Genomic DNA, 54425 nt, shown 5'->3' on the forward strand with positions numbered 1-54425 from the left:
ATTTCCATCGAATTCAGTGGCGGCCTGGAGGCGGCCAACGGCGTGGTGTCCGGCTACTCGGGCTGCAATCGCTTCTCGGGGCCGTATGAGAAGCTCGCCTCGGGCATGCGCTTCGGCAACCTGGTGTCGACGCGCATGGCGTGCGACCCGGCGCGTACGGAGCTGGAGACAGCGTTCCTGGAGGCGCTCAAATCGCCCTTGGCGACCGTCGGTATGCAGCCTTCGGCCAGCGGCACGCAGGGCCGCCAGGTTATCTGGAAAACGACCAGCGGCGCGCTGCTGCAGTTTGCCGAGCGCCCGCTGCCGCCGCGCGGCCAGACACATTGATCAGCGTTTGGCCGATTTGCCCGTTGGTTTCGCCGATTCAAGTTTGGTGCTTGCCGGCGGCAACGCAGTGATATCGCTCGAACCGTTGGCCGTGAGCAGCGTGTTCACCTGGATCACGTCTCCCTCAGTCAACGAGCCGGCTGCAGACTTCAGCCGCAGCCCGTTGACGATGGTGTCATAACGCGCGCGTGCCAGATCGCGCCGCGCCTGAAACAGCTGCGCCTGCGAATTCAGCACGTCGGTGCCGATGCGCACGCCCACACCGTAGGCGAGCTGGTTGGAGTCGTACGCTGTACGTGCCGACAGCTCGGCCGCTTCCAGTGCCTTGACCTGCGCCAATCCGGCAATCACGCCGATATAGGCTTGCCGTGCGCCTTGTTCGGCAGAGCGCCGGGCAAATTCAAGATCGTTTGCGGCCTTGGTTTCCAGCGCGATGTTTTCACGCACGCGCGACTGGATCGCACCGCCTGCAAAGATCGGGATCGACACCTGCACGCCAATCTGTGAACTGTCGAAGCGCGCGCCGCCGGGCAGCGACGGCAGGTATTGGTTGCCGCTGGCATTGGTGTGGCCGGTCTGCGCCACGAGGTCGACCGAAGGCAGATGGCCCGCGGTGGCCTTCTTCAGATCGCGCTCTGCACTTTGCAGGTTGTATTGCGCCAGTGCCACCTGCAGGTTGCTGCTGCGCGCCTGTTCCACCCAGGGTTCTGCTGAAGCCGGTTCCGGCTGGGGGATCGTGACGCCCGTGCGCACGCCGGCCAGCGTGCCAACGGGCTCCCCGATGATCTGCTTGAGCGCCGATTGCTTGATCTCAAAGTCGCTGCGTGCTGCGATGACGCTGGCGTCGATCGCGTCGCGGCGGGCCTGTGCGTCGTTCGCGTCGGTGATGTTGGCGTTGCCGACGTCGAAGTTGCGGCGAGCCTGTTCGTACTGCTGCTGGATCGCATCGCGCTGCGCGGTGGCGAGCTGCAGCGTGTCCTGCGCGTTGAGCACGTCAAAGTAGGCCCGCGCCGTGCGTGTGATGAGGTCGAGCTGCGCCTGCGCGAGCGAAGCCTCGGCGGCCTGCGCGGCAATCTCGCCTTGCTTGTAGGTTTCCCAGCGGTCCCAGCGGAAGAGCGGCTGCGACAGTGACAGCGTCCAGCCCGTCGAAGAGAACGTCTTGTTGAATTCGGCCGGAGCGGTTTGATCGAAGATGATGCGCGTGGAGCTCCAGGCGCCGCCGATCTGCGGTAGCAAACCAGCGCGGCCTTGCGTGAGCTTCTCGCGTTGCGCCAGCGACTGCGCGCGCGCCGATGCGAATTGCGGATCGTTGGCCAGCGCGGCGCGGTAGGCGGAGAGGAGGTCGGTTGCAGCGGCCGTGTTCGGTTGGGTCTGCGCCCACGCGAACATCGGCATCATCGAACAGCACAGCACAACAAGCGAACCGCGCGCGGCTATCCGCGTGCGGCTACTGCGAGCAACAGTCATAAAGCCCCCGAGCGAGGAGGAAACGTTCGCGTTCGGAAGGCAGCGCGGGCGCGTCAGGCCCTGTTCAGTGCCTGTGGAGCGTGAACAGGGCTTTGCCCGGCGGCGGCTTCCCCAATCAGTACGTCGCCATCTGCGGGTCCACCTGGTGAGCCCAGGCGTGGACGCCGCCTTGCAGGTTGTAGACACGCGCGGCATCAAAGCCGCCTTGCGTGATCAGATACTGCGCAACCTGCGCACTGCGTCCGCCGTGGTGGCAGATGCAGACGATGTCTTGGTCAGCATTCAGCTCGCTGGCACGCCCCGGGATCTGGTCCATCGGAATGTGCGTGATGCCAGGAATGGCACAGATTTCCACCTCCTCCGTCCAGCGCACGTCGAGCAGGACGGGCTTCGCGCGCGATGCGTCGGCGAGCCATTGGGCGAGGGCGGTGGGAGCGAGCTGCTGCATGATGATTGGGGGGCGAGAGGGATCAGAAGCGGAAGGACGACGGCGCGGGAACACCCACCAGCGGCGTCACATACGTCTCGAACAGGTTGCGCGTCTGATATTCGGTGTTGGAGATGCGCGTGATGAGCTGCGCTTCCATGACCGGCGCGCCGCCCACGAAGATCGACAGGCGACCACCCACCTTGAGCTGCTTGAGCAGCGCTTCCGGCACGGCGGGCACCGAGCCCGACACGCAGATGACGTCATACAGGCCGTCGCCCCAGCCTTGCGCGCCGCTGGCCTCGACCACGTCGACGTTAGTGACGCTATTGCGCGAGAGATTGTCACGGGCGAAGGCAACGAGTTCCGGCACGATGTCGAGCGTGGTGACCTGGCGGCCGCGATGGGCCAGCAGGGCGGCCATGTAGCCGGAGCCCGCGCCGACTTCCAGCACGTCTTCGTGCTTGCGCACGGCCAGCTCCTGCAGCACGCGAGCTTCAACGCGCGGTGCCAGCATGTTCTGGCCGCCGGCCAGCGGGATTTCCATGTCGACGAAGGCCAGCGCGCGGTAGGCCTCGGGCACGTAGTGTTCGCGCTTGACGACGCTGAGCAGGTCGAGAACGTCGGTATCGAGCACGTCCCAAGGACGGATTTGCTGCTCGATCATGTTGAACCGGGATTTTTCGATGTCCATGGGCATGCCTTCCACGCGGAGCGAGTGATGCGAATGAGGGTTTGACGACAAACCCGGCATTTTAGCAAGTCCGGAAGACATTCCGGCAGACGTTGTCATGACGAGGCGCCTTCGTCGGGGTTGTTGGCCCGCTCCGGGAGCGTGCGCCACGGCTGCACTGTGAGGGCAGGTGGAGGCGGTATCACTGCGCCCGTCGCTGGATTGCGCAGCACGCCGTGCAGCAGCAGCGACACGACGTGGGTGATGAACGCCTTCGGTTCCAGCTCCCGGTGCGAGCACGGGCCGAACGAGTGCTTCCACATCATCAGGAAGATCATCGGCGCGACCATGGTCAGCGTGGTGAGATCGATGTTGACGTCGCGGAATTCGCCGCGGGCCATGCCGCGTTCGAGGATGCGCGCGAACAGGCGGTCGCAGCGCTCGATGACTTCTTCGTGGTAGTACTGCGCCAGGTCAGGAAAGTTGCCCGACTCGGCCATCAGCAGCTTGGTGAGGCCCGAAGCCGGCGATTCGCCGATGAGCTCCCACCAGCCCATCAGGATCTCGTGCAGCAGCGCTTCGCTGGTGCCGTCAAAACTGTCGATCAGGGCCTCGCCCTCGGCCAGCGCGGGCACCAGGTTTTCCTGCACCACAGCCTTGAACAGTTCTTCCTTGTTGGCGAAATACAGGTAGACCGTGCCCTTGGATACGCCGGCGGCCGAGGCCACGTCTTCCAGCCGCGTGGCCGCGTAGCCGCGCGCCACGAACAGGTTCAGCGCGGCGGCGACCAGTTCTTGCGGGCGGGCCTCTTTGCGGCGCGTCCAACGTTTGGAGGAAGACTCGGAATCTTGATCAGTCACGGCGGTAGGGTGTCAGCCAGCACACGAGGTCACTGACTCACAGATAACTTACTTTTCGGTCATTAATGTACGCATGCGGCAAGGGCGGGTCAAGCGGCTTCGGCATTGTCAATCAGACTGGGCCGCTATTGTGCTGGTGCACAATAGCGGTTTCCGCCCTGATTTCATGCACTCGGACAGCATGGACTGTCGACCTCATTGCGGCGCGTGCTGCATCGCGCCTTCCATCTCCAGCCCCATTCCTGGCATGCCGAACGGCAAGCCGGCCGGCGTGCGCTGTGCGCAACTGGATGAGGCCAACGGCTGTCGTATCTTCGGCCAGCCGGAACGTCCGGCGGTCTGCAGCAGCCTGCAGCCTGAGCCCGACATGTGCGGAGGCTCGGCCACGCATGCCATGCAGTTTTTGACTCGACTTGAAATCGCTACCGCAGCGCACTGAATTGTCATGACCGATTCCACGAAACCCGCTGTCCGTTCCAACCGCGTCCGCTGGTGGTCGGGTGCGGCCGCTGTTGCAGTTGCCATCGTCGTCACACTCGTGGCTTGCATGCCGACCGGCTGGACCGGTGACGGTTACACCTTTTCCCGCGGCCAGATGCAGGACGCGCTTGCGCGCAAGTTTCCGTTCCAGCGGCGCTTTCTCGGCTTCTTTGACGTGACGCTGTCGAACCCGCAGGTGTCGCTCGACCCCGCGCGCAACCGCATCGCCATCCAGGCAGATGCCGTGGTGGAAAGCGGCCTGTTCCGCCAGCCGCTGACAGGGCCGCTGGCCGTCTCCAGCGGCTTGCATTACGACCCGCCCACGCATTCGATCCGACTGAATCAGCCCAGTGTTGATCGCTTCGATCTGCAGAACGTGCCCGGGGGCATCGGCCCGCAGATCAGTTCGATCGGTTCTTTGATTGCCGGGCAGTTGCTCAACGACTATGCGGTCTATACGTTCAAGCCCGAACAGCTGAAAGTGGCTGGCATTGCCGTGGAGCCCGGTACAATCACGGTTTTGCCCGAAGGCGTGCACGTCCAGGCCAAGCGGCCCTGAGTTCTGCTGCACGTCCAGCGCTTCGTTTTCCTCTTCCTTCTTTGCTTACTGCATGGATATCGCACTCGCCATCAAAGCGCTGATTCTCGGCATCGTCGAAGGCCTGACCGAGTTCCTCCCCATTTCCAGCACCGGCCATCTGATCCTCGCTGGCCAGCTGCTCGACTTCAATGACGAGAAGGGCAAGATCTTCGAGATCGTGATCCAGTTCGGCGCCATCCTGGCGGTGTGCTGGGAGTTCCGCCACAAAATCATCGACGTGATCAAGGGCTTGCCGAATGACCCGCGTCAGCAGCGTTTTGCGATCAACGTGATCGTGGCGACGATTCCTGCGATCACGCTAGCGCTGATCTTTGGCAAGGCGATCAAGGCGCATCTGTTCAATCCGATCGTGGTGGCGTCGGCGTTCATCCTCGGCGGCTTCGTGATCCTGTGGGCCGAATGGCGCGAACGCCATCGCGGCGAGACACATGACCCGCGCGCCAACGCACTGCTCGAAGCCGCCAAGGCTGGCGCGCCACGCATTGAAACGCTGGACGACCTGCGCATCTCCGATGCTATCAAGGTGGGCTTCGCGCAGTGCTTCGCGCTGATTCCGGGTACGTCGCGCTCGGGCTCGACCATCATCGGCGGCCTGCTGTTCGGCCTGTCGCGCAAGGTGGCGACGGAGTTCTCGTTTTTCCTGGCGATTCCCGTGATTTTCGGCGCGACGGTGTACGAGTTATACAAGTCACGCGCGTTGCTGTCGGCCGATGATCTGTCGATCTTCGCAGTGGGTTTTGTGGCCGCATTCATCTCGGCGTTCTTCTGCGTGCGCTGGCTGCTGAAGTTCATTGCCACGCACGATTTCCGAGGATTTGCGTGGTACCGGATCATCTTCGGCATCATTGTTCTGGCGACCGCTTATACGCACCTCATCGCCTGGCAGGCCTGAGCCACAGGCAAGCATTTCCCTTCTTCGGTGCGAGGCTTTCGCACCGTCTGCACGATCGGGCGGATTCGGACACACTGGCGGTTTCTTTAGCCAGCCGCTGATTGCCGAATCTCCCGATCATGAGTGCTCTCTTCCAGCCTTTCTCCCTGCGCGGTCTCACGCTTGAGAACCGCATCGTCATTTCGCCGATGTGCCAGTACTCGGCCGACAACGGCCAAGCCACGGCGTGGCACCACACGCATCTGGGCAGCCTGTCCCTTTCGGGCGCCGGATTGCTGATGATCGAAGCGACCGCGGTGTCGCCAGAAGGCCGCATCACCAACGGCTGCCTGGGTTTGTGGGACGACGCGACCGAAGCCGCGCTTGAGCGCACGCTGGCTGCCATTCGCCAGAATGCGCTGGTGCCGATCGGCATGCAGATCGCGCACGCGGGCCGCAAGGCTTCGAGCGCTCGGCCTTGGGAAGGCGGCGCATTGCTGGCGCTCGATGCCGGCGGCTGGGAAACGATGGGTCCCTCCCCGCTGCCACAGCGCCCTGAAGAGCGTGCCCCGCGCGAAATGACCGATGCGGACCTCGCCCGCGTGCGCGATCAATTTGTCGATACCGCGCGTCGGGCTGTGCGCTTGGGCCTATCGGCCATCGAACTGCATGCCGCACACGGCTATCTGCTGCACGAATTCCTGTCGCCGATCGCCAATCAGCGCACCGATGCCTACGGCGGTTCGCGTGAGAACCGCATGCGTTATCCGCTGGAGATTTTTGATGCGGTGCGCGCCGTGGTGCCGGACAATATTCCGGTTGGCGTGCGCGTGTCGGCCACCGATTGGGTGGAGGGCGGATGGGCGCCGGAGGATTCGGTGGTATTTGCGCAGGCACTGCGTGCGCGCGGCTGTGATTGGATCGATGCTTCGTCGGGCGGTGTATCGCCGCTGCAGCAGATTCCGCTGTCGACCGGCTACCAGGTGCCGTTTGCCGAGAAGATCCGAAACGAGGCGGACATTCCGACCATCGCCGTCGGCCTCATCAACGAGGCGCATGAGGCGGAGGCCATCGTTGCGCAAGGGCGTGCGGATTTGGTCGCCGTGGGCCGGGCCTTCCTCTACAACCCGCACTGGGCCTGGGCGGCGGCCGCTGAGTTGGGCGCGACGGTCACGGCGCCGCCGCAATACTGGCGCGCTTTCCCGCGCCACGCCAAGAACCTCTTCGGCGATACGCATTTCGGCGCACGCTGACTTGCGCGAGCGTGCGCGGACGTGGCTAGCCGCGCTTGCGGAAGACCACGTCCCACACGCCGTGCCCGAGGCGCAGGCCGCGTTTCTCGAACTTGGTGACAGGGCGGTAGTCGGGGCGCGGTGCAAAGCCGTCGGCGGTGTTTTCCAGCGTCGGCTCGGAGGACAGCACCTCCAGCATCTGGTGGGCGTATTCCTCCCAGTCCGTCGCGCAGTGCAGATAGCCGCCCGGTTTCAGGTGCGCCGCCAGCCGTGCGACAAACGGGCTCTGGATCAGGCGCCGCTTGTTGTGGCGCTTCTTGTGCCACGGGTCGGGGAAGAACACGTGGATGCCATCCAGCGTACCCTCCGGAATCATCTGCGCCAGCACTTCCACCGCATCGTGCGAAACGATACGGATGTTGCCGATTTCGCGTTCGCCGATCAGCTTGAGCAGCGCTCCAACGCCCGGCTCATGCACCTCGACGCCTAGAAAATCGTCGTCCGGGCGCAATTGCGCGATGTGCGCGGTGGTTTCACCCATGCCGAAGCCGATCTCGAAGATGCGCTTGGCGCCAGCGCGGCCGAAGGCGGCGTCCCAGTCCAGCGGCTCTGTGGTGTAGGGCAATTGGAAGCGCGGACCGAGTTCATTGATGGCACGCTGCTGGCCGGTCGACGTACGGCCGGCGCGGCGCACGAACGAGCGGATGCGACGCGGGTGGCCGGTTTCCGCACCGCTTTCGGCGCTCTCTGCGGTATTGGTGTCTTGCGATTCCGGCGTGATGTCGTCGGGGCCGGTGCCCGGCTGTTCGATGGGCTGCATGGAGATCCCGTGCCGGTTGCCCGTCGATGGAGCGACGGGCGCGCAGGCAACAAAAAAGCCGCCGAGGGCGGCTTCAGACTGTTCGGTGGAGCGGGCGATGGGAATCGAACCCACGGCTCTAGCTTGGGAAGCTAGGGTATTACCATTATACGACGCCCGCGCAGACTGCTATTTTACCCGGCTTTGCCTGAGCTTCGCAAACAGCGCCTGTGGCGGCTTCAGCGCCGCAGCGCCATCGCCTGCATTGCCGCATCCACGAACTTCGCCGCGGCCTGCTCGCCAGCCGTCGGGGCGGCAGCCTTGGCGCACGCGGCAACCACGTCGCACAGCGACTGCGGGTCTTCCTTGCAGGCACGCAGCAGCGGCATGGCGGCGCCCGCGGCCGAGCCGAAGTGCTGCACCGCCAAACGCATCAACTCGACCTTGACCACGTTGGGCAACACGTCGGCCAACTCCGGCGGGACGGCTGGCTGCGGCGTAGCAGAAGCCTGGACGGGCGCCGCCCGCGGCCTGTTTGCGTCATTGGCCGCAGGCTCGTCGATGGGCGCCGCCACCGCTTGCAGGCCGAGCGTCATGCCGGTCAACGGCGGCAGTTTGTCGTAGATGAGCGACAGGGCGGCAGGTGCGCCGTGCGCGTCATCGTCCAGCAAGGGACGGTTGAAGTGCGTGATGGGGTCGAACGGTTCTGCAGCCGGTGCGTTGTCATGCGAGATACCAGGCAGCACGTCGACCATGCCGGCCCGTTGCAACCCTAGCAGCAGTTCGTCGAAGTCCGGCCAGTCGCTCAGCAGTTGATGCAGTTGCCCCACCGTGCGGGCACCGTCGATGAGGATGAGCAGATGGCGCTGGCGCATCTGCATGTCGTGGCGGCGCTGGGCCAAGGCTTCGCGGCCGTCCTCCGTCTTGATCAGGACGTTCGTCGTTGCAAGCATGGTGACTCCCCGTTAAGCAACTCGCCCGGCATCTTGATGTGCCGGTGCAAGCTGTACGTTAGTCATCACACCCGGTCCCTGCCATCGTTCGATTGGCGGAGATTGTGAAACCAGAGACCAACGATCGGTCTAGCTCCGCCACGATTCCAATGCGGGCGCGGGCTCGCCGTGCGCGCTGCTTTGCCGGGCCAGCGACCCGGCGTAGGTCGCGTACCACGCAAGCACCTCCGGGTTTGCCATTGCATCGGGGTTGGCGACGCGCTCGATTGGTGCGCCAAGCAGCAGTTTCTTGATGGGCACTTCCATCTTCTTGCCCGACAGCGTGCGCGGCACGCCGGGTGCCTGTACGACCACGTTGGGCACATGCCGGGCCGACAGCCCTGCCTTGATGCGTGCATTGATCGTGCTGCGCAGCGTGTCGTCGAGCGTCGCACCTTCGCGCAGCACGACGAACAGTGGCATGAACGATTCGCGGCCGAGGAATTCCAGATCGACGACAAGGCTGTCGAGCACTTCCGGCAGATCTTCCACTACGCGGTACAGCTCGGCTGTGCCCATGCGGATACCGTGGCGGTTGATCGTGGCATCCGACCGGCCGTAGATGATGGCGCCGCCGCGTGGCGTGATCTTGATCCAGTCGCCGTGGCGCCACTGGCCGGGGTACATGTCGAAGTAGCTGTCGCGGTAGCGGCTGCCGTCGCTGTCGCCCCAGAAGAAGAGCGGCATCGACGGAATGGGCGCGGTGCAGACCAGCTCGCCTACCGCGTCGATGAGCGGTCGGCCAGCCTCGTCCAGTGCTTCCACACGCGAGCCGAGGTTGCGGCATTGCATCTCACCCGCATAGACGGGCAGTGTTGCGACGCCGCCCACGAAGCAGCCAGCGAAGTCGGTGCCGCCGGAAATGGGGTTGAGCCAGACGTCGGCTTTTACGTGGCGGTAGATCCAGTCGTACGCCTCGGCCGAGAGCGGCGAGCCGGTCGAGCCGACCGCACGCAGTCTCGACAGGTCGAAATCGCGCCCGGGCTCGATGCCGGCCTTCAGGCAATTGGCGAAGAACGCCGCGCCGGCGCCAAAGAAGGTCACGCCCGCATCCTGTGCGAAGCGCCACAGCGTATTGAGATCGGGCGTGCCGGGGTTGCCGTCGTAGATGGCGAGCGTGACGCCGCCGAGTAAGCCGCTCGCTTGCGAATTCCACATGACCCAGCCGGTGCTGCTGTACCAGTGGTAGACGTCGTCGGGGCCAAGGTCGAGATGCAGCGCGCCCATCATCGTCTGCACCAGCAGCAGGCCGCCATGGCCGTGCACGATCGGCTTGGGCATGCCGGTGGTGCCGGACGAATAGAGAATCCACAGCGGGTGGTCGGCGGCGACGGGTGTGACGACGAGTGGTACGTCGTTCGCAGTCAGGTCGCACCAGTCGCGGGCCTCCGGGAAGCGCGCGCGGTTGACCTCGCCAAGCAACTGCGGCACGAGCACGAGGTGTTCGACAGTTGGCAGTGCGGCGACCATCTCTGCGACGATGTCGGTGCGGTCGAACGCGCGGCCGCCGTAGTGATAGCCGTCCAACGCGATCAGCACTTTGGGCTCGATCTGCCGGAAGCGGTCGGTCACGGCCACCTGGCCCATGTCGGGCGCACAGACAGACCAGATGGCCCCGACGCTGGCCGTGGCGAGAAACGCCACGATCGCGTCCGGCGTGTTCGACAGATATGCGGCGACGCGGTCGCCCGGCACCACGCCCATCTTGCGCAGCGCATCCGCCAGCGAGGCAACGCGTTGGCGCAGTTCGCGCCATGACAAGTCGGCGAGCGGCTTGGTCTCGCTGGCGTATCGGATGGCGGTGCGGTCGGGGCTGCCGCCTTCTTCCACATGGCGCATGACCTGATCGACGTAATTGAGCTTCGCGCCGACCAGCCATTGCGCGCCGGGCATGGTGCGGTCGCCCAGCATCTGCGAGAACGGTGTCGAGGCGCGCAGGTCAAGGTAGTCCCAGACGGACGTCCAGAACGCCTCGAGTTCAGTGGTCGACCATTCCCAGAGTCGTGCGTAGCCCTCGGGCGTGGTCGCCGAAAAGCGCAGCCCGCGTTCGCGCGCGAGCCAGTCGAGGTAATGCGTCAGGCGCGAGCGCGCGATGAAGTCAGCCGATGGCGTCCATAGGAGGGCGCCTTCCTGGATGGTGCTCATGTGTCTCCTCCGCCGGTCAGGCAAGGGGAAAGGCCGCCCGCTCTATCGTTGTGGCGGGTCGGCCGAGAGGGGGCGACGGTTCAGATGCCGCCCATGCACAGATACTTGAGTTCGAGATACTCGTCGATGCCGTAGACCGAACCTTCACGGCCGAGGCCCGACTGCTTGATGCCGCCAAACGGCGCGACCTCGTTCGAGATCAGCCCGGTGTTGATGCCGACCATGCCGTATTCGAGCTGCTCGGCCACCCGCCAGATACGGCCGATGTCGCGGCTGTAGAAGTACGAGGCCAGGCCAAATTCCGTGTCGTTGGCCAGGCGCACGACTTCCGCTTCGTCCTGGAACTTGAAGATGGCCGAGACGGGCCCGAAGGTTTCTTCGCGCGCGATCAGCATGTCGGGCGTGGCATCGGCCAGCACCGTGGGCTCGACAAAACGCTGCGAGCCAAAGCCCTGCATCAGCTTGCCGCCAGCGGTCAGGCGTGCGCCTTTCTGCGTCGCATCGTCGATGTGGCGCTGCACTTTCTCCACGGCCTGGTCGTCGATCAGCGGGCCTTGAACAACGCCCGACTCGAAGCCGTTGCCGACCTTGATGCCGCGCACCTTGGCGGAGAGCTTCTCGACAAACGCGTCGTACACCGACGCATGCACATAGAAACGGTTCGTACACACGCACGTCTGACCCGCGTTGCGGTACTTCGACTGCACCGCGCCCTCCACGGCAGCATCGATGTCGGCGTCGTCGAACACGATGAACGGCGCATGGCCGCCCAGTTCAAGCGCCACCTTCTTCACCGTCGGCGAGCATTGCTGCATCAGGATGCGGCCCACCGGCGTCGAGCCCGTGAACGACAGATGGCGCACGATCGGCGATTCGCACAGGGCTTTGCCGATGGCGATCGAGCGGTCCGCATCGCCCGTCACCACGTTGACCACGCCCTTGGGAATGCCCGCCCGGTGCGCCAGTTCGGCCATCGCCAGCGCGGACAGCGGCGTTTGCTCGGCCGGCTTGATGACGATGGTGCAGCCTGCCGCCATGGCCGGCGCAACCTTCCGAGTGATCATCGCCAGCGGGAAGTTCCACGGCGTGATGGAGGCGCACACGCCCACCGGCTGCTTCAACACGACCATGCGTTTGTCGCGCCAGGTGCTGGCCATCACGTCGCCGGAGACGCGCTTGGCCTCTTCGGCAAACCATTCGATGAACGACGCGCCGTAGACGATTTCGCCCTTGGCTTCGGCCAGCGGCTTGCCCTGTTCGGCGGTCATCAGCGTGGCGAGGTCGTCGGCATTGGCGATCAGCAGGTCGAACCAGCGTCGCATCAGGCCGGCGCGCTCTTTGCCGGTCAGCTCGCGCCATGCGGGCCAAGCCGCATTGGCGGCGTCGATGGCGCGCAGCGTTTCTGCGTGGCCGAGATTGGCGACGTCAGTCAGGTGTGCGTTGGTGGCAGGGTCGTAGACGGGAAAGGTCGCGCCGTCTGCCGCGCCCACCCAGGCGCCGTCGACGTAGGACTGCGTTTTGACAAGGGTGCGGTCTGTGATGCGCTCCAGCGCGTTGGCGGCGGTGCGGGATGAGTCGAGTGCTTCGGCCATGGCGTTCTCCATAAGGAAGGCGGGCCCAGTAGACAAAGAGGGCCCGCCTTTTAGATGCAGCAGTCGCTTAACTCGCTAAGAATAACCGAACGATCGTTCGCTCGCAGGCCAGGCCGCCGAGCCTTGTGGTTATTGGAAGAGCGTGTCCCACATGGCGTCGACCTTGGCCTTGACAGCGGTATCCATGACGATGGGCTGGCCCCATTCGCGCGTGGTTTCGCCGGGCCATTTGTTGGTGGCATCGATGCCCATCTTGGAGCCCAGGCCCGACACCGGGGACGCAAAATCGAGGTAATCGATCGGCGTGTTTTCGACCATGACCGTGTCGCGCGCCGGATCCACGCGAGTGGTGATCGCCCAGATCACTTCCTTCCAGTCGCGCAGGTTCACGTCGTCGTCCACCACGACGATGAACTTCGTATACATGAACTGCCGCAGGAAGCTCCACACGCCGAACATCACGCGCTTGGCGTGGCCGGCGTATTGCTTCTTCATGCTGACCAGCGCCATGCGATAGCTGCAGCCCTCGGGCGGCAGATAGAAATCGGCAATCTCCGGAAACTGCTTCTGCAGCAGCGGCACGAACACTTCATTGAGCGCCACGCCGAGCACGGCCGGCTCATCGGGCGGCTTGCCTGTGTACGTAGAGTGATAGATCGGGTCGCGGCGCATCGTGATGCGCTCGACCGTGAACACGGGAAACCAGTCCTGCTCGTTGTAATAGCCTGTGTGATCGCCGAAGGGGCCTTCCAGCGCGTGTTGATAGCCGCTCGGGTGCGTCGGATCCGGCTGGATATGGCCTTCGAGGATGATTTCGGCGCCGGCCGGCACTTGCAGTTGCGCCTGCGCCAGCGAAGGCGTCAGGCATGTCGCAAGCTCAGTCCGGCTGCCGCGCAGCAGCCCCGCAAACTGGTACTCAGATAACGTATCCGGCACCGGCGTCACCGCGCCGAGAATGGTGGCCGGATCCGCGCCCAGTGCCACCGCGATCGGAAACGGCTGGCCGGGATTGGCGATGGCGTGCTCGCGGAAATCCAGCGCGCCGCCGCGGTGCGCCAGCCAGCGCATGATGACCTGGTTGCGATTGATGACCTGCTGCCGGTAGATGCCCAGATTCTGCCGTTTCTTATGCGGCCCGCGCGTGATGACCAGCCCCCAGGTGACGAGCGGAGCCGCATCGCCGGGCCAGCACGTCTGTACGGGAATGCGCGAGAGGTCGACGTCATTCCCTTCCCACACGATCTCCTGGCACGCCGGCGACGACACCTTGCGTGGCGCCATATCCCACACGGCCTTGGCCATCGTCCACAGCTTGCCGGCTTCACGCAGGCCGCGCGGCGGTTCAGGCTCTTTCAACGCCGAGAGCAGGCGACCGATGTCCCGCAGTTCATCGAGCGACTCCGCGCCCATGCCCAGCGCCACGCGACGTGTGGTGCCAAACAGGTTAGCCAGCACCGGCATGTCGTACTTCTGTGCGCCGTCCACCGGCTGCGCGAAGACTACCGCCGGGCCTTCGGAGCGCAGCAGGCGGTCACAGACTTCGGTCATTTCCAGGCGCGGCGATACCGGCTGGTGCACGCGGCGCAGTTCGCCCGTGCGTTCGAGTTGGGCGAGAAAGTCACGTAAGTCCCTGTATTGCATGGAGATTTTGTAACCAAAGGTAAGGTAGATCGCCTATCACGCGGAGGGGCTGTCCCCCGAATAGTCGTCCGGGCGACATTTTTTTGGTGTAGGCAGGGTGGCCGCGATTGTACGGCCAAAACCCCATGACCCCCTGATGACAGAACGCATCGCAGGTCAGCCAGTCCCAACAACGGGAGCTTTATCATAACTTTTGGATATGAAAACTTACTTCTTTATGATTGACTTGGCATAACGCGCTTCCTACAATCCAATCCGATCTGGTAATTGTTGCAACGCAACATGTTTTCGGCTAATGCCTACGCCCCGTTCTCAAACGTATGAGGGGCGACACCAGAGCACATCAGCATCGCTGCGGGACGTGACCTCCCCAAGGACACGGCCCGCATTTCTCTGGGCACTAGGGGAGTGCCCCCAACAGATGCCGGCTGACTGCAACAGCGCGGCATCCTTACTAAAAACCGTTGCGATTCGAAACGCACGGCGCCAGGCAAAAGAAAGGCGTCTACCGGATCTGCGCAGCGGACGGAGGTAAGTATGAACGGTTGGAAAACCCTTCATTCTTCCGGGATCGGATCGGCGCTGCAACGCCGGCTCGTAGCCCCGGTTGGCCGCCGCCTCGCGCGTGCTGGTCAAGTTGCGCTGCCTCGTAAGCTGCGCATGGAGTTGAACGCAGGGGGCGCCGCCGCGTCCCGCAATGAGTTGCATCCTGGCGTACTGCTGGTGTTCCGCAGCGGGCATGTCGTGCTTAATAGCATCGGCTTGCTGGCGGTGGCCGCCGCAGTTGCGCTCTCGCTCAACAGCGAGTGGCGCGCCACGGTCGCTCAACGCGTGCTGCATTTCACGCCGGGTGTCGACACCAGTGTCGCCTCGGCCAATCCGTCGCCCGCGATTGCGGCTGGCGTGCAGCCGGTTGCTTTCGCACCGACGGCGCCGTCCGCCGGTACGGGTGCCGCTCAAGCTGTAGCGCCTGCTGCGGCGCAGGGTGGCACGGTCGCGGCCGCAGGTTGGGACACGCTTTCGAAGGTGCCGTCCGTGGCCGAGTTGGCTGCGCAGATTCCGAACACGCAAGTCGTCCGTGACGCGCGTGAGTCGGCAACCGCCGGTACCCCGCGAGAGCAGGCTGCCGTGGCCGAATACATCGCCCGCAAGTACCGCGTGGCGGCCACTGCCACTGGCCAGTTGGTGAAGGCGGCCTATCAGACCGGCAAGGAAGTCGGCCTGGATCCGCTGCTCATCCTGGGCGTGATGGCCATCGAGTCCAGTTTCAACCCGTTCGCCGAAAGCGGTATGGGTGCGCAGGGTCTGATGCAGGTCATGACCAAGGTCCACCAGGACAAGTACGAAGTGATGGGCGGCGTTGGTGCTGCGCTCAATCCGTATGCCAACATCAAGGTCGGTGCGCTGGTGCTGAAGGATTGCATCGCGCGTGCAGGTTCGATCGAAGGCGGCCTGAAGCTGTATGTCGGGGCGGTCACGCAAGGCGACGGCGGCTACGGCGGCAAGGTGCTGCAAGAGCGGTCGCGCCTGCGCATGGTGGCCACTGGGCATCGTTCGCCCATGACGGTGGCGTCTGAGCGCGAACCGGTGAAGCCGGTCGCGACGGCAACGCCTGTGACGCAAGCCGATGCGAAGACGCAAGCCACCAAGCCGTCCGACAAGCAACCGGCGGCTGGTCAACAGGAAGAGGCACGTCTGGACAATAAGTCGCAGGGCCAAGCCTGATTGGCCCGATTCGCTGCGCTATATAGGAAAGGCCGTCCTTCGGGACGGCCTTTTCTGTTTGGGCGACGCGTAGAGTGTTTTACCGGCTGAATAGCTTGCCGAGCCTAGCGACCGCTTCTTCCAGATGCGCCATCGACGTGGCGTACGACAGCCGGATGTAGTGCTGCGCCGTGTGTGGACCAAAATCGAGCCCCGGCACCAGCACTACGCCAGCGTCATGCAGCATCGACTGGGTGAGGGCGTCGGCATTGGCGGCGTGCGGGTGGTTTACGCCGCGGCAATCGGCGTAGACATAGAACGCCCCGTCCGGCTTGACCGGTACCTTGAAGCCGAGCGACTCCAGCGCTGGCACGATGAAATCACGTCGGCGGCGGAATTCGGCCTTGCGCTCTTCGTAGATCGCCAACGCTTCCGGCGCAAAGCAGGCGAGCGCCGCATATTGCGCCACCGCCGACGCGCAGATGAACAGGTTCTGCGCGACCTTCTCGAACTCCGGCACCAGTTCGGCGGGTGCCACCAGCCAGCCGAGCCGCCAGCCGGTCATGTTGAAATACTTGGAAAAGCTGTTGATCGTGACGACATCGTCGCCGAACGACAGTGCGGAGACCGGGGCCTGATCGTATGACAAACCTTGGTAGATCTCATCGACGATCGAGAATCCGCCTCGTGCACGTACCGCCTGCACAATACGCTGCAGCTCATCCGGCAGGATCGACGTGCCCGTCGGGTTGGAAGGGGAGGCCAGCAGCACACCCTGCGTGCGCTCGCCCCAGTGGGTTTCGACCTGCGCGGCAGTCAACTGAAAGCGTTCTTCCGGCCCCGACGGCACCAGCTTCGCCTCGCCATTGAAGGCGGCCACGAAGTGACGGTTGCACGGATAGCTTGGATCGGGCATCAGGACTTCGCCGCCAATCTCCACCAGCACCGCACACGCCAGCAGCAACGCTGCCGACGCGCCCGCCGTCACGATGATGCGCTCGGGCGCGATGTCTAGGCCGTAGACGGTGTGGTAGTAGCGGGCGATGGCCTGGCGCAGCGAGCGGATGCCCAGGGCCCCGGTGTACTGCGTGACGCCGCGCCGCATGGCGTCGGCGGCCGCTTGCACGACGGGCTCGGCGGCGGTGAAATCCGGCTCGCCGATGCCCATGTGGATGATACTGCGCCCCGCCAGTTCCAGCTCGCGGGCCTGCTTGGCCAGTTCCATCACGTGAAAGGCGCGGATATTGGCCAGCCGGGCGGCTGTGTTTAGGCGGTGGGCGTCCATCTTGAAGCGAAGCGAAAAAGGTAAAGCGAACAGCAGACGCCGAATTACCGGCGGGCAGCGACCTCGACAGCGCGCACTTGCGTAGCCAGCTTGTCCAGCACGCCGTTGACGTACTTGTAGCCTTCCACGCCGCCGAAGGTCTTGGTCAGTTCAACCGCTTCGTTGATCACGACCTTGTACGGGATGTCCACGCAGTGCACCAACTCGTACGCGCCGACCAGCAGGGCGGCACGCTCGACCGGCGACAGCTCGGCAACCGGGCGATCCAGGTACGGCGTGAACGCCTCGGTCAGCGTGGTTTCTTCGCGGATCGCACCGTGCAGCAGCGCGTCGAAGTGCGCGCGGTCGGCCTTGTTGAAGCCTTGCGCGTCCTGCAGATGCGCCTCGACCACGCCCGGGTCGTTGCGATTGAGCAGCCATTGATACAGACCCTGCAGCGCCAGTTCGCGCGCACGGCGGCGCGCGCTCTTGGCGGGCGCTTTGGCCTTGGCTTGGGAATTGTCTTGCGTCATGGGAAAAGCCTTTGCGCGAGGAAGCGCTTATTCATTCTCGCCGTCGTCGTCCTGGCCGTGATCCTGCAGACCGTCGAGGTCGTTGGTCAGGTTGGCCATTTCGACGGCGGTGCGGGCGCAGTCGCGACCTTTTTCGCGGGTGCGGGCGTGGGCCTGTGCGTCTGTGTCGGTGGTCAGGATGCCGTTGGCGATGGCGATGTTGAAGTCCAGGCCCACGCGCGTGATGCCGGCGCCCGATTCGTTGGACACCAGTTCGAAGTGGTACGTCTCGCCGCGGATGACTGCGCCCAGCGCGATCAGCGCGTCGAACTGGCCCGACTCGGCCATCTTCTGCAGCGCCAGCGGGACTTCCAGCGCACCCGGCACAGTCACGAGCAGCACGTCTTCGCCGGCCACGCCGAGTTGTTCGAGTTCAGCGACGCAAGCTTCTCGCAGTGCTTCGCACACGGGCTCGTTGAAACGCGCCTGGACGATGCCGATGCGCAGGCCTTCGCCGTTGAGATTGGTCGGGTAGAAGCCGTGGTCCATGGTGTATTCCAGTTAAGGTTGCCGGTCGGGCAACGTCAGAAGAAGAAAGCCGGCGCGGCAGTCTCGGCTGCCGCGGGAAAATCAGTGTGTCGCGGTGGATGCAGAGGAAGTGACGTCGGGTGCATCTGCCATCGACTGGTACGCCGTCACCTCCAGATCGTAGCCGACCATGCTCGGCAGTTTGAGCGGCGAGGCCAGCACACGCATTTTGCCCACACCCACGTCCTTGAGGATTTGCGCGCCGATGCCGTAGATGCGCGGATCGGGTTTCGTACGCGGGCGCTCATGCGGCGCGTCCAGCGCGGAGAACTGCGTGAACAGCCGGTCCGCCGAATCGCCGCAATTGAGCAGCACGACCACGCCGGTCGGGGCAGCCTGGATGGCACGCAGGGCAGCGGGCACGCTCCACGAGTGCGTCGTGCGCTGGCACTCGAGCAGGTCCAGCACCGAGAGGGGTTCATGTACGCGCACCAGCGTTTCGGTGTCCGGCGTCGGCGTGCCCTTGACCAGCGCCAGATGGGCGCGGCCGGCCGCCCGATCGCGGAAGGCGACGGCGTGGAACGTGCCGAACTGCGTCTCCATCGTGCGCTCGCCGACGCGCTCGACGATGCTCTCGGTGCGGCTGCGGTATTGGATCATGTCGGCAATCGTGCCGATCTTCAGGCCGTGTTTCTTGGCGAATTCCACGAGGTCCGGCAAGCGCGCCATGGTGCCGTCGTCCTTCAGGATCTCGCAGATTACGGCGGCGGGTGTCAGGCCCGCCATGGCGGTCAGGTCGCAACCGGCTTCGGTGTGGCCGGCGCGCATCAGCACGCCGCCCTTCTGGGCCCGCAGCGGGAAGATGTGGCCCGGGTTCACCAGGTCAGACGGTTTGGCGTTCTTGGCGGCCGCCACCTGAATGGTGCGTGCGCGGTCGGCCGCGGAAATACCAGTGGTCACGCCTTCGGCCGCTTCGATCGATACGGTGAAATTGGTGCCGAACTGCGTACCGTTGCGGCTTGCCATCATCGGCAGGTCGAGCTGGTCGCAGTGCTCTTCGGTGAGCGTCAGGCACACCAGGCCACGCGCGTGCGTGACCATGAAGTTGATGGCTTCCGGCGTGACAAAGTCGCTCGCCAGGATCAGGTCGCCTTCGTTCTCACGGTCTTCCTCGTCGACCAGGATGACCATGCGGCCGGCGCGGATTTCGGCAATGATTTCTTCGACTGTGGCGATCGACATGGCGTAGCAGGGGTGCGCGCCGCCGGTCAACTCCCGTCAATCGGTGATTTCGGGGGCCGTGCGACTGCGTAGATGGGAAGCCTGCTATTGTACGCCAAGGCGGCCCCAAGCCAGTGGGGCCAATGGTTCAAACGGCTGCCAGGGGTTGTGTGCCCACGGGCAGGCCAATAGCGGCGTGGGTGAGCATGCGCTCCACGTAGCGGGCGATCAGGTCGATCTCCAGGTTGACCTGGCTGCCGGCCTTCAGGTGCTTGAGCGTGGTGACTGCCACGGTGTGCGGGATCAGATTGATCGAGAACTCGCAGCCGTCGGCATCGTCCCGGACGGAATTGACCGTAAGCGACACGCCGTTCACCACCACGGAGCCCTTGTAGGCCAGATACTTGCCCAGCTCTACCGGAGCCCGCACGCGCAGTTCGTGCGATTCGTTGACCGGCGCGAAGTATGTGACCGTGCCCAGGCCGTCCACATGGCCGGATACGAGGTGCCCGCCGATGTGGTCAGCCAAGCGCAGAGCCTTCTCCAGATTGACCTCGCCGGGGCGTTCCAGTCCGACCGTCTTGGACAGCGATTCGCGCGATACATCCACGTCGAAGCGGGTCTCGGTTTTGGCGACGACCGTCATGCATGCGCCCTGGATGGCAATCGAATCGCCCAAGGCCACGTCGGCTAGCGGCAGGCCGCCGGCGTCGATGGACAAGCGCACGCCGGCATCGGCGTTGTCGCCAAGCGGCGAGACGGTTTCAATACGGCCAACTGCGGCGACGATTCCGGTGAACATAAGCAATCAATCCGTCGGGTTGCGGCGCGCCAGGATGCGGAGATCGCCCCCGATGCGCGAGATATCGTGAAAGAAGAATTCGGCCGCGCCTTCCAGCGTCTGCAGCGGCCCCATATTGAACATGCCCTGGCCCGAGCCGAGCACCTTGGGTGCCAGATAGACGAGGATCTCGTCAACCAGCCCTTCGCGCAGCAGCGAGCCGTTGAGTTTGAAGCCGGCTTCGACGTGCAGCTCGTTGATTTCGCGGCGACCCAGTTCGCGCAGGACTGCGGCCAGATCGACTTTTCCTGCGGCGTTCGGCAGCAGGATGACCTCCGCGCCGCGCTCGCTCAACGCACGCATGCGGCCAGCTTCGGGTTGAGCGGCAAAAATGAGCGTCGGCTCGTGGTGCCCATCTGCGGTGAGGATGTGGGCGTCGAGTGGCACGTCCAGCGCCGAGTCGATCAGCACGCGGCGAGGCTGGCGCGGCGTGTTGATGGCGCGCACGGTCAGTCGCGGATTGTCTTCGCGCACCGTGCCGATACCGGTGAGGATGGCACAGGCGCGCGCGCGCCAGCGGTGGCCGTCGTTGCGCGCCTCGGTTTCGGTAATCCACTGGCTGATGCCGTTGTCCAGCGCGGTGCGGCCGTCCAGCGAAGCGCCGACCTTCACACGCACCCAGGGCGTGCCGCGCGTCATGCGCGAAACGAAACCGATGTTCAGCTCACGCGCCTCCCGCTCCAGCAGCCCGCAGCGCACGTCGACCCCGGCATCGCGCAGCTTCTGCAAGCCGCGTCCGGAGACAGCGGGGTTTGGATCTTCCATGGCCGCCACCACGCGGGTGATCCCCGCTTCGACGAGACGATCCGCGCAGGGCGGGGTGCGGCCAAAGTGGCTGCAGGGCTCCAGCGTCACATAGGCGGTGGCGCCGCGCACGTCCTGGCCGCGCGACTGAGCATCCTTGATGGCTTGGATTTCAGCGTGGTCCTGTCCGGCGGGTTGCGTGTAGCCCTCGCCGATGACGGTGTCGTCTCGCACGATCACGCATCCGACGCGCGGGTTGGGCGTGGTGGTGAACAAGCCCTTCTCGGCCAGCGCCAGGGCGCGCTGCATCATGGCGTGGTCGAAGTCGGAGAACATGAGCAAAAAATGCGGGAGTTTGGGTTAATCGTCGTTAGCCGAGGCGCTGGCGCCGCACGTTTTGGTGTCCTTGGCCGGATCGCAGATGCGGGCGCGGCCTGCGGAGCTGATGCGGACCCGCCGCTCATGTGCTCCAGATCGGATTGTCAGCGTGCCGTAGAGCTGGCTGCCGTTACGCTGTCGCGAGTATCCCACAGGTGCAAAAGAGAGGGTGTCGACATCCCGCTGTGACGCCGTGAACGCAAATTCGACGGGCGGCACCACAGGCGGCGACACGCGCATCAAGATATCTTCGGTGCCGGGTTCAAGCGGCGTCGCCTGGGTTTGCGGCGAGGGCATCATATACAACGCCCATCCCGACGACCAACCCTGCTCAGCGTTGCACGGGCCGAGGTGAACCCACGCACGCTGATTGCGCGACATGGTCTGCGCCAGCGAGATCGCGCTGACAAAGCGGTCGGCCAGAACGACGACAGTCTCGCGTTGCCACCAATTCAACGCGGCGGGCGCGGCGAACATCGCAAGGATCGATATCACGCTCAGGACGACGACGAGCTCAGCCAGCGTGAACCCGGCCCGCAGACGAGACGCGTTCATGGCCAGCATGCGGGCGATGCCGGTTGGCGCGCATTGCCGATCTGCGTGAACCGTTCGCCGGTGTTGCGCAGGATAAGCGCGCCGCAGTCGGTGCCCGCGTGCACCGGCTGGGCGACGACTTCAATGCAATGTGCGGCAGCACGCCCATCGCACGGGCCAGCAAGCAAGTGATAGCCGGAGATGTATTCCGGAATGTTGGCCGGTGAGGAGCTATTGCCTGTGTGCGCATACTGGCGTTCCAATTCCACCATGGTTGAGACCAGCGCCGCATGCGCCGCAGTCCGCCGCGCGCGCTCATGGTGTCTCGACCAGGTTTGTATGGCGGCGCCGGTCAATAACGCAGCGATGGCCAATGCGATCGTAAGCTCGACAAGCGTGAATGCGGCATGGCGATACTTCATCGTAAGCCCTCCTCGATCAGCTCACGCCAGTTCAGGGGGCCGAGCATGAAGGTTTGCGAATGGGGGGCGGTTGCGTCGTGCCGGTCGCTTGTGGTGTAGACGCGTTGTGTCACCGTGCCACTGGGTCGAATGGTGGGCAGTGCAGCTTCGGTGGTGGTCTGAGGCGTGGATGTATGGCGCGGCACTCGGGGGCGGAAGACTGTTTGCAGCACGACACTGACCGCGGGGTCGGCGCCAAATCCTGCTGCCGTGATGCGATACAACCATGGCGGTGGCGTGTCATCGCTATGCTGAGTTTGGCCGGGCCATCGATCGGGAATCGGCTCAATGACGTACCGCGCAGTGCGGCCGGCAATGCGCTGAGTGCCTGGGAGGCGTGCGTCGATCTCTACGGCGTGGGTGGTCGCATCAAGCAGTCGCGCCAACGTCCAGAGCGATTGGTCGGGTTGCGGCTGACATAACCCAAGCGAGCCGTCGTTGCCGCACGTTCCCAGCAGGAAGCCGCGTCTCAAAACCGGATCCAGTGCGGCGATACGTTCCCGTGGCAAGGCCGCCATACATTGGAGGTTCGTGGGCGTTTCGGTGGCGACGGACAGTTCGCACTCCGCCGCATTCAGCGCCATTTCCGCGCCGTATTTGGCCAAGGCACGATCGGCCGTGAGAGACGTGCGGTGCCGTTGATCCAACACCAGATGGAAGGTCGCCATGGTCAGCAGGCCGAGCAACGCCATCGCAGGCATCACCACCATCATCGAGAAACCACCCGCTTTGGCGCTATCGCTCAACATACGTCCACGTCGCAGGCGAGCGGATTGCGCAAGCGTACCGTTGCAGTGAAAACGGCACGACGGCGTTGGGTTTCGGTTGGCGTGAACTCCAAGTCCTGTGCGTTGGCGCCTTCAACTCGCTGGAGGTCGGGAAATAGCGCGAGTGTGGCCGTGGTCTTGGTGGCTGACCTGGGCGTGTTGTAGTCGCCGCGAACGACCAGCGCGATGTGCACGGCTTGAACCCGGCGCCATTGCTCGGTGGTCAGCGAGCGCGCGGACAGTGTCGTGCTTGAGGTGCCGCCAGCGGTGCGAACCTCATACAGAAGCTGCATTGTTTCGACGCCGCGGACCATGCCATTGGATGTCCATCGGCCCGCCACAGTCTGACCGGCTTGATGCCTTCGCGACCGGCACATGAGTTGCGGTTCTTGATCCGTCGCTCGGGCGAGATAGAGCAGCATGTATCCCGCGCGCTGGCCGTCGCTGCCGTTTTGAACGGGCTCAGCGACCCCGTAGCCGGAGCAATCGATGATGCTGTCGTCAGCTCGCTGCGAGTTGGTATGCATGCTACGGCCTGCAAAGCGGACCAGCACGGCATCGCTGTTTCGGATGCCACTGCCGTTGCAGCCAAGGACTTCCGCTTCGGAAGGGGTGCAACTGTCCGCACCTTGAATCGATAGCGTCGCCTTCGCGTCTGGCCATCGGCGCTCTGGCGATGCTGCTGGCGTATCGGTTGCCCACCCTGCATGCTGCAGTGCCATTGTCAGCAGTTCCAGTGCTTGCGTGCCGCGGCTTTCGATCAGGGCATTGTCGGCAACGCGCTGATAGCTTGCACGGGCCAGGAGTGCCAGTTGCAACGCGATGCCAAGCACGATCAGCCCGACCAGCGTGCCGATCAGCAACTCCACAAGCGTCGCGCCCCGCCGAGCATGAGAGAGGCGGCACATGTCAGTGCACGTTTGCGGATTCGACCCCGTTGTTTTGCGTTCGAACGTCGGTCGATAGCTGACGCAGGCTTTGGCTGGCGGTCTCCATCCGTTCCAGTGCGGTCAGGGTGCCCGCTGCACACAGGGACAATACGGCGAGTGCGACAAGGGATTCGAGCAGGATGGCGCCGTGTTGGCGCTTGACGTGATGGCAGACAGGCATGAGTCGACGGACACTTGGAAAGTCGCTCAAGTTAGTGTGAATTTGGCCGTATAACTGTCATATCTGGTCAATACCCTCTCCGGGAGTCGGGGGCACGGCGTCCCATGCAGCGACGGATCGTTGGTTTTTCACCAACACTAGCCTTCCCGAATCTCGCGGTTGAAGGAGGGGGTTGTTGACACTTTTTGACTAATTCCCCACTATTCCGGGGATGCATCTGCCTGGGCTTTTTTGTCGCGCAGATGATCACGTTCACGGGGGTCGGACGTGAGCCATCCTAGAAGAACTCAAATCAGTTCCAAATCGGCAGCGCGCGAACTCGGTTGCGTCGTGACTGCCGCATAAAACAATAGTCGGGGGTTCGAGTCATGCTTAACGGGATCTCGCCCATTGGGCGATGTGGGTGCGCGATCAGGCAACGGCATTCCGGCTGAGAGTTGAGATGCGCGCATTGGTTCGCGGTTCTCTTTTCGCCCTTTGGTTTCGCAAAGTCGTTCAGGCTCACCCGAGCTTGGTATCGGCGCGACTGCGCTATTCGCGCGCACTACAAGGCCAATCGGGCGGCTCGCCTATTGTCACGACATTATTGGCAACTCGCGGCTTCACGCTGACCGAGCTAATGGTGGTCTTGGCGATTCTCGCCATTCTCTTGGTGGTCGCGATCCCTTCTTTCGCACCGATGCTGCGTAGCAATCGTGTTTTTGCTGTGCAAACTGAGGTCATGTCCTCGCTCGCTTTGGCGCGAAGCGAGGCCGCTAAACGCGGCATTCCAGTGAGCGTGGTTTTGTCAGGCGCGTCTGGAGTGGTAGGTAACGAATGGGGCGCGGGTTGGTCTGTCTGGGTCGATTTAAATGCCAACGGGGTGGTTGATAGTGGGGAGGTGTTGCGTGCACACGATGCCTTGCCACCTGGGTTCACGCTGAGCGTGCCGAACAACGGCGCTCTCAAGTTCGATGCCCATGGTTTTCTGTCGCCGGCCGTGCTGCGCCAATTGAAGGTGTGTTCCACCGCCAGCGGTACGTCGGGATATCAAATCACGATTCAGCCGAACGGACTGGTCGATGCTGCCAGCGCAACGTGCCCATGAATGCTCGCCCCCTGAATTCCACTGCACGAGGCTACGCGCTGTTGGAAGCGCTGATTGCGCTTCTGGTCATTTCTGTCGGCTTAATCGGGTTCTCACGCTTGCAATTGATCGGGATGTCCAGTTCGAACATTTCCACGCAACGAAGCAAAGCCGTTTACTTGGCGTATGAGATAAGCGACAGAATACGCGCTAACCTTACGGGCTATTCTGCGGGCGCCTACAGCAGCCTGTCGGGTGCCGCTAGCAATCCCAATTGTGTGTCGAATTCAGCGGGCTGCTCGGCAGCGCAAATTGCTCAGAACGACTACTACGAGTGGTCGAACGAGCTTAGTACGCAGCTTCCGCAAGGTGCTGGTGTGGTTTGCTTGACCAGCAAAATATCGCCGACTGCGACGCCCACCGCGCCTGGCTGTGACGGTGGCGGAAACGTGTACGCCGTTATGGTCTGGTGGACCGAGAACGGCCAGCAACAGATGCTCTCGCAGAGCTTCAAGCCATGATGAATCGCCGACAAACCGGCCTCTCACTAGTTGAACTCATGGTCGGATTGACCCTGGGTTTGCTGCTCGTGGGCATTGCCGTTTCGATCTATCTCTCGGGTCGTCAAACATCGCGCGTGGTCGATACGGTGGGGCGCTTGGAGGAAAGCGCCCGCTTTGCGGTTGAGGCGATCGAGCAGGACATCCGCATGACCGGTTTTCGCGGTTGTAACGGCATGGCCAACTCGCCGGTCAATACCCTGAACTCGCCGGGCTCCTTTAACAATCGATTTGATCAGACGCTTTTTGGTTACCACGGCAGTGGATCAACGTGGACGCCGGCGCTCGATACGAGCATCAGCAGCCTTCCGCAACCTCCGATTGCGGGGACAGATGTCATTGCCATCAAGCGCACCTACGACAATGGCGCTGCATTAACTGCGCAGATGACGGGAACAACTGGTGCGGTGACGGTGGAGGCAAGCGCGCCGTTTGCTCAGGGTGACTACATCCTCGTCTCCGACTGTGAAGCTCAAGCGGTCTTTCAGGCGACGCAGGTCACGAGCAGTCCAACGACTGGTTCGCTGTCGCATGCAGCCGTTGCTGTGCCAACGCCTGGCAATGCCAGTGCGGATCTCACGCATGTCTTCAACACGGATGCATCGGCGTACCGTGTTGTGACCAAAACCTATTTCGTTGCCCAGAGTGCCAGGAACAAAGCGGTGAACTCCTTGTGGTCTTACAGCGTGCCTGACTACACGGGTGCGGGTCAGCCCCAGGAACTGGTTGAGGGTGTTGATAACCTGGTTCTTCTCTATGGGGAAGACACGGATAACGACCAAGCCGCGAACCGCTATGTCACTGCAGATAACGTTGGTACCTGGAACAACGTAGTCAGTGTGCGGATTCAGCTCTTGATGGCATCGGTTCAGAACAGCGTGTCGCCCATTGCTCAAACCTATACCTTCAATGGCGCTTCGGCGACGGCAGCCGACAGAAGAATACGCTCGGTGTTTACGAGCGTAATTACGCTGCGCAACCGGGTGATGTGATGCTACTGCTGAATTTGAATAGGCTGCGCGTTGCTCAAGGCGGTGTTGCTTTGCCTGTTGCGTTGGTGTTTCTGGTGCTCCTGACGCTTCTAGGGTTGGCGCTCGTCAATGGCTCGGTAATGCAGGAAATGATGTTGGGCAACAGCAAAGACAGCAAGCTTGCCTTTCAGGCTGCAGAAGCGGCCCTTCGTGATGCCGAATTGGATGTTGCTCAAAACATCACGACCACAACGGCTTTTGTGCAGGCGTGCACGAACGGGTTGTGCACGCCACCCTCGTCGTGGTCAACGCCAAAATCGGCGTCGGTATCCTCTTTGATCGATTGGACTAACGGTGCGAATACACGCACATATGGCGCTTATACGGGGGCAGTTGCATTGCCCAATGTTGCATCCCAGCCGCTATACGTCATTGAAAAACTCTCTGGACTATCCGTGCCGGCCGGCGAGAGTATTGGGATTGGTGTGAAGCCTCCAGCAGGAGGGACGGCTTACCGGATCACGGTCTACTCGACCGGCGCACGCCCCGAAACCCACGTCGTTCTAGAATCCATTTACGTGAAGCGCTGAGGCCATGAAGACACAATCTTTCTTAGTCAAGGCGCTCGCGCTGTTGATCAGCTCGCTGCTGCCGCTGACAACTAACGCGGCGCTGCTCACCATCGCGCAATATCCGCTGTTTCTGTCGAGCAACACAGCCACCCCCAATATTTTGGTGGTCTATGACAACTCGCAGTCCATGGACGGGACGATGACGGGCAAGTTGATCGCGGGCAACGATCCGACCACACGTGGCAACATTGCGCGCTCGGTGATTACGTCGACCATCTCGAACTATCGCACCCAATTCAACTGGGGCCTAGCGACGTTCGATGCACCGGGGCCCAGCCTGTACAACACGTATGCCTACTTCTTTGGGAGCGCCAGCACCATGGTGTTCACAAATGACTGTGTCAACGGCATTTCCGCATCGAACGGCGGCCTGCGCTGCGTCCCGAATCCGCAATCGGGTGCCTCGTATTCGTATTTGACTTACGAGCTCAGTGGCGATGATCCTGCCATCAATGACGTCTTGTACTACAACGGTACGTGGCCGTATCCGTGGGCTATTGGCTTATCGGGGGGGACGACCAGCAATCCCAATACCAATTACAACGGGTGCCAGAACCACGCCAACGTGTCGACCTGGAATTCCGGTGACTTCTCGGGTTGCCAGCAAGTTGGCTTTACCCCGACCGACGCCGGGTTTCTGCCGGGCAATCCTCCTTACTCACGAATGATCTGGCTATCGCGTGCGTGGGGCTACTATGCCAACATAAGCGGGTCCGGCAAAATGCTGGAAGCTGTGCAGGCGGATTCGCCCTCGCACTACCAGAATCTGATCGATTATCTGGCGCCGGAGACAAACTCAAATTCAGCAGCGAGCGGCCACAGCAAGCTCGAAATCAAGAACGGGGCGGTGGCTACACCTCTCTCTGGCAGTCTGCAAACGGCGAGGAGTTACTTCGCGGGCTCGCAGACTGGCTATTCGACGCCTGTGACTCAAAGTTGCCAGAAGAACTTTGTGCTGTTAGCGACCGATGGCAACCCCACCGGCAAGACCGATGGTTCGATGTGGGCGCTTTCCGATCAGCAAAGCACCTATAACTCGAGCACTGGACAGTGGACGTTCTCCAACGCTGCGAACGATGTGTTCAGTCAAATCACGGCGTTACGCAGTACGAGCGTTAAGGGTTATACGAGTCCCTTTGACATTCAGACCTACGTGGTCGGGATGGGTAGCACGGTGTCCAACCCCGCTTCGGTAGCTGCGCTCAACCAAATGGCAAAGCTCGGGGGGACGGGCAATGCTTACCTGAGCACGGATCCCGCAACGCTGCAGCAGCAGTTCCAAAGCATCGCGGCGGACATTACCACCAAGGTGGCAGCGGCTTCGGCCGTTTCCCTGAACGCGGGTTCCTGGGGGACAGGCACTGCCTTGTATCAGGCCAAGTTCAGCAGCGCCGACTGGTCGGGGCAGTTGCTTGCATATGCTATTAACTCGGACGGTTCGATCGGCAGCCAACTCTGGGATGCCGGCCAGCAGATCAATTCCCAGAACTGGGATACCGGGCGCCAGATCCTGACGTACAAGCCGTCTGCGGCTCTTGGCGCTCGCGGTATTCCGTTCCGGTGGCCTGTATCGCCGGGTTCGCCGAAGGCGACCGAGATGGACGCGGCGCAATCGACCAAGCTGAACTACAACGCCAGCCAGACCACCAACGATGGCTATGGCTCGCAGCGTGTGACCTATCTGCGTGGCAACAATGCCAACGAAGCCAATACGTGTGGGTCCTGCACACCTTCGTTTCGCAATCGTCCGACGAGCAAGCTGGGCGACATCATTCACTCATCGCCGAACTATGTCGGCGCGCCTGCGTTCAACTATCCAGACAACATGGAGAGCGCCCCTTACTCCGCATTCGTATCGACTTGGCGCAATCGAACGCCGATGATCTACGTCGGAGCCAATGACGGCATGCTGCACGGCATCAATGCGTCTACGGGGAAAGAGTCGATGGCCTATGTTCCGGCGGCCATCTACAGCAACCTCAGTATGCTGACCGCTCCGACCTACACACACCAGTACTTCGCGGACGGCTCCGTCACGGTGGGGGACACCTTCTATAAGAGCGGGTGGCATACGTTGCTGTCAGGCGCGCTGGCCGGTGGAGGACAGGGCATTTTCGCGCTCGACGTCACCGATCCGTCGAAGTTCACCGAGTCGACTGCGAGCCAGGTCGCGCGCTGGGAATTCACCGACGCGAATGACGCAGACATGGGCTATAGCTTTGGCCAACCGTTGATCGTCAAAACAAACAACGGAAGGTGGTCCGTTATTGTGGCCAATGGTTACAACAGCACGCAGTCTGATGGTGCGGCGAGCACGACCGGCCACGCAGTGCTGTTTGTGTTGGATGCAGAAACCGGAGCGGTCACTGCAAAGATTGATACGAACGCTGGCACTACTGCTGCGCCAAATGGCCTGTCAGGACCTGTCGCCGTTGATACCAACGGGGATGGCATTGCCGACGTTGTTTATGCCGGCGATCTGGCGGGCAACATGTGGAAGTTCGACCTGTCGAGCAGCACGGTCAGCAATTGGGGGGTTGCATTTGGTACCTCCGGCAGTCCGCAGCCGTTGTTCAGTACGGGGGGGCAGCCGATTACGGTACGCCCGGACGTGACTCGAAATTTGCAAGGTAACTACCTCCTGGTCTTCGGCACGGGGCAGTACTTCACAACGACCGATACAGCGTCGACGGCTGGACAGACCTTCTACGGCATCATCGACAAGGGCGCCACGATCAGCGGCCTGTCTAATCTTCAGCAGCAATCGGTGTTGGGCACAACAACGGGTCCCGACGGCAACACGTATCGCATCACGACACACGCCGTAGGAGCGCCAACCTTGGACGCGCTTCGGTCCGGCGACAATGCAATTTCACTTGGGTCCTACAACAGCTCGAAGCTCGGTTGGTACATCAACTTGCCGACTACCGGAGAGCGTGCTGTGACAGATGCGACCATTCGTTCGGGTCGTGTGATTTTTAACACTGTCATCCCGTCCACCGCCCAATGCAGCGCCGGGGGTACCGGCTGGGTGATGGAGCTGGATGTCTTTACGGGCAACCGTTTGGATAGTCCGACCTTCGATACCAATGGCGACGGAGTCATCAACAACTCGGATCTACTCCAATATGGCGGTTCGCCCGCCAATACGAGTGGTCGACAAGTCGGCTCAATTCCGGCTGCTCCGGGCTTTTTGCAGCCCATCCAAGCACCGGGCGCCTCGCCATTTGAAAACAAATACGTCAATACTTCGGCGGGTGCCATTCAAGTGATTGGTGAAACGGCAGGTAAGGGTTCCCGTGGCCGTGTTGCATGGCGGCAATTGAACTGAGGGGGCAGGTATGAAGAAGCTATGTGTGATTGCCACCTTTGTGCTGGCAGGCAATGCAGCATATGGTGCGCTGGCGGTGGGAGGTGGCGAGCCTGGTGGCGTGACGCCCAGCCCGGCGTCGAGTCGGGCGCGGCCCCATGCGAGTGAAGCACCTCGCATGATACGTGGCGTGGTCACCGCGCTCAATCTGGATAAAGGTGAGATCTACGTGCAGGGTAACCGCCTTCAGGTCGGTCGTGCGGTGCGCGTATTTGGCCCTGCTGGGGATGAGGGCCGCCTCTCGTCGTTGCGTCTGGGGCAAGAGATTCGTTTCCTGCTGGATCCAAAGGACGCCTCTGAACGGACGATTTCAGTTATCTACTTCCAATGAACACAGGACTCTCTCGCTCTCGGCGTTTGCCCCGCGGCTTCACATTGGTTGAGCTGATGATCACGGTCGCTATTGTGGGCATCCTCGCCGTCGTGGCGTATCCGTCGCTCAACGGCTACATACAAAAGTCCAGGCGCGCGGATGCCAAAACGGCATTGCTCGCGGTGGCTCAGAAAATGGAGCAATACCGCTCATTGGGCAACACCTACGCTGGCGCGACATTGGGCGCCAGCGGCGTTTACGCCAATACCAAGTCAGACAACGGCTACTACGCTCTGAGCTTCTCTGTCGTGCCTACGCAGACGGTCTATACGGTTCAAGCCGTTCCGCAGGCCGGTCAGGCAACGGATGCATGCGGTACCTTCAGCTACGATCAGGCGGGGAATAAAATGGTATCTGGGGGCACGCTTACGGCATCGAGCTGCTGGTAGTCGTCGGCCGGAGCGCAGCGGCGATAGAAGCCGTTCGCGTGCGTGCTATTTCCGCACATTCGTCGCCGCAACCTCGTCCAGCACGTCCCGAAACTCAGCCAGATCCTCAAAACTCCGGTACACCGACGCAAAGCGGATGTACCCGATCTTGTCCAGCCGCTTGAGTTCGCGCATCACCAGTTCGCCCACGCGGTCGCTGCCGATTTCCTTTTCGCCGTGGCTGAGGAGTTTTTCTTCGATGCGGGCGATGGCCTCGTCGATGGCTTCGGCGGAAACGGGGCGCTTGCGCAGCGCCAGGCGCATGGAATCCTTGACCTTGTTGCGGTCGTAGTCGACGCGGCTGCCGTTCTTCTTGACGACGGCCGGAAAGAACAGCTCGATGCGTTCGTAGGTCGTGAAGCGGCGGTCGCAGGATTCGCAGCGACGGCGGCGGCGCACGGTGTCGCCTTCTTCCGACATGCGGGTATCAATCACCTGGGTGGCCGCGTGGCCGCAAAAGGGGCATTTCATGCCGGTGGTCTCCTCGGCAACCTCAAAGAACGCACTGCGCTAAAAGAACAACGCCGCGATGGCCCCTCATTCAATTCGGGGCGCATCGCGGCAGGGTACTACGTGGCCGGAAGATCCGGCCATCGGCGGATGCCTCAGCCGTAGACCGGGAACTGCTTGGTCAGCTCAGCCACCTTGGCGCGCACGGCGGCGATGTTGGCCTCGTCGTGCGGGTTGTCCAGCACATCGGCAATCAGGTGGGCGACCTTCACGGCCTCGGCTTCCTTGAAGCCACGCGTGGTCATGGCAGGCGAGCCCAGGCGCACGCCCGAGGTCACGAACGGCTTTTCCGGGTCATTCGGAATGGCGTTCTTGTTGACCGTGATGTGTGCATCACCCAGCACCTTTTCGGCTTCCTTGCCGGTGATCTTCTTGGCGCGCAGGTCGACCAGCATCACGTGGCTTTCGGTGCGGCCGGAGACGATACGCAGGCCGCGGGCCATCAGCGTTTCGGCCATGGCTGCAGCGTTCTTCACCACCTGTTCCTGGTAAGCCTTGAACTCGGGCGACAGTGCTTCCTTGAACGCCACCGCCTTGCCGGCAATCACGTGCATCAGCGGGCCGCCCTGGATGCCCGGGAAGATCGCCGAGTTGATGGCCTTCTCGTGTTCGGCCTTCATCAGGATCACGCCGCCGCGCGGGCCGCGCAGGCTCTTGTGCGTGGTCGTCGTGACGAAGTCGGCGTGCGGCACCGGGTTCGGGTACACACCGGCAGCGATCAGGCCCGCGTAGTGGGCCATGTCCACCATGAAGTACGCACCAATCGACTTGGCGATCTTGCCGATGCGTTCGAAATCGATGCGCAGCGCAAATGCCGATGCGCCGGCAATGATCAGCTTCGGCTTCTTCTCTTGCGCCAGGGCTTCGAGCGCGTCGTAGTCGATGTCTTCCTGAGCGTTCAGGCCGTAGCTGACAACGTTGAACCACTTGCCGCTCATGTTGAGCGCCATGCCGTGGGTCAGGTGGCCGCCTTCGGCCAGGCTCATCCCCATGATCGTGTCGCCCGGCTTGAGCACGGCGAAGAACACGCCCTGGTTGGCCTGCGAGCCCGAGTTCGGCTGCACGTTGGCAGCTTCGGCCCCAAAGAGCTGCTTCACGCGATCGATGGCGAGCTGTTCCACCACGTCCACGTATTCGCAACCGCCGTAGTAACGCTTGCCGGGGTAGCCCTCGGCGTACTTGTTGGTCAGTTGCGAGCCCTGCGCGGCCATCACGGCCGGGGAGGTGTAGTTCTCAGAGGCAATCAGCTCGATGTGGTCTTCCTGACGCTGATTTTCCTTCTGGATGGCGGCAAAGATTTCGGGATCGATCTGGTCGATCGTATAGCGGCTGCGTTCGAACATGGCGAGTGTCTGGTCTGAAACGAAACGGAAATGGCAGAGATCGGGCGAGGCGTGGGGAAACATGCGCGCGGCTTGAACGACTGCGCTCGGCGTTAGCCGATTGCAGAGGTGTCCGAGTCACCCTGTGCTTCCCATTCGCTGCCCAGGCGAGCGGCAGGCGCCGTTGTGCATGACGCCAGAAACCTTGCGCTTCCTCGTGGTCGCTGCCCACATGTCGAAGCCGCTGAAGCGGCTTCAGGATTCGCCAGTCGCGCAAGGTGGAATGGTTGTTCGCGAGTGTACGACAGCCCCATGGCCGCCGCAAGAAGCGGGCGTGCAGACACGCACATTGCGGTGCAATAAGGCACAAGGCTTCAGGTAAACTCTGATCTTTCGCATTTTCAGGTCCGGAGACACTTTCATGATCGTATTCGTGACCGGCGCAACCGCCGGGTTCGGCGCGGCCATCGCGCGGCGTTTCGTACAAGAAGGCCATCGTGTGATCGCGGCAGGGCGCCGCCAGGACCGTCTTGATGCGCTCAAGGCCGAGTTGGGCGACGCGGTGCTGCCGTTCGTGCTGGATGTGCTGGACGTCGATGCCGTTGCTGCCTTGCCGGGCACCCTGCCCGAGGGCTGGCGCGAAGTCGACGTGCTCGTCAACAACGCCGGTCTGGCTCTCGGCCTTGAACCTGCCCAGCGCGCTGACCTGACCGATTGGGACCGCATGATCGGCACCAACTGCTCCGGGCTGGTTCATATGACGCGTGCGTTACTTCCGGCCATGGTCGAGCGCAATCGCGGACACATCATCAATATCGGCTCGATTGCGGGGACGTACCCATACCCGGGCGGCAACGTGTACGGCGCCACCAAGGCGTTCGTCCGCCAGTTCTCGTTGAACTTGCGCGCGGACTTGACTGGTACCCGCGTCCGCGTATCGAACGTTGAGCCAGGTCTTTGCTCCGGCACCGAGTTTTCCAACGTCCGTTTCAAGGGGGACGATGCCCGCGTAGAGAAGGTCTACGAAGGCACGGAAGCGCTGACGGCAGACGATATTGCCGAGGCGGTCTACTGGATGGCGGCGCTTCCCGCGCACTTCAATGTCAACGCGATGGAGCTGATGCCCGTTTGCCAGTCATTCTCGGCCACCAGCGTGACGCGAGGCATGGCCTGAATTCGAGCGCAAGCCCTCGGCCAGTCGGTGGATGTCTGGCCGTCACTTGCGTCTTGGTAAAATTACTCGATGGCTTCTTTTGACTGGAACCTGCGCGTGTATTGGGAAGATACCGACGCAGGCGGCGTGGTGTTTTACGCCAACTATTTGAAATTTTTTGAGCGCGCCCGCACCGAGTGGCTGCGCGCGCTTGGGGTCGACCAGCAGGCTCTGGCCGACACGACCGGGGCCATTTTCGTGGTCCGCAGCACCGCCGTGGATTACCGCGCGCCGGCGCGCCTGGATGACCTGCTGCAGATCCGTTCGCGTATGGAACGGGTTGGCCCTGCGTCTGTCCAATTCGCCCAAGAAGGCTGGCGTGGCGACGTTTTGCTCGCATCAGGCACGATTCGTGTTGGATGTGTCGACCGGCTCACTTTCCGGCCGACCCCGATTCCCGCTCCCGTACTCGCAACCATCAAAGCCGCCGCATGAATCCCGTCGAGGTCACACAAGATCTGTCGATCGTCTCGCTGGTGCTGCACGCCAGCCTCCTGGTCCAATTCGTCATGGGCCTGCTGCTGGTGATGTCGCTGTTCTCCTGGACGTACATCTTCCGCAAAGCCTTCGCCCTGCGCGCCGCGCGCAGCCAGACCGAATCGTTCGAGCGCGATTTCTGGGCTGGCGGCGACCTCCAGGCGCTGTATCAGAGCGCCGCCAACAACCGCCACACCACCGGCGCGCTTGAGCGCATCTTTGAAGCCGGCATGCGTGAATATTTGAAAGCGCGTGAGCTGCAGCGCGGCGGCGGCGATCCGAGTGCCATCCTCGATGCTTCCCGCCGTGCCATGCGTGCGGCTTACCAGCGTGAGATGGACTCGCTCGAATCGCACCTGCCATTCCTGGCGTCGGTCGGCTCGGTCAGTCCGTATATCGGCCTGTTCGGCACGGTCTGGGGGATCATGAACGCCTTCCGCGGCCTGTCCAACGTGCAGCAGGCGACGCTGTCGGCGGTGGCGCCCGGTATTGCCGAAGCGCTGGTCGCCACGGCCATCGGTCTGTTTGCGGCCATTCCGGCGGTGATCGCCTATAACCGCTACGCCACCGAAATGGACCGCCTGGCCAACCGGTTCGAGAGCTTCATGGAAGAGTTCTCGAACATCCTCCAGCGCCAGACGCGCTAAGGAGTCGCGCTCATGGCTACCATCCAGCGAACGCGCCGCGCCCGACGGGCCAAGGCTGACATCAACGTTGTTCCGTACATCGACGTGATGCTGGTGCTGCTGGTCATCTTCATGGTGGCGGCACCCGTCGTGAACCCGGGCGTGGTCAATCTGCCCTCGGTGGCCAACGCCACGCCGCAGCAGACCCAGCCGCCCATCGTCGTGACGATCAAGGGCGACGGCACGATCCTTGCTCGCATCAAGACCGGTTCGGGAGCAACCGAGCAGAAGCTCGCCAACAACAACGAGCTGCGCGCATTTGTGAAGCAGCGCACTGACGAAAATCCTGATCAGCCCGTCGTGATTGCCGCCGACAAGTCGGTCCAGTATGACCGCGTGCTGACCGTGATGAGCGTGCTCAAGGGCGATGGCGTGAAGCGCGTCGGCCTGATGGTGAAATCGTCATGAGCACGCTGAAGAATCCGGGCGAGGCAACCTGAACGTCATGGCTACGACGTCGTTGCACCGTTACGAGCCTGTTCGCGAGCGCGGCACGCTGCGCGCATTCGGGCTGGCGGTCCTGACACACGTTCTGCTGATCATCTTTCTGTACTTTGGCGTGCAGTGGCAGAGCAGCACCCCGCGCGGCGAGGAAGCCGAACTGTGGGACGAGGCGGCGGTTCAGCAGGCCGTGCAGCAGGCCGCGCCGGTGCCCGAGGTCAAGCCCGAACCGGTGATCAAGGCACCGCCGGCCAAGGTGGAAGAGGAAGCCGATATCGCGCTGGAGCAGCAGAAGCGTAAGCGCGAGCAGGAAGCTGCCGCCGCCCGTGAGGCCGAACTCGTCCGCCGCGCCGCCGAAGAACGCGCCGAAGCCCAGCGTCAAGCCCGTCTGAAGGAAGAGCAGCAGGTGCGTCAGGCGGAACTCCAACGCAAGGCCTTGGCAGAACATCAGGCCAAGGAAAAGGCCGCTGAGAAGGCTGCCGCGGACGCAGCGCAGGCCCGCAAGAATGCACAGCTGCAAGCCCAGGCCGAAGCGAAGGCGAAGGCGGAAGCCGATGCGAAGCAGAAGGAATTGAAGGCCAAGGTCGCCGCAGAAGCCAAAGCCAAGGCCGACGCCGAGCATAAGGCGAATGAGTCGCGCGCCAATGCACAACGCCAGGCGCAGTTGGACCGTCTGCGTGCGATGGCGGGTGCGGGTGCGACGGGCACGGTGGCGGGCTCCGGCGGCGGTGTCGGCAATGCCCAAGGCACGGGCGGTACGGCGTCGGCAGGGTATGCCGAGCGCGTACGGGCCAAGGTCAAGCCGAACATCCTGTTCGATCCTTCGGCCGTCAATGGCAACCCGTCGGCAGTGGTGTCGGTGCAGATGGCGCCGGACGGTTCGATCCTGTCCAAGCGCCTGACGAAATCGAGCGGCAATGGCGCCTATGACGAAGCGGTGATGCGTGCGGTCGAGCGCTCCGACCCGCTGCCACGCGATACCAACGGCAAAGCGCCGTCGAGCGTCATCCTGACGTTCCGGCCGAAGGAATAACGGGTTGGCGCTCCTCAAAGTGGCGCTGGCCGGCGTACTCAGATTCCGGATTTGACAGTAGGGAAGATGAACATGATGCGAACGATGTGGATCCCGATGTTCCGACGCGCTGCGCAGGCACTGCTGCTGACCGCAGCGTGCGCCGGCGTGGCCCATGCCCAGCTCAATGTGGAGATCTCGGGCGTCGGCGCCAGCCAGTACCCGATCGCGATCGCCAACTTCCAGGGCGAGGCGCAGGCCCCGCAAAACCTCTCGGCCATCGTCCGGGCAGACCTGGTGCGCAGCGGCCGCTTCTCGAACGTCGATGTTGCGGGCGCCGTGGTACCGGAGAGCCCCGCACCTGACCTGGGTGCCTGGAAAGCCAAGGGCGCCGCAGCATTCGTGGGCGGCACCGTGACCCGTAACGGCGACCGCTACGAAATCCGCTTCCGCCTGTACGACACCGCCAAGGGCGAAAGCCTGGGCGGTCTGTCGCTTACGCGCGGCCCCGGCCAACTGCGCCTGGCCGCACACGAAATTGCCGATTACATCTACCAGAAGCTGATTGGCGAGCGCGGTGTTTTTGCAACGCGCCTGTCGTACGTGTCCAAGGTCGGCCGCCGCTTCCAGCTGCAGATTTCCGACTCGGACGGCGCCAACCCGCAGATCGCATTGACGAGCAACGAGCCGATCATCTCGCCGGCGTGGTCGCCGGATGGCACCAAGGTCGCGTATGTGTCGTTCGAGAGCAAGAAGCCGGTGGTGTATGTGCACGACCTGGTGGCAGGCCGCCGCACGGTCATCTCGAACCAGAAGGGCAACAACTCTGCGCCGGCCTGGTCGCCGGACGGCCGTCATGTGGCGGTGTCGCTCTCGCGCGATGGCAATACGCAGGTCTACCTGGTCAACGCCGATGGCTCGGGCCTGCGCCGCCTGAGCCGCAGCAGCGCGATCGATACCGAGCCGTCGTTCTCGCCGGATGGCCGCTCCATCTACTTCACCAGCGACCGCGGTGGCGCACCGCAGATCTATCGCATGTCGGTTGACGGCGAAGAGGCGGGCGGTGCGCAACGCGTGACGTTCAAGGGCAACTACAACACGAGCCCGCGCGTGTCGCCAGACGGCAAGCTGCTGGCGTACATTTCGCGCGTGGGCGGTGCCTTCCGCCTGTACACGCAGGATTTGTCGAATGGCGATGTGAACGCGTTGACGGACACCTCTAACGATGAATCGCCGAGCTTTGCGGCCAACGGCAAGTTCATCCTGTATGCCACGCGCGTTGGCGGCAAATCGGTGTTGGCCGCTGTGTCCACCGACGGCCGTACGCGTCAGGTTCTTTCCCTCCAGGCCGGCGAAGTTCGTGAGCCGGCGTGGGGTCCTTTCATGCAATAACGAAGCTGTTCCAACAGGAGAAATCGGACATGTCGAAGTCCCAAACCATGATCAAACTTGCAGCCATTGCCGCGCTGCTGGCCCTGGGCGCTTGCAGCTCGGGCGTGAAGCTCGATGACACCGCCAAGAACGGGACGGGCGGTGCCGCTGGCACGGGCGCTGACGCCCGCACGGTGACCCCGGTGGACGTGGGCCGCGACGAGCTGACCGACCCGAACAGCCCGCTGGCCAAGCGCAGCATCTACTTCGATTTCGACAGCTACTCGGTCAAGTCGGAGTACCAAGGCCTGCTGGGTCAGCACTCGCGCTACCTGCAATCGCACAACCAGCGCAAGGTCCTGATCCAGGGCAACACCGACGAGCGCGGCACGAGCGAATACAACCTCGCACTGGGCCAGAAGCGTGCCGAGGCCGTGCGTCGCGCCCTGTCGTCGATGGGCGTGCCTGACAGCCAGATGGAAGCCGTGAGCCTGGGTAAGGAAAAGCCGCAAGCGACCGGCCACGACGAAGACTCGTGGGCACAGAACCGCCGCGCCGACATCGTCTACTAATCGGTATGGTTTGAAGTGGAACGCGCCGGCTGCGAGGTTGCGGCCGGCGTTCTTACGTTGGCAATCACATGAATACGATGATGAAACAGCGCGCTTATGGGGCCATGCGTCGGGCCATCCTGATGGCGACGCTCGTCGCGGGTGGCGCCCTCACCGTGGCCGGCCCGGCGGCAGCGGGGGTGTTTGACGACGATGAGGCGCGCCGCGCCATCATCGACATGCGCGACAAGTTCAACAACTTCCAGTCGACGGCGGCCCAGCGCATCGATCAGAACAGCAAGAACCTGATCGACGCGCAAAACCAGATCGAGACACTCAAATCCGAAGTGGCGCGCCTGCGCGGGCAGAACGAAGTCCTGCAGAACAGCGTCGATACGCTGACCAAGCAGCAAAAGGATTACTACGCCGACCTCGATGCGCGCCTGAAGAAGTTCGAGCCGCAGCAAGCGACGGTGGACGGTCGCGAAGGGATGGTCCAGCCGAACGAGAAGCCGGAATACGACGCTGCGCTCAAGGCGTTCCAGGGCGGGGACTTCAAGGGCGCGGGCAACCAGTTCTCGGCGTTCGTGAAGAAGTATCCGCAAAGCCCGTATCTGCCGCTGGCGCAATTCTGGCTGGGCAACGCGCTCTATGCGCAGCGCGACTACAAGGGCTCGAGCTACGTGCTGGAGAACATGGCGCGCAGCAATCCGCAGCATCCGAAGGCGCCCGATGCCCTGCTGCAGGTGGCGACCAACCAGGGCGAGTCTGGCCAGAAGGCGGCCGCACGCAAGACGCTGGAATCGGTGGTCTCGCAGTATCCCGGCACCGAGCAGGCTAAGACCGCGCAAAGCCGTCTGAAGTCGATGCGCTGATCGGCAGGCCGCTCGGCATGTGAACGAACGCCCGCCCGTGGCTGCACCGGCGGGCGTTTTTTCATGGACCGCTGAATAGCGGGCATATGCCCGGTTGGGCGCGGGCAGGGCGGCGGCACGCTAAAATGAGGGCCTTCCCGATTTGCTTTGCAAGGCTTCGCCCATGAAAAAACGCGCCATCGTCCTGCTTTCAGGCGGCCTGGACTCTGCCACCGTGCTTGCCATGGCCAATGCCGACGGCTTTGAGACTTACGCGCTGTCGATGCGCTACGGCCAGCGCCATTCGTCCGAGTTGGAAGCAGCCAAGAAAGTGGCGGCGGCGCTCGGCGCAGTGCGCCATGAAATCGTCGATCTGGACTTGCGCAAGTTCGGGGGCTCCGCGTTGACGGACGATGCGCTCGATGTACCGACCGACGGTGTGCAATCGGGCATCCCGATCACGTATGTGCCGGCACGCAACACGATCATGCTGTCGCTGGCGCTTGGCTGGGCCGAGGCGGTTGGCGCACGCGACCTGTTCTTCGGCGCGAATGCCGTGGACTACTCCGGCTATCCGGATTGCCGTCCCGAATACGTTGCCGCGTACGAAACGCTGGCCAACCTGGCGACGAAGGCCGGCGTGGAAGGCGAGCGCATCCGCGTGAACGCACCCATCATCAACATGACCAAGGCGGAGATCATCCAGGCCGGTGTGCGGCTGGGCGTGGACTACGGCCTGACCGTGTCGTGCTACAAGGCCGACGACGCCGGCCGCGCTTGCGGCGTGTGCGATTCGTGCCGCATCCGCAAGGCCGGCTTTGAAGCCGCGGGCGTGCCCGACCCCACCCGCTACGTCTGAGGCACCATGCCCGATATCGATCTCAACGTGTTGTCCCACACAGTGCTGTGGGGCACGTTTGCGCTGACGTTCGTGTTTGGCGCGATCCTTCAGCGCACGCACTTCTGCACCATGGGCGCGGTGTCCGATGTCGTCAACATCGGCGACTGGAACCGGCTGCGCATGTGGGCGCTGGCCATCGGCGTGGCCATGATCGGCACGGGATGCCTGAGCTGGCTTGGCCTGATCGATACGAGCAAGACGATCTACACGGCGAGCAAGCTGCTGTGGCTGTCGTCGCTGGTGGGCGGGCTGTTGTTCGGCTTCGGCATGGTGCTGGGCTCGGGGTGCGGCAGCAAGACGCTGGTGCGCATCGGCGGCGGCAATCTCAAGTCGGTCGTGGTGTTCGTGTTCCTGGGGCTGGCGGCGTACATGACGCTCAAGGGCGTGTTTGGGGTGGTGCGTGTGGCGACGGTGGACAGCGTAGCCGTTGCGTTGCCGACGTCGCAGGATCTGCCGAGCGTGCTGGGCCACGCGTTCTCCACCGATGCGCGCGTGCTGCGTCTCGTGCTGGCGCTGGGGATCGGCGGGGCGCTGTCGCTGTGGGCGCTGCTGGGGCGCGATTTCCGCACGGGCGACAACCTGCTGGGCGGCATCGGCGTCGGGCTCATCATCGTCGGCATGTGGTACGTATCGGGGCATCTCGGTTACGTGCAGGAAGATCCGAACACGCTGCAGGAAGCGTTTGTGGCGACCAACAGCGGGCGCATGGAGGCGCTGAGCTTCGTGGCCCCGGTGTCGTATACGCTGGAGTGGCTGATGTTCTTCAGTGATACATCGAAGGTACTGACGGTCGGCATTGTGAGCGTGCTTGGCGTGATTGCAGGCTCGGCAGCGGTGGCGCTGGCCACGCGCACGTTCCGCTGGGAGGGCTTTGCCAATGCCGAGGACACGGGCAACCACATCATTGGCGGCATCCTGATGGGCATTGGGGGCGTCACGGCGCTCGGTTGCACGATCGGGCAGGGGCTGTCGGGCGTGTCGACGCTGGCGATCGGTTCGTTCATCGCGCTGGCCGGCATCGTGATCGGTGCGGTGCTGGCGTTCCGCTACCAGATGTGGCGAATGGAGCAGCTCGTTTGATCTGGTGAGCGTTGACAGAATCGCAGATATCTTCCTATAATCGCGGTCTTTGGGGTCTTTAGCTCAGTCGGTAGAGCAGTAGACTTTTAATCTATTGGTCGCGGGTTCGAATCCCGCAGGACCCACCAAAATTCGCAGGGCTGACAGGCAACTGTCGGCCCTTTTTGTTTGGCCGTGCTCCGCACGATTGCCGTCTCCTTCCGCTTTTGGTGGCCGGGCTTTTCACATCGACAGCGCGGTGTGCCTTCCCGATAGCGCCATCGCACTGACCGCCGCCGATCAAATGGCCGACGGGTCGCATCGGCTACCGCCGCTAGGGATTTCCTCTATAGCGCTCAGGATCTGCAGCCACCAACATAGCTCCAATTGGAACCGGTTCCATAACGGAAAAAGCGCACACATGGCAGATATCGTGATCGTGGCGAGCGCGTTCGGCGCCGCTCAGGTGCGCGCGCAGGGGCATCACGCCTATGTTCCCCTGGCCGCGTCGGTCGGCGCAGCCGGCTTCGAGGTGCGGCGTGAATTGTTGCCCGCTGGGCTGGATGGCACGGTATCGGCTGACTTACTGACTGCATTGGGCCGCCTGATGGCAGCGCATGGTCTGTGGGCGGTCTATTCCACGCCGGCCGCGCTGTACACGGACGTCGGCGCTCTGGACACGGTCGCTGTCCGAGGTGCGCTGGTTGAAGCGCAAACCTTGGGTGCGCGCATCGTGAAGTTCCAGCTTGGCGGCTTTGCCGGCGATGCGTCGGCGGAGTTGCTGGCCCGACTCCTGCGAGGCTGGCGCGCACGGGTGCTGGTCGAGAACGGTCAACAGGCGGTGGGCGGCTCCCTGGCGCAGTTCCGCAGTTTGTTCGACGCCTTGGAAAGGGCGGATGCGGCGGACATGCTGGGCATGACGTTCGACGTTGGTAACTGGGAATGGTCGGGCGAAGCGCCGCTGGCGTGCGCGCGGGCCCTGGCCCCGTACGTCGAATACATCCATTGCAAGAGCGTCGGGGGCGAGGGGGCACGCCGCTTTGCGGTGGCGCCGGCTGGAAACGATACGCGGTTCTTGGCTGTGCTGGCGGCATTGCCGGGCGATGTCCCGCGCGGCATCGAATTTCCGTTCGACGCGGTCGATCCTGTCGCCGATGCCCATCAACACGTCATGTGGCTCAAGGCCGCCTGACGGTGACGCGACATCGAAGGAGCTTACGCATGTCACATACGTTGGATGTCATCACCTACGGCGAAGCCATGGCGATGTTCGTGGCGACGGCGCCCGGGCCGCTCGCGCAGGCAACGCAGTTCACCAAGCGGATTGCGGGTGCCGATCTGAATGTGGCCATCGGCTTGAGTCGCCTCGGTTTTCGCGTCGGCTATGTGAGCCGGGTGGGGCAGGATTCGTTTGGCGAGTACGTGCTGGAAACGCTGGCGCGCGAACGGATCGATGTCTCATGCGTGGCGGTGGACCCGCAATATCCGACTGGCTTCCAGCTGAAGTCGCGGGCCGACGACGGCAGTGACCCGCGTGTGGAGTACTTCCGCAAGGGCTCGGCCGCCAGCCGGCTCTCGTGCGACGACTATGTCGCCGACTACGTGCTTGGCGCACGCCATCTGCATCTGACGGGCGTGGCCCCCGCAATTTCAGCGTCGTCGTGTGAACTGGCGTTCCACCTTGCGCGAGAGATGCGTGCGGCCGGGGGTTCGATCTCCTTCGATCCGAACCTGCGCCCAACGCTGTGGCCGTCCGCCGCGGAGATGGTAAGCACGCTCAACGCGCTGGCGTCGCTTTCCGATTGGGTGCTGCCCGGCTTGGCCGAGGGGCAGCAACTGACCGGCTATGACACCCCGGCCGATATCGCGCGCTTCTATCTCGATCGAGGTGCGCGAGGTGTGGCCATCAAGCTGGGTGCAGCCGGTGCTTATTACCGGACCGCCGACGGAGCAGAAGGCATCGCCGACGGCGTGCGTGTAGCGCGCGTCGTCGACACAGTGGGCGCGGGCGACGGCTTTGCAGTGGGCGTTGTCAGCGCGCTGCTTGAAGGGCTGTCGCCCGATCTGGCTGTTGCGCGCGGCAACCGTATTGGCGCACTGGCGATCCAGGTGATCGGAGATTCAGAAGGCCTGCCGACGCGCGCCGCGCTCGAGGTGCTTGAACAAACGGCCCGCATGGCATGCGAGCCGGAACCCATTTCCAACGTGTAACGCAGCGCTTCGACTGCCGCCCGTCACGGGCAACGCAAACCATCAAAGGAGACACGACCATGGCAACGCAACTGGCTGCGCGGCGCTGGTGGATGATCATGCCGATCGTCTTTATCACCTACAGCCTGGCCTACCTCGATCGCGCGAACTATGGCTTCGCGGCGGCGGCCGGCATCAATCACGATCTGGGGATCAGCCAGGGGCTGTCGTCGTTGATTGGCGCGCTGTTTTTCCTCGGCTATTTCTTCTTCCAGATTCCCGGCGCGATCTACGCAGAGCGCCGCAGCGTGAAGAAACTCGTGTTCATCAGCCTCGTGTTGTGGGGCTTGTGTGCGGCGCTCACGGGCGTCGTGAGTGACATTCCCTCGTTGATGGCGATCCGGTTTGTGCTGGGTGTGGTCGAGGCGGCCGTCATGCCGGCGATGCTCATCTACATCAGCAACTGGTTTACCAAGCACGAGCGTTCGCGCGCGAATACGTTCCTGATTCTGGGCAATCCCGTGACCGTGCTCTGGATGTCGGTGGTATCGGGCTACCTCGTGCGCGAGTTCGGCTGGCGCCATATGTTCATCGCCGAGGGCGTGCCCGCCATCATCTGGGCCGTGTGCTGGTGGTGCCTGGTGCAGGACAAGCCCGCGCAGGCGCCGTGGCTGAACCCACAGGAAAAGCGCGACCTGGAACAAGCCTTGGCGACGGAACAGGCGGCCATCAAGCCGATGCGCAACTATGGCGAGGCCTTCCGCTCGCCTGTCGTCATCAAGCTGTGCGCGCAGTACTTCTGCTGGAGCATCGGCGTCTATGGTTTCGTGCTATGGCTACCGTCCATCGTGAAGAACGGCTCGTCGCTTGGCATGGTCGAGACGGGTTGGCTGTCGGCGCTGCCGTATCTGGCGGCCACCATCGCGATGCTCGCGGCGTCGTGGGCATCCGACAAGGTGGGGTCGCGGCGTGGGTTCGTCTGGCCGTTCCTGCTGGTGGGGGCCGCAGCGTTTGCCGCATCGTTTGCACTCGGCTCAACGCATTTCTGGATGTCGTATGTGCTGCTCGTGATTGCCGGTGCGGCGATGTATGCACCGTATGGTCCGTTCTTCGCGATCGTGCCGGAGCTTCTGCCTAAGAACGTCGCCGGTGGCGCGATGGCGCTGATCAACAGCATGGGCGCTCTCGGTTCGTTTGTCGGCTCGTACTTCGTTGGCTACCTGAACGGTGCCACCGGCTCGCCGCTGGCGTCGTACGCTTTCATGAGCGCCGCGCTCCTCGCAGCCGTAGTGCTTACGCTTTGCGTCAAGCCGCAACCGCGTGATGCGTACACGCTCGCCCACCCTGTGCCTGGAAAATGAACTGATGAAACCGCTTGTCGTTGCCTACAAGCCTTTGCCCGACGATGTCACGGCTCAGTTGCGCGAGCATGTCGAACTCGTGCAGGTTGACGGTGCCGAGGCGTTGACCGAGGCGCTTACAAAGGCCGAGGGTGCGATCGGTGCGAGCCTGAAGATCACCTCCCAGATGCTCGACCGCGCGCCCCGGCTCAAGGCGTGGTCCACGATCTCGGTCGGCTACGACAATTTCGACGTGCCCGATCTGACGCGTCGTGGCATTACGCTGGCGCACACACCTGATGTGTTGACGGAATCAACTGCCGATACCGTGTTTTCGCTGATCCTCTCGTCTGCGCGGCGCGTTGTGGAACTGGCCGAGTGGGTCAGGGCCGGCAACTGGCAGCGCAGCATCGGACCCGAGCTTTACGGCACGGATGTTCAGGGCAAGACGATTGGCATCGTCGGCCTGGGGCGGATCGGTGCGGCATTGGCTCGCCGTGCAGCACTGGGTTTCCGGATGCGCGTCGTGTACACGAATCGGCATCCGCATCCCGAGGCCGAAGCGCAGTACGGCGCGCGCCGCGTGACGCTCGACACGTTGCTGGCCGAAGCGGATTTTGTTTGCCTGCAGGTGCCGCTGACGCCGGAAACGCAGCACCTGATCGGCGCGGCAGAACTGGCGAAGATGAAGCGCAGTGCGACTCTCATCAATGCATCGCGTGGGGCCGTCGTCGACGAAGCAGCGCTCATCGATGCGTTGCGTAACGGGACGATACGCGGCGCGGGGCTCGATGTGTTCGAGCACGAACCGCTGCCGGCCAACTCGCCACTGCTGGCGATGAACAACGTGGTTGCACTACCCCATATCGGCTCCGCGACGCACGAGACGCGACACGCAATGGCCCGCTGCGCCGCTGACAACCTGATCAAGGCGCTGGTCGGTACGTTGCGTGAGAACCTAGTCAATCCACAGGTGCTGGAGCCCACCCGCGCCTCATGAGCCGAGTGCCGGGATTGCGCTATGATCCTCGCACTCCGGCTTCGGCCCCTCGTGCCGACGGCCTGCTCTGAAGCGCAACGTGACTGATTTCCCATCCTCTTCCTCGCGCCCTGCGACCATCACCGACGTGGCCCGCGAAGCGGGAACCGGCAAGACCAGCGTGTCCCGCTATCTGAACGGCGAGATGCAGGTCCTTTCCGAAGATTTGCGACAGCGCATCGAAGCCGCCATCCAGCGGTTGAACTACCGGCCCAACCAGATGGCCCGTGGCCTCAAGCGAGGCCGCAATCGCCTGCTCGGCATGCTGGTGGCCGATCTGACCAATCCTTACTCGATCGAAGTCCTGCAAGGCGTTGAAGCCGCTTGCCACGCGCTGGGCTACATGCCGCTCATCTGCCACGCCGCCAATGAGATCGAGATGGAGCGCCGCTTCGTCCAGTTGCTGACGACGTACCGGGTCGAAGGTTTGATCGTCAACGCGCTCGGCGCGGAAGAGGCCGTATTGCGCCCCTTGCGGGGTGGCGGTATTCCCGCTGTGCTGGTGGATCGCACGGTAGAAGGGTTCGACGCCGACCTCGTGGGGCTCGATAACCGCGACGCCGTCCGGCTGGGCGTGCAACATCTGCTGGATCACGGTTTCGATGCCATCCAGTTCATCGTGCAGCCGTTTGAGCAGGTCAGTTCCCGGCGTGAACGCGAACTTGCCTTTCGAGAGGCGATGGCAGCGCAAGGGCGGCCAGCGGAGCCGACCGTGGTGCTCGACCCGAACGATCCGGCCTCAACTGAGCGTGCGCTGGCCGAGATCGATGCACGCATCGATGCGGTGTATCAGCGAGGCGGAAAACGACTCGCGCTGTTTGTTGCCAACGCGCCGGTCGCGCTCGTCGTTGCGCGGCATCTGCGCACGCAGTTTGGCCCAGCCTGGCAGGAGCGGGCGGCGCTGCTGTCGATCGATGATCCGGAATGGGCCGAGTTGATCGGCATCACCACGATCCGGCAACCGACGTATGACATCGGCTACAAGGCGGTCGAGTTCGTGCATGAACGCATCGAAGGCGTGAGCGGGGATGCCCGTGTCGTGTTGCTGCCCGGCACGCTGGTCGAACGTGCTTCGACGGTGCATTCGACGCAGGCCGCGTCATGACGTTGCGTCTGTATCTCGCGGGGCCGGACGTTTTTCGTCCGGAGCCCATTGCGCACGGCGAGGCGCTCAAGGCGTTGTGCGCCGAGTTTGGCTTTAGCGGCCTGTACCCGCTGGATAACACGATCGCTCCCCAGGCAGATGGGCCTGCTACCGCCGCTGAAATCTACCGGCAGAACATCGCGCTGATCGATCTGGCGGATGCCGTGATCGCCAACGTGGCGGATTTTCGCGGGCACGAGCCAGACTCCGGCACGTGCTTCGAAATCGGCTACGCCATCGCTCGCGGCAAGGAGGTGTGGTGCTACAACGTGCCCGCCGTGCCGCTCATCGGGCAGGTGCAGAACGCCAATGGCAATGATGCCGACGGCTGGGCCGTGGAAGACTTCGGTCTGCCGCGCAACCTCATGATCGCTTGCAGCTGCCGTCTCGTTGTGGGCGATGCGCGCGCGTGCCTGGAGCGCATGCGCGCGCACTACGTATAGTCGCGTGCTGGATATGCGTATGCGGATTGCTTCCTTCAAGGCGGTCGGGGCCATCCGTATAGTGCCTGCACCGGATGGCGTCTCCGACGCGAGGCAAGCGCATGAAGCTCGACGATCTGCATCAACTCCCCGACCTTACGCATCTGCTGGCTGAACTGGCGGCCACCGCTGCGCAGCGCGACCAGCAAGGCGGCCATGCCGCGCACGAAAAAGCTGCGATTTCGCGCGCAGGTTTGCTGCCGCTGGTCATCCCTACGCAGTACGGCGGAACCGGCGTCGGTTGGGAGGACGCCTTTGCCACGGTCCGTGCTATTGCGGCGGTCGACAGCTCGCTTGGGCACTTGCTCGCTTTCCAGTATCTGCAGACTGCGACCGTCTATCTGTACGGCTCCGACGCGCAACGCGAACGCTTCCTGCGTCCGACCGCCGAGCTGGGCTGGTGGTGGGGCAACGCCGTCAATCCGCTCGACCATCGCCTGCGTGCCCAGCGCTCGGGCAGCGGTTGGCTGCTCGATGGCGAAAAGGGTTTCTGTTCCGGCACGCTCGGTTCCGACGTGATGGTCGTGTCTGCCCACGACGCGGCCAGCGGCAACCCCGTTGTGGCGGTGGTGCCGACAGCGCGCTATGGCATTACGGTGCGCGACGACTGGCATCCGATCGGGCAGCGCCAGACCGACAGCGCCTCCGTGCAATTCCGGCATGTGCAGGTCAGCGAAGATGAAGTGCTGGTCCGCCCCGAGGTCGTCCTCACGCCATATCAAACGGTGCGTTCCTGTATCGCGCAGAACGTATTGGTGAATCTCTACACCGGCATTGCCGCAGGCGCGCTGGACGAGGCACGCAAGCACACGCTGCAATCGTCGCGGCCATGGATCACCTCGGGTGTGGAGCGCGCGGCGGACGATCCTTACCAAATTCACCGCTTTGGCGAGATGCGCGTGCAATTGCTGGCTGCAGAAGCGCTGGCCGATCGCGCCATCCAACGGTTGGATCGCGCGTGGCGTAAAGGCGCCGCGCTGAGCGCCGACGAGCGGGCCGAGGTCTCGCTTGCCACGGCCGAAGCCAAGGTGTTGGCACATCGTGCCGCATTGTTCGTCGCCCAGGAATTGTTTGAGGCGACAGGCGCACGTTCGACCAAGGCCGCGCTGGCGCTGGACCGCTTCTGGCGCAACGCGCGCACGCATACGCTGCACGACCCGCTTGACTACAAATTGCGCGCCATCGGCCGCTACGCGCTGGAAGGCATCCTGCCCGACGCCACCATCTACGGCTAAGCGCCTATCGATCTGCACATTCCTTCGTTGGCACACGACTGCGGCGGGCGGTGTAATGTGAAATTCGTCTATTGCCGCGCGCTTACATCATGTCCGACGCCGTTGTTACCCCGGATGCTCCTGCCGTCCACACAGCCCGCTTCCACATTCGCCGCTTGCCTGACGCGCCGCTCGGCGCAGAGATCCTCGGCCTGGGCGATGGAGCCGATTTGTCTGACGCCGACATCGCCACGATCCGCCAAGCTTGGCTCGCACATGATGGTCTGCTCGTGTTCCGTGACGTCGAATTCACGCCGCAGGCGCAAGTGGCGTTCAGCCGGCGCTTCGGTCCGCAGCAGGTGCACGTGTTGAACCAGTTCCATCTGAGCGGACATTCGGAAATCCTCGTCGTCTCCAACGTGGTCGAAAACGGTAAGCCAATCGGGCTGGGCGATGCGGGGCGCGACTGGCATTCCGATCTCTCATACAAGCCGTTGCCGAGCCTCGGCTCGATGCTGCTCACGCGCGAGTTGCCGGAAGAGGGCGGCGATACGTTGTTCGCCAACATGGTGCGCGCCTACGAAACGCTGCCGGCCAATCTCAAGCGCATCATCGAAGGCCGCCGTGCCGTGCATTCGTATGTGTACCGCTATGAGCGATTGCGTGCGCTGTCGACCTGGCGTCCGCCGCTCACGCAAGCGCAGCGCGACGCCGTGCCGCCGGTCGATCACCCCGTTGTGCGCACGCATCCGGAAACCGGCAAGCGTGCACTCTTCGTCAACGAGGGCTTCACCTCGCACATCATCGGCTTGCCGGAAGACGAGAGCACCAGCGTGCTGGAGCAGCTCTTCGCCCACAGCATCCGCGCCGACAACGTCTACACGCACCGCTGGTGCCCCGGCGACATGCTGTTCTGGGATAACCGCTCCACCATCCACTTTGCGCCCGGCTGCCCAGACAAGTATCGGCGCACGCTGCATCGCACGACCATCGAAGGGGACGTGCCGGTTTAGGCGCTGTTCGTCTACAGCCCGGATTCGGCCAGACGGGCATCAATACTTGGCAGTGTCAACGTCTGCGCAAACAGGCGCGTGAGCGATTGGCTCGCATATTGGGGCAGCTCTTCGGCCGCGGTCCAGCGGTATGCGTCCATCTCGGGGATGAGCCGGCCGGTGCGGTAGCTGTGGAACATCGATGTGCACGTCAGCGTGTCAAGCGCAACTTCCGCGCGGCGCAGGCGTGTTGCGAATAGGTGCAGCTCCTTGTCACGGCGATAGGGAAAACGGCCGAGTTCGATCAGTGCGTGGCCGTCGAGCACAAGACCGGTTTCCTCGCGCGTCTCGCGCAGGGCGGTGTCGCGGTGGTTCTCGCCCGGGTCGGGCGCGCCTTTGGGGATGTCCCAGTGGCGCGTTTCAGTGGCGTGGGCGAGCAGCACCTCGCCATCTTCGTTGAGCAGCACGAGGCCGCAGGATAGGGCGATCGGCATGCTATTTCGTTCCGCCGCGTTGTGTGATGCGTGCAGTCAGCAACTGGTGCTCACGGCTGAACAGCCGGCGATAGGCCAGCAGCACGGCCGCAACCGTCCCCAGCCCAGAAGCTGCCGCCAGCAGGAACATGATGACGATCTGGTAGCGCACGGCCTCCAGTGGAGACTGCCCGGCCAGTACCTGGCCCGTCATCATGCCGGGCAGGCTCACCACGCCCACCACGGTCATCTGGTTGATGATCGGTGTCATGCCGGCGCGCACGGCCGTTCGTGCTGCATTGCGCGCCGCTTCCCAGTGCGTGCCGCCGAGCGCAAGAATCGTCTCCACTTGGTCGCGCGTGGCAGTCAGCTCGCCGGTCATGCGCTCGAGCGCCAGGCCTACGCCGGTGAGCGTGTTGCCAAGAATCATCCCCATGATCGGGATGGCGTATTGCGGCTGATACCACGGATGCGCATGCAGTACGACCACCAGCCCGATCGCTCCGATCAGCCATGTGCTGCCGAAGACCGACAACGTGCCGTCCAACCGCAGTCCGGCATAGCCGCGTGCGCCTCGACTGCCAGTCGCGTGCCCTGCAATGAGCGTCATGACGGTCACGATGCCCAGCACCACCGCCCATTGCGCGTGGGCGAATACCCATTCGAGCACGAAGCCCACCGCCAGCAATTGCACCACGGTGCGCACGGCCGCCCACGCCAGGCGTCGCTCGAGCCCAAGCCCCAGGCCGATGGACAGCGCACCGTTCACGAGGATCAGCGCAGCCGCAATGCCGACCTGCCAGGCGGAAAGGGAGAGGTCCTGGCCGTTCATCGCTCGGGCCCCGTGTCGAGTTGCCCGGCAACCATCTTCCAATGCTGCCGGCCGATGCGCTCTGCTTGCGCCGAATCGTGTGTCACCCACATCCACGCATGCCGCTCGGGTGCCTGCGCAAACCAATGCTGCAACAGCGCCTCGACCGCACGCGCAGAGGCGGGGTCAAGGGCCGCCGTAGGCTCGTCGAGCAGCAGGACGGTCGGCCGTGTCTGTAGTGTGCGAACCAGCGCCGCGATCTGTGCTTCACCGCCGGAAAGATCGGCGGCGTTCTTGTCGAGAAAGCTGGCGTCGCGCTCGGCACCCACAAGCAAGGCGATAGCGGCGTCTCGATCGAAGCCGGTGCTGTGGCGCCGCACGTGCAGCTGATAGGGCAGGTGCAGGTTGTCTTCCACCGTACCGGGCAGCAGCGCTGGGCGCTGGCGCACGTACGCCACGCGACAGCGATAGGCCGGAACCGCGCGCGGGCCGATCCCTTGGCCATGCCATGTCACTTGCCCATCATCGAGCGGATCGAGCAGCGCCAGCGCGCGCAGCAGCACGCTCTTGCCCGCGCCGGATGGCCCGGTCAGCGCAATGCGGTCGCCTGCCTGCACAGCAAGCGTGGCAGATTGCAGCAGCGTGACACCGGTGCGTGCATCGCGGCGTTGGAGGTGGGTGGCGGCCAGCATGGTGGGGCGAGTGTGTTGCGTACGGTATGGCATCAATGCGTTGCATTTATGCATTATGCATATGAGCGGGGGGAGTGGTCCTCCACCGTAATCGTCAGTACGCCTGCGCAGGCGCAGTGCCGTCGCCTCGTGGTTACGCCATCCACGCGTCATGCGGAATGGTCCCTAGCCCAAACGGAGCAGTGCCAATGCCTTGGCCAGTGGCCGATGTCGGACGAATCCGACATGCCATTCAGCGACGGGCGGGTCGCCATTTGCGCATCCCGGGCATAGCATCGAAGCGTCACTAGAAGAAGCGATGGAGGGCGCCATGGAGACCGACAAAGTGCAAGTTGCCCACCCATGGTGGCAGCCGGGAGTCTTTGCATCTGCGCTGGCGATTTTTTTGTGGATCTGCGCGGAGCTGCCTCCCGATATGCTTGGCACCATCTTCCATGCGGGTACGTCGCCCGATTCTCTTCGGCATGTTGGTGACACCCTGTTCGTGATTGGCTGGACCGCCAGCGGCGCGCTGATGTGGGGTGGCCGACGGCGTGTCGCGCATGACGCTGACGTGACAGCGCAGCCGGCTGAGGCGGAAGTTGGCGCCACTGGTCAACCGCACGGGCTTGCTGGTTTGCGCCAGAGCATGGCCCGGCGGTGGGAGCGCGTGCGTCATCCGATTCCGCTGCACTGATATTGCGCTGCCGCAAATGAGAAAGGCCGGATTGCCCGGCCTTTTCTTGCGGGCGCAGCCTTCAGGAGGTGCTGCCTGGGATGATCTCCTCCGCATCGGCGTTGGGCGCCGAGGTTGGCGCGCCGGCGTGCTCGCCTTGTGCCTCTTGCCATTTCTTGTAGCCCCACCAGGCCGCTCCGGCCACGATCCCCACCTTGCCGAGCTTGCGCGTGATCCGGCCGATGACGGTGCGGCGCAATCCTGCATACGCGAGCGACAGTACAGTGCCCACCAGCGGATACTCACGCGCAATGCCCAGCGTCCGCATCAGGCTGTTCGGCCGGGCCAGCGGGCGGAACAGACTTGGCAGCAACGCTCCGAGGCCGCCCAGGCTGAAGGTACGGCTACTGGCGCGATGGACATCGTTGCGGGCTTGAGCGTAGTCGTAGCGCTCCAGCGCGGCGCGCGTGAGCAGCAATTCCTTGCGCACGCTCAAGGGCAGGCGTGTTTCGGCGCCGCGGCGTGACGGCCGCACATGGTGCCGCGCGCTCGATGCGGGTTCGTTCACGGATGTGCCCGGTGACGGCGCGTGTTCGGTCGGATCAGTCATCGGCGCAGGATCTCCCGGTCTTTGTCTAGTTCGGCCAGCGTGGCCTCGAACAGTGGCGGTGCGTCGCGCAGCAGCGAACGCACCTTCCACAGGCACGCTGCAGCGCCCAGCGCATACAGCGCTGCCATCACGGCCAGGGACTGCCAGCGATACGTATCCCAGCACAGGATGACCACCAGCGCCGTCAGCGTCATGATGGACAGGGCGATCAGGCTCACGGCCAACATGCCCAGGAAGGCGGTGCCGAGCAGCCGTTCTTTTTCTTCAGCCAGCTCGACGCTCGCCAGCTCGAGCCGCGTCTGCAGCATCGAGACGACCGTGCCGGCCAGTTTCTTCAAGGAAGCGAACAGCTTGGGGCTGGTGTCGTCGGTCATGAGGAGTGGAAAGGGTGCGAGGCGGATGGCGCCAGTGCCAACACAGCACGCGCCATGCCCGGAATAGAACCGCGAAAATGCAACTGGCCGATGGCGCGATCCATAGGGCGCGCGCCATCGGCCAGGAAGGGTGCCGCGGGTTACTTGCGGTTGAGCAGCAGGCCGATCAGCAGGCCCACGCCGGCCGCCACGCCCACGGCTTGCCACGGGTGGTCGTGGACGTAGTCGTCGGTGGCGCGTGCGGCAGCCTTGCTCTTGTGGACGACCGCGTCTTGCAGGTCCTGCGCCTTTTCCTTGGCTTGGCGGAGCATGCCCATGCCGCGCTCGCGCAACTCGGCGGCCTTTTCGCCGCTGGTGGACGCAGCTTGTTTGAGCAGGGTTTCAGCGTCGGACAGTACAGTCTTCACGTCGGTCATCAGTTTCTCCTTATTGACGGAATCG

General features: G+C 63.3%; 60 protein-coding genes, 2 tRNA genes and 1 riboswitch (1 of these 63 running past the window's edge). Of the genes, 33 read left to right on the top strand and 29 right to left on the bottom strand.

The features are described from left to right. Nucleotides 1–327 (top strand): META domain-containing protein (locus BEK68_RS02360; RefSeq protein WP_139111336.1); only part of this gene is annotated, 327 nt, incomplete at its 5' end. On the opposite strand, the gene BEK68_RS02365 is transcribed toward BEK68_RS02360, so the two are convergent. The 4 genes from BEK68_RS02365 to BEK68_RS02380 form a co-directional block, all read right to left on the bottom strand. Further along, entirely contained in the window at nucleotides 328–1794 is a 1467-nt protein-coding gene (locus BEK68_RS02365) for a TolC family outer membrane protein (RefSeq protein WP_012435047.1), read from the bottom strand. 115 nt (nucleotides 1795–1909) lie between these two features. Next, nucleotides 1910–2242, bottom strand: coding sequence for a rhodanese-like domain-containing protein (locus BEK68_RS02370; RefSeq protein WP_004629576.1), 333 nt, complete (start codon nucleotides 2240–2242; stop codon nucleotides 1910–1912). A gap of 22 nt (nucleotides 2243–2264) precedes the next feature. Continuing rightward, nucleotides 2265–2915, bottom strand: a complete 651-nt coding sequence (locus tag BEK68_RS02375; RefSeq protein WP_012435048.1) for a protein-L-isoaspartate O-methyltransferase family protein — start codon at nucleotides 2913–2915, stop codon at nucleotides 2265–2267. 95 nt (nucleotides 2916–3010) lie between these two features. After that, on the bottom strand, nucleotides 3011–3754 hold the full coding sequence (locus BEK68_RS02380; RefSeq protein WP_012435049.1) for a TetR/AcrR family transcriptional regulator: 744 nt from the start codon (nucleotides 3752–3754) through the stop codon (nucleotides 3011–3013). 181 nt (nucleotides 3755–3935) lie between these two features. On the opposite strand from BEK68_RS02380, the gene BEK68_RS02385 reads away from it, so the two are divergent. The 4 genes from BEK68_RS02385 to BEK68_RS02400 all read left to right on the top strand — a co-directional run bounded on the left by BEK68_RS02385 (nucleotide 3936) and on the right by BEK68_RS02400 (nucleotide 6959). After that, nucleotides 3936–4193 carry a YkgJ family cysteine cluster protein gene (locus tag BEK68_RS02385; protein WP_012435050.1) on the top strand — a complete coding sequence of 86 codons (258 nt, stop codon included), beginning with the start codon at nucleotides 3936–3938 and terminating at the stop codon, nucleotides 4191–4193. A 6-nt stretch (nucleotides 4194–4199) separates the two neighbouring features. Further along, nucleotides 4200–4793 (top strand): DUF1439 domain-containing protein, encoded by a 594-nt coding sequence (locus BEK68_RS02390; protein WP_004629570.1) that lies wholly within the window; start codon nucleotides 4200–4202, stop codon nucleotides 4791–4793. Nucleotides 4794–4845: 52 nt separating this feature from the next. Continuing rightward, nucleotides 4846–5727, top strand: a complete 882-nt coding sequence (locus BEK68_RS02395; protein WP_012435051.1) for an undecaprenyl-diphosphate phosphatase — start codon at nucleotides 4846–4848, stop codon at nucleotides 5725–5727. Between the two features lie 119 nt (nucleotides 5728–5846). Then, nucleotides 5847–6959 (top strand): NADH:flavin oxidoreductase/NADH oxidase, encoded by a 1113-nt coding sequence (locus BEK68_RS02400; RefSeq protein ID WP_012435052.1) that lies wholly within the window; start codon nucleotides 5847–5849, stop codon nucleotides 6957–6959. A 25-nt stretch (nucleotides 6960–6984) separates the two neighbouring features. Here the strand turns inward: BEK68_RS02400 and trmB are convergent, their stop codons facing one another. The 6 genes from trmB to ubiD form a co-directional block, all read right to left on the bottom strand. After that, a complete protein-coding gene (gene trmB / locus BEK68_RS02405) occupies nucleotides 6985–7758 on the bottom strand; it encodes a tRNA (guanosine(46)-N7)-methyltransferase TrmB (RefSeq protein ID WP_012435053.1) in 774 nt (257 codons plus the stop codon). An 86-nt stretch (nucleotides 7759–7844) separates the two neighbouring features. Further along, nucleotides 7845–7918: transfer RNA gene (locus BEK68_RS02410), tRNA-Gly, on the bottom strand. 58 nt (nucleotides 7919–7976) lie between these two features. Beyond that, on the bottom strand, nucleotides 7977–8690 hold the full coding sequence (locus BEK68_RS02415) for a hypothetical protein (protein WP_012435054.1): 714 nt from the start codon (nucleotides 8688–8690) through the stop codon (nucleotides 7977–7979). A gap of 129 nt (nucleotides 8691–8819) precedes the next feature. Beyond that, on the bottom strand, nucleotides 8820–10874 hold the full coding sequence (locus tag BEK68_RS02420) for an acetoacetate--CoA ligase (RefSeq protein WP_012435055.1): 2055 nt from the start codon (nucleotides 10872–10874) through the stop codon (nucleotides 8820–8822). Nucleotides 10875–10954: 80 nt separating this feature from the next. Further along, nucleotides 10955–12466 carry an NAD-dependent succinate-semialdehyde dehydrogenase gene (locus BEK68_RS02425; RefSeq protein ID WP_012435056.1) on the bottom strand — a complete coding sequence of 504 codons (1512 nt, stop codon included), beginning with the start codon at nucleotides 12464–12466 and terminating at the stop codon, nucleotides 10955–10957. Nucleotides 12467–12595: 129 nt separating this feature from the next. Then, on the bottom strand, nucleotides 12596–14107 hold the full coding sequence (gene ubiD, locus BEK68_RS02430) for a 4-hydroxy-3-polyprenylbenzoate decarboxylase (protein ID WP_012435057.1): 1512 nt from the start codon (nucleotides 14105–14107) through the stop codon (nucleotides 12596–12598). Nucleotides 14108–14644: 537 nt separating this feature from the next. On the opposite strand from ubiD, the gene BEK68_RS02435 reads away from it, so the two are divergent. Next, nucleotides 14645–15832 (top strand): lytic transglycosylase domain-containing protein, encoded by a 1188-nt coding sequence (locus BEK68_RS02435; RefSeq protein ID WP_004629556.1) that lies wholly within the window; start codon nucleotides 14645–14647, stop codon nucleotides 15830–15832. Nucleotides 15833–15911: 79 nt separating this feature from the next. Here BEK68_RS02435 and BEK68_RS02440 read toward each other — a convergent pair whose 3' ends face one another. The 11 genes from BEK68_RS02440 to BEK68_RS26055 form a co-directional block, all read right to left on the bottom strand. After that, on the bottom strand, nucleotides 15912–17096 hold the full coding sequence (locus BEK68_RS02440) for a pyridoxal phosphate-dependent aminotransferase (protein ID WP_012435058.1): 1185 nt from the start codon (nucleotides 17094–17096) through the stop codon (nucleotides 15912–15914). Nucleotides 17097–17140: 44 nt separating this feature from the next. Beyond that, nucleotides 17141–17608, bottom strand: coding sequence for a transcription antitermination factor NusB (gene nusB, locus BEK68_RS02445; RefSeq protein ID WP_004629553.1), 468 nt, complete (start codon nucleotides 17606–17608; stop codon nucleotides 17141–17143). A gap of 27 nt (nucleotides 17609–17635) precedes the next feature. Continuing rightward, nucleotides 17636–18136, bottom strand: a complete 501-nt coding sequence (gene ribH / locus BEK68_RS02450; RefSeq protein ID WP_004629552.1) for a 6,7-dimethyl-8-ribityllumazine synthase — start codon at nucleotides 18134–18136, stop codon at nucleotides 17636–17638. A gap of 81 nt (nucleotides 18137–18217) precedes the next feature. Then, a complete protein-coding gene (ribBA, locus tag BEK68_RS02455) occupies nucleotides 18218–19357 on the bottom strand; it encodes a bifunctional 3,4-dihydroxy-2-butanone-4-phosphate synthase/GTP cyclohydrolase II (RefSeq protein ID WP_012435059.1) in 1140 nt (379 codons plus the stop codon). Between the two features lie 127 nt (nucleotides 19358–19484). Further along, complete coding sequence (locus BEK68_RS02460; RefSeq protein ID WP_004629548.1) at nucleotides 19485–20138, bottom strand: riboflavin synthase; 654 nt, start codon at nucleotides 20136–20138, stop codon at nucleotides 19485–19487. A gap of 6 nt (nucleotides 20139–20144) precedes the next feature. Further along, entirely contained in the window at nucleotides 20145–21257 is a 1113-nt protein-coding gene (gene ribD / locus BEK68_RS02465) for a bifunctional diaminohydroxyphosphoribosylaminopyrimidine deaminase/5-amino-6-(5-phosphoribosylamino)uracil reductase RibD (protein WP_004629545.1), read from the bottom strand. A gap of 24 nt (nucleotides 21258–21281) precedes the next feature. Further along, on the bottom strand, nucleotides 21282–21863 hold the full coding sequence (locus BEK68_RS02470) for a GspH/FimT family pseudopilin (protein ID WP_004629543.1): 582 nt from the start codon (nucleotides 21861–21863) through the stop codon (nucleotides 21282–21284). Beyond that, entirely contained in the window at nucleotides 21851–22255 is a 405-nt protein-coding gene (locus BEK68_RS02475; protein WP_012435061.1) for a type IV pilin protein, read from the bottom strand. The genes BEK68_RS02470 and BEK68_RS02475 overlap by 13 nt, the downstream gene beginning before the upstream one ends. After that, on the bottom strand, nucleotides 22252–23043 hold the full coding sequence (locus tag BEK68_RS02480) for a pilus assembly PilX family protein (RefSeq protein ID WP_012435062.1): 792 nt from the start codon (nucleotides 23041–23043) through the stop codon (nucleotides 22252–22254). Before BEK68_RS02480 ends, BEK68_RS02475 begins: the two co-directional genes overlap by 4 nt. Next, complete coding sequence (locus BEK68_RS02485) at nucleotides 23037–23969, bottom strand: PilW family protein (RefSeq protein ID WP_012435063.1); 933 nt, start codon at nucleotides 23967–23969, stop codon at nucleotides 23037–23039. Before BEK68_RS02485 ends, BEK68_RS02480 begins: the two co-directional genes overlap by 7 nt. Nucleotide 23970: 1 nt before the next feature. Then, nucleotides 23971–24171, bottom strand: a complete 201-nt coding sequence (locus BEK68_RS26055; RefSeq protein WP_012435064.1) for a type IV pilus modification PilV family protein — start codon at nucleotides 24169–24171, stop codon at nucleotides 23971–23973. A 442-nt stretch (nucleotides 24172–24613) separates the two neighbouring features. Between BEK68_RS26055 and BEK68_RS02495 the strand changes: the two genes are divergently transcribed. From BEK68_RS02495 to BEK68_RS02520, 7 genes are read left to right on the top strand one after another with little or no spacing between them, the layout of a single operon-like run. Next, the gene (locus BEK68_RS02495) at nucleotides 24614–25258 is read left to right on the top strand and encodes a GspH/FimT family pseudopilin (protein ID WP_012435065.1); all 645 of its coding nucleotides are present in this window, start codon (nucleotides 24614–24616) and stop codon (nucleotides 25256–25258) included. Further along, on the top strand, nucleotides 25255–25758 hold the full coding sequence (pilV, locus tag BEK68_RS02500) for a type IV pilus modification protein PilV (protein WP_004629533.1): 504 nt from the start codon (nucleotides 25255–25257) through the stop codon (nucleotides 25756–25758). The genes BEK68_RS02495 and pilV overlap by 4 nt, the downstream gene beginning before the upstream one ends. Then, a complete protein-coding gene (locus tag BEK68_RS02505) occupies nucleotides 25755–26789 on the top strand; it encodes a PilW family protein (protein ID WP_012435066.1) in 1035 nt (344 codons plus the stop codon). The genes pilV and BEK68_RS02505 overlap by 4 nt, the downstream gene beginning before the upstream one ends. Continuing rightward, nucleotides 26789–27358, top strand: a complete 570-nt coding sequence (locus tag BEK68_RS24655) for a pilus assembly PilX family protein (protein ID WP_004629531.1) — start codon at nucleotides 26789–26791, stop codon at nucleotides 27356–27358. Before BEK68_RS02505 ends, BEK68_RS24655 begins: the two co-directional genes overlap by 1 nt. A 4-nt stretch (nucleotides 27359–27362) precedes the next feature. Then, entirely contained in the window at nucleotides 27363–30731 is a 3369-nt protein-coding gene (locus BEK68_RS02510; RefSeq protein WP_012435067.1) for a pilus assembly protein, read from the top strand. Nucleotides 30732–30741: 10 nt separating this feature from the next. Next, nucleotides 30742–31101: a hypothetical protein gene (locus tag BEK68_RS02515; protein ID WP_012435068.1), complete on the top strand. Its 360-nt coding sequence runs from the start codon at nucleotides 30742–30744 to the stop codon at nucleotides 31099–31101. Next, on the top strand, nucleotides 31098–31532 hold the full coding sequence (locus tag BEK68_RS02520; RefSeq protein WP_012435069.1) for a type IV pilin protein: 435 nt from the start codon (nucleotides 31098–31100) through the stop codon (nucleotides 31530–31532). The genes BEK68_RS02515 and BEK68_RS02520 overlap by 4 nt, the downstream gene beginning before the upstream one ends. Before the next feature lie 45 nt (nucleotides 31533–31577). Here BEK68_RS02520 and nrdR read toward each other — a convergent pair whose 3' ends face one another. Beyond that, nucleotides 31578–32042, bottom strand: coding sequence for a transcriptional regulator NrdR (gene nrdR / locus BEK68_RS02525; RefSeq protein WP_004629525.1), 465 nt, complete (start codon nucleotides 32040–32042; stop codon nucleotides 31578–31580). Between the two features lie 134 nt (nucleotides 32043–32176). After that, a complete protein-coding gene (glyA, locus tag BEK68_RS02530; protein WP_012435070.1) occupies nucleotides 32177–33424 on the bottom strand; it encodes a serine hydroxymethyltransferase in 1248 nt (415 codons plus the stop codon). 133 nt (nucleotides 33425–33557) lie between these two features. Next, a riboswitch (ZMP/ZTP riboswitch) is annotated at nucleotides 33558–33686 on the bottom strand. Nucleotides 33687–33824: 138 nt separating this feature from the next. Between glyA and ydfG the strand changes: the two genes are divergently transcribed. The 19 genes from ydfG to BEK68_RS02625 all read left to right on the top strand — a co-directional run bounded on the left by ydfG (nucleotide 33825) and on the right by BEK68_RS02625 (nucleotide 50390). Continuing rightward, the gene (gene ydfG, locus BEK68_RS02535) at nucleotides 33825–34577 is read left to right on the top strand and encodes a bifunctional NADP-dependent 3-hydroxy acid dehydrogenase/3-hydroxypropionate dehydrogenase YdfG (protein WP_004629521.1); all 753 of its coding nucleotides are present in this window, start codon (nucleotides 33825–33827) and stop codon (nucleotides 34575–34577) included. A gap of 69 nt (nucleotides 34578–34646) precedes the next feature. Further along, nucleotides 34647–35051, top strand: a complete 405-nt coding sequence (gene ybgC / locus BEK68_RS02540) for a tol-pal system-associated acyl-CoA thioesterase (RefSeq protein ID WP_004629519.1) — start codon at nucleotides 34647–34649, stop codon at nucleotides 35049–35051. Further along, nucleotides 35048–35740 (top strand): protein TolQ, encoded by a 693-nt coding sequence (gene tolQ / locus BEK68_RS02545; protein WP_004629517.1) that lies wholly within the window; start codon nucleotides 35048–35050, stop codon nucleotides 35738–35740. The genes ybgC and tolQ overlap by 4 nt, the downstream gene beginning before the upstream one ends. Before the next feature lie 12 nt (nucleotides 35741–35752). Then, nucleotides 35753–36187 carry a protein TolR gene (tolR, locus tag BEK68_RS02550; protein WP_004629515.1) on the top strand — a complete coding sequence of 145 codons (435 nt, stop codon included), beginning with the start codon at nucleotides 35753–35755 and terminating at the stop codon, nucleotides 36185–36187. A 37-nt stretch (nucleotides 36188–36224) separates the two neighbouring features. Further along, the gene (gene tolA / locus BEK68_RS02555; RefSeq protein WP_012435071.1) at nucleotides 36225–37253 is read left to right on the top strand and encodes a cell envelope integrity protein TolA; all 1029 of its coding nucleotides are present in this window, start codon (nucleotides 36225–36227) and stop codon (nucleotides 37251–37253) included. A 66-nt stretch (nucleotides 37254–37319) separates the two neighbouring features. Then, entirely contained in the window at nucleotides 37320–38624 is a 1305-nt protein-coding gene (gene tolB, locus BEK68_RS02560; protein ID WP_004629511.1) for a Tol-Pal system beta propeller repeat protein TolB, read from the top strand. A gap of 29 nt (nucleotides 38625–38653) precedes the next feature. Continuing rightward, nucleotides 38654–39175 (top strand): peptidoglycan-associated lipoprotein Pal, encoded by a 522-nt coding sequence (gene pal / locus BEK68_RS02565; RefSeq protein ID WP_004629508.1) that lies wholly within the window; start codon nucleotides 38654–38656, stop codon nucleotides 39173–39175. A gap of 68 nt (nucleotides 39176–39243) precedes the next feature. Further along, entirely contained in the window at nucleotides 39244–40029 is a 786-nt protein-coding gene (gene ybgF / locus BEK68_RS02570) for a tol-pal system protein YbgF (protein ID WP_004629505.1), read from the top strand. Nucleotides 40030–40192: 163 nt separating this feature from the next. After that, nucleotides 40193–40867 (top strand): 7-cyano-7-deazaguanine synthase QueC, encoded by a 675-nt coding sequence (gene queC, locus BEK68_RS02575; RefSeq protein WP_012435072.1) that lies wholly within the window; start codon nucleotides 40193–40195, stop codon nucleotides 40865–40867. A gap of 6 nt (nucleotides 40868–40873) precedes the next feature. Further along, complete coding sequence (locus tag BEK68_RS02580; RefSeq protein WP_012435073.1) at nucleotides 40874–41989, top strand: YeeE/YedE family protein; 1116 nt, start codon at nucleotides 40874–40876, stop codon at nucleotides 41987–41989. A gap of 52 nt (nucleotides 41990–42041) precedes the next feature. After that, a tRNA-Lys gene (locus BEK68_RS02585) sits at nucleotides 42042–42117 on the top strand. A 272-nt stretch (nucleotides 42118–42389) separates the two neighbouring features. Further along, nucleotides 42390–43160, top strand: a complete 771-nt coding sequence (locus BEK68_RS02590; protein ID WP_012435074.1) for a sugar phosphate isomerase/epimerase family protein — start codon at nucleotides 42390–42392, stop codon at nucleotides 43158–43160. A gap of 29 nt (nucleotides 43161–43189) precedes the next feature. After that, entirely contained in the window at nucleotides 43190–44179 is a 990-nt protein-coding gene (locus tag BEK68_RS02595; RefSeq protein WP_012435075.1) for a sugar kinase, read from the top strand. 59 nt (nucleotides 44180–44238) lie between these two features. Then, nucleotides 44239–45519, top strand: a complete 1281-nt coding sequence (locus BEK68_RS02600) for an MFS transporter (protein WP_012435076.1) — start codon at nucleotides 44239–44241, stop codon at nucleotides 45517–45519. A 4-nt stretch (nucleotides 45520–45523) separates the two neighbouring features. Then, nucleotides 45524–46498 (top strand): bifunctional glyoxylate/hydroxypyruvate reductase B, encoded by a 975-nt coding sequence (locus tag BEK68_RS02605; protein WP_012435077.1) that lies wholly within the window; start codon nucleotides 45524–45526, stop codon nucleotides 46496–46498. 79 nt (nucleotides 46499–46577) lie between these two features. Beyond that, nucleotides 46578–47642, top strand: coding sequence for a LacI family DNA-binding transcriptional regulator (locus BEK68_RS02610; RefSeq protein ID WP_012435078.1), 1065 nt, complete (start codon nucleotides 46578–46580; stop codon nucleotides 47640–47642). Further along, the gene (locus BEK68_RS02615; RefSeq protein ID WP_012435079.1) at nucleotides 47639–48124 is read left to right on the top strand and encodes a nucleoside 2-deoxyribosyltransferase; all 486 of its coding nucleotides are present in this window, start codon (nucleotides 47639–47641) and stop codon (nucleotides 48122–48124) included. The genes BEK68_RS02610 and BEK68_RS02615 overlap by 4 nt, the downstream gene beginning before the upstream one ends. Nucleotides 48125–48225: 101 nt before the next feature. Then, nucleotides 48226–49398, top strand: a complete 1173-nt coding sequence (locus tag BEK68_RS02620) for an acyl-CoA dehydrogenase family protein (RefSeq protein WP_012435080.1) — start codon at nucleotides 48226–48228, stop codon at nucleotides 49396–49398. An 89-nt stretch (nucleotides 49399–49487) separates the two neighbouring features. Next, nucleotides 49488–50390 carry a TauD/TfdA dioxygenase family protein gene (locus BEK68_RS02625; RefSeq protein ID WP_012435081.1) on the top strand — a complete coding sequence of 301 codons (903 nt, stop codon included), beginning with the start codon at nucleotides 49488–49490 and terminating at the stop codon, nucleotides 50388–50390. A gap of 11 nt (nucleotides 50391–50401) precedes the next feature. On the opposite strand, the gene BEK68_RS02630 is transcribed toward BEK68_RS02625, so the two are convergent. From BEK68_RS02630 to BEK68_RS02640, 3 genes are read right to left on the bottom strand one after another with little or no spacing between them, the layout of a single operon-like run. Beyond that, a complete protein-coding gene (locus BEK68_RS02630) occupies nucleotides 50402–50863 on the bottom strand; it encodes an NUDIX hydrolase (RefSeq protein WP_004629483.1) in 462 nt (153 codons plus the stop codon). A 1-nt stretch (nucleotide 50864) separates the two neighbouring features. Further along, nucleotides 50865–51674, bottom strand: a complete 810-nt coding sequence (locus BEK68_RS02635) for an ABC transporter permease (protein ID WP_012435082.1) — start codon at nucleotides 51672–51674, stop codon at nucleotides 50865–50867. Next, nucleotides 51671–52345, bottom strand: a complete 675-nt coding sequence (locus BEK68_RS02640; protein WP_012435083.1) for an ABC transporter ATP-binding protein — start codon at nucleotides 52343–52345, stop codon at nucleotides 51671–51673. Before BEK68_RS02640 ends, BEK68_RS02635 begins: the two co-directional genes overlap by 4 nt. A gap of 310 nt (nucleotides 52346–52655) precedes the next feature. On the opposite strand from BEK68_RS02640, the gene BEK68_RS02645 reads away from it, so the two are divergent. After that, nucleotides 52656–53021 carry a hypothetical protein gene (locus BEK68_RS02645; RefSeq protein ID WP_004629479.1) on the top strand — a complete coding sequence of 122 codons (366 nt, stop codon included), beginning with the start codon at nucleotides 52656–52658 and terminating at the stop codon, nucleotides 53019–53021. A 61-nt stretch (nucleotides 53022–53082) separates the two neighbouring features. Here BEK68_RS02645 and BEK68_RS02650 read toward each other — a convergent pair whose 3' ends face one another. The 3 genes from BEK68_RS02650 to BEK68_RS02660 all read right to left on the bottom strand — a co-directional run. After that, nucleotides 53083–53610 (bottom strand): DUF3318 domain-containing protein, encoded by a 528-nt coding sequence (locus BEK68_RS02650; RefSeq protein ID WP_012435084.1) that lies wholly within the window; start codon nucleotides 53608–53610, stop codon nucleotides 53083–53085. After that, nucleotides 53607–53984, bottom strand: coding sequence for a phage holin family protein (locus tag BEK68_RS02655; protein WP_009238781.1), 378 nt, complete (start codon nucleotides 53982–53984; stop codon nucleotides 53607–53609). The genes BEK68_RS02650 and BEK68_RS02655 overlap by 4 nt, the downstream gene beginning before the upstream one ends. Nucleotides 53985–54124: 140 nt before the next feature. Then, on the bottom strand, nucleotides 54125–54425 hold the 3' portion of the coding sequence (locus tag BEK68_RS02660; RefSeq protein ID WP_004629476.1) for a DUF883 family protein. 26 nt of this gene lie beyond the right edge of the window; 301 of the gene's 327 nt are visible here — the last part of the coding sequence; the start codon falls outside the window, past its right edge — the gene reads right to left on this strand; the stop codon is at nucleotides 54125–54127.

Source organism: Ralstonia pickettii (genome assembly GCF_001699815.1).
Taxonomy (GTDB): Bacteria; Pseudomonadota; Gammaproteobacteria; order Burkholderiales; family Burkholderiaceae; genus Ralstonia; species Ralstonia thomasii.

Bases quoted from the DNA above. Each gene is read 5' to 3' on its own strand.
- tolB (WP_004629511.1), top strand. From the start codon at position 37,320: ATGAACATGATGCGAACGATGTGGATCCCGATGTTCCGACGCGCTGCG.
- BEK68_RS02615 (WP_012435079.1), top strand. From the start codon at position 47,639: ATGACGTTGCGTCTGTATCTCGCGGGGCCGGACGTTTTTCGTCCGGAG.
- BEK68_RS02480 (WP_012435062.1), bottom strand. From the start codon at position 23,043: ATGTTGAGCGATAGCGCCAAAGCGGGTGGTTTCTCGATGATGGTGGTG.
- BEK68_RS02440 (WP_012435058.1), bottom strand. From the start codon at position 17,096: ATGGACGCCCACCGCCTAAACACAGCCGCCCGGCTGGCCAATATCCGC.
- pal (WP_004629508.1), top strand. From the start codon at position 38,654: ATGTCGAAGTCCCAAACCATGATCAAACTTGCAGCCATTGCCGCGCTG.
- BEK68_RS02600 (WP_012435076.1), top strand. From the start codon at position 44,239: ATGGCAACGCAACTGGCTGCGCGGCGCTGGTGGATGATCATGCCGATC.
- BEK68_RS02395 (WP_012435051.1), top strand. From the start codon at position 4,846: ATGGATATCGCACTCGCCATCAAAGCGCTGATTCTCGGCATCGTCGAA.
- tolR (WP_004629515.1), top strand. From the start codon at position 35,753: ATGGCTACCATCCAGCGAACGCGCCGCGCCCGACGGGCCAAGGCTGAC.
- ubiD (WP_012435057.1), bottom strand. From the start codon at position 14,107: ATGCAATACAGGGACTTACGTGACTTTCTCGCCCAACTCGAACGCACG.
- ybgF (WP_004629505.1), top strand. From the start codon at position 39,244: ATGAATACGATGATGAAACAGCGCGCTTATGGGGCCATGCGTCGGGCC.
- BEK68_RS02605 (WP_012435077.1), top strand. From the start codon at position 45,524: ATGAAACCGCTTGTCGTTGCCTACAAGCCTTTGCCCGACGATGTCACG.
- BEK68_RS02645 (WP_004629479.1), top strand. From the start codon at position 52,656: ATGGAGACCGACAAAGTGCAAGTTGCCCACCCATGGTGGCAGCCGGGA.
- tolA (WP_012435071.1), top strand. From the start codon at position 36,225: ATGGCTACGACGTCGTTGCACCGTTACGAGCCTGTTCGCGAGCGCGGC.
- BEK68_RS02655 (WP_009238781.1), bottom strand. From the start codon at position 53,984: ATGACCGACGACACCAGCCCCAAGCTGTTCGCTTCCTTGAAGAAACTG.
- ribH (WP_004629552.1), bottom strand. From the start codon at position 18,136: ATGGACCACGGCTTCTACCCGACCAATCTCAACGGCGAAGGCCTGCGC.
- ydfG (WP_004629521.1), top strand. From the start codon at position 33,825: ATGATCGTATTCGTGACCGGCGCAACCGCCGGGTTCGGCGCGGCCATC.
- BEK68_RS02385 (WP_012435050.1), top strand. From the start codon at position 3,936: ATGGACTGTCGACCTCATTGCGGCGCGTGCTGCATCGCGCCTTCCATC.
- BEK68_RS02375 (WP_012435048.1), bottom strand. From the start codon at position 2,915: ATGGACATCGAAAAATCCCGGTTCAACATGATCGAGCAGCAAATCCGT.
- ribBA (WP_012435059.1), bottom strand. From the start codon at position 19,357: ATGTCGATCGCCACAGTCGAAGAAATCATTGCCGAAATCCGCGCCGGC.
- BEK68_RS02425 (WP_012435056.1), bottom strand. From the start codon at position 12,466: ATGGCCGAAGCACTCGACTCATCCCGCACCGCCGCCAACGCGCTGGAG.
- BEK68_RS02650 (WP_012435084.1), bottom strand. From the start codon at position 53,610: ATGACTGATCCGACCGAACACGCGCCGTCACCGGGCACATCCGTGAAC.
- BEK68_RS02420 (WP_012435055.1), bottom strand. From the start codon at position 10,874: ATGAGCACCATCCAGGAAGGCGCCCTCCTATGGACGCCATCGGCTGAC.
- queC (WP_012435072.1), top strand. From the start codon at position 40,193: ATGAAAAAACGCGCCATCGTCCTGCTTTCAGGCGGCCTGGACTCTGCC.
- BEK68_RS02485 (WP_012435063.1), bottom strand. From the start codon at position 23,969: ATGTGCCGCCTCTCTCATGCTCGGCGGGGCGCGACGCTTGTGGAGTTG.
- BEK68_RS02505 (WP_012435066.1), top strand. From the start codon at position 25,755: ATGATGAATCGCCGACAAACCGGCCTCTCACTAGTTGAACTCATGGTC.
- BEK68_RS02475 (WP_012435061.1), bottom strand. From the start codon at position 22,255: ATGAAGTATCGCCATGCCGCATTCACGCTTGTCGAGCTTACGATCGCA.
- BEK68_RS02635 (WP_012435082.1), bottom strand. From the start codon at position 51,674: ATGAACGGCCAGGACCTCTCCCTTTCCGCCTGGCAGGTCGGCATTGCG.
- ybgC (WP_004629519.1), top strand. From the start codon at position 34,647: ATGGCTTCTTTTGACTGGAACCTGCGCGTGTATTGGGAAGATACCGAC.
- BEK68_RS02630 (WP_004629483.1), bottom strand. From the start codon at position 50,863: ATGCCGATCGCCCTATCCTGCGGCCTCGTGCTGCTCAACGAAGATGGC.
- BEK68_RS02495 (WP_012435065.1), top strand. From the start codon at position 24,614: ATGCGCGCATTGGTTCGCGGTTCTCTTTTCGCCCTTTGGTTTCGCAAA.
- BEK68_RS02370 (WP_004629576.1), bottom strand. From the start codon at position 2,242: ATGCAGCAGCTCGCTCCCACCGCCCTCGCCCAATGGCTCGCCGACGCA.
- ribD (WP_004629545.1), bottom strand. From the start codon at position 21,257: ATGTTCTCCGACTTCGACCACGCCATGATGCAGCGCGCCCTGGCGCTG.
- BEK68_RS02400 (WP_012435052.1), top strand. From the start codon at position 5,847: ATGAGTGCTCTCTTCCAGCCTTTCTCCCTGCGCGGTCTCACGCTTGAG.
- pilV (WP_004629533.1), top strand. From the start codon at position 25,255: ATGAATGCTCGCCCCCTGAATTCCACTGCACGAGGCTACGCGCTGTTG.
- BEK68_RS02640 (WP_012435083.1), bottom strand. From the start codon at position 52,345: ATGCTGGCCGCCACCCACCTCCAACGCCGCGATGCACGCACCGGTGTC.
- BEK68_RS02415 (WP_012435054.1), bottom strand. From the start codon at position 8,690: ATGCTTGCAACGACGAACGTCCTGATCAAGACGGAGGACGGCCGCGAA.
- nrdR (WP_004629525.1), bottom strand. From the start codon at position 32,042: ATGAAATGCCCCTTTTGCGGCCACGCGGCCACCCAGGTGATTGATACC.
- BEK68_RS02390 (WP_004629570.1), top strand. From the start codon at position 4,200: ATGACCGATTCCACGAAACCCGCTGTCCGTTCCAACCGCGTCCGCTGG.
- BEK68_RS02590 (WP_012435074.1), top strand. From the start codon at position 42,390: ATGGCAGATATCGTGATCGTGGCGAGCGCGTTCGGCGCCGCTCAGGTG.
- nusB (WP_004629553.1), bottom strand. From the start codon at position 17,608: ATGACGCAAGACAATTCCCAAGCCAAGGCCAAAGCGCCCGCCAAGAGC.
- glyA (WP_012435070.1), bottom strand. From the start codon at position 33,424: ATGTTCGAACGCAGCCGCTATACGATCGACCAGATCGATCCCGAAATC.
- BEK68_RS02620 (WP_012435080.1), top strand. From the start codon at position 48,226: ATGAAGCTCGACGATCTGCATCAACTCCCCGACCTTACGCATCTGCTG.
- BEK68_RS02625 (WP_012435081.1), top strand. From the start codon at position 49,488: ATGTCCGACGCCGTTGTTACCCCGGATGCTCCTGCCGTCCACACAGCC.
- BEK68_RS02510 (WP_012435067.1), top strand. From the start codon at position 27,363: ATGAAGACACAATCTTTCTTAGTCAAGGCGCTCGCGCTGTTGATCAGC.
- BEK68_RS02580 (WP_012435073.1), top strand. From the start codon at position 40,874: ATGCCCGATATCGATCTCAACGTGTTGTCCCACACAGTGCTGTGGGGC.
- BEK68_RS26055 (WP_012435064.1), bottom strand. From the start codon at position 24,171: ATGCCTGTCTGCCATCACGTCAAGCGCCAACACGGCGCCATCCTGCTC.
- BEK68_RS02435 (WP_004629556.1), top strand. From the start codon at position 14,645: ATGAACGGTTGGAAAACCCTTCATTCTTCCGGGATCGGATCGGCGCTG.
- BEK68_RS02365 (WP_012435047.1), bottom strand. From the start codon at position 1,794: ATGACTGTTGCTCGCAGTAGCCGCACGCGGATAGCCGCGCGCGGTTCG.
- BEK68_RS24655 (WP_004629531.1), top strand. From the start codon at position 26,789: ATGCTACTGCTGAATTTGAATAGGCTGCGCGTTGCTCAAGGCGGTGTT.
- BEK68_RS02460 (WP_004629548.1), bottom strand. From the start codon at position 20,138: ATGTTCACCGGAATCGTCGCCGCAGTTGGCCGTATTGAAACCGTCTCG.
- tolQ (WP_004629517.1), top strand. From the start codon at position 35,048: ATGAATCCCGTCGAGGTCACACAAGATCTGTCGATCGTCTCGCTGGTG.
- BEK68_RS02520 (WP_012435069.1), top strand. From the start codon at position 31,098: ATGAACACAGGACTCTCTCGCTCTCGGCGTTTGCCCCGCGGCTTCACA.
- BEK68_RS02595 (WP_012435075.1), top strand. From the start codon at position 43,190: ATGTCACATACGTTGGATGTCATCACCTACGGCGAAGCCATGGCGATG.
- BEK68_RS02515 (WP_012435068.1), top strand. From the start codon at position 30,742: ATGAAGAAGCTATGTGTGATTGCCACCTTTGTGCTGGCAGGCAATGCA.
- trmB (WP_012435053.1), bottom strand. From the start codon at position 7,758: ATGCAGCCCATCGAACAGCCGGGCACCGGCCCCGACGACATCACGCCG.
- BEK68_RS02470 (WP_004629543.1), bottom strand. From the start codon at position 21,863: ATGCTGGCCATGAACGCGTCTCGTCTGCGGGCCGGGTTCACGCTGGCT.